This window comes from Kitasatospora sp. NPDC088779 (assembly GCF_040685395.1).
In the GTDB taxonomy this organism is placed as follows: domain Bacteria; phylum Actinomycetota; class Actinomycetes; order Streptomycetales; family Streptomycetaceae; genus Kitasatospora.
Map to the genome: position 1 here is coordinate 209,217 of NZ_JBFBHW010000004.1, position 56,876 is coordinate 266,092.

48 protein-coding genes and 2 tRNA genes (1 of these 50 only partly in view) are annotated in these 56,876 nt (G+C 73.4%); 24 read left to right on the plus strand and 26 right to left on the minus strand.

All coding sequences use genetic code 11. The features are described 5' to 3' along the window. Positions 1–39 precede the first annotated feature (39 nt). Positions 40–666, plus strand: coding sequence for a hypothetical protein (locus AB0P03_RS05225; protein ID WP_063348539.1), 627 nt, complete (start codon positions 40–42; stop codon positions 664–666). Between the two features lie 7 nt (positions 667–673). Here AB0P03_RS05225 and AB0P03_RS05230 read toward each other — a convergent pair whose 3' ends face one another. The 4 genes from AB0P03_RS05230 to AB0P03_RS05245 form a co-directional block, all read right to left on the minus strand. Continuing rightward, complete coding sequence (locus tag AB0P03_RS05230) at positions 674–1,651, minus strand: LuxR C-terminal-related transcriptional regulator (protein WP_363627871.1); 978 nt, start codon at positions 1,649–1,651, stop codon at positions 674–676. After that, on the minus strand, positions 1,651–2,640 hold the full coding sequence (locus tag AB0P03_RS05235; RefSeq protein ID WP_363579812.1) for a LuxR C-terminal-related transcriptional regulator: 990 nt from the start codon (positions 2,638–2,640) through the stop codon (positions 1,651–1,653). Before AB0P03_RS05235 ends, AB0P03_RS05230 begins: the two co-directional genes overlap by 1 nt. A gap of 90 nt (positions 2,641–2,730) precedes the next feature. Further along, positions 2,731–3,720 carry a LuxR C-terminal-related transcriptional regulator gene (locus AB0P03_RS05240; protein WP_363579813.1) on the minus strand — a complete coding sequence of 330 codons (990 nt, stop codon included), beginning with the start codon at positions 3,718–3,720 and terminating at the stop codon, positions 2,731–2,733. Between the two features lie 580 nt (positions 3,721–4,300). Then, positions 4,301–5,440, minus strand: a complete 1,140-nt coding sequence (locus tag AB0P03_RS05245; RefSeq protein ID WP_363627872.1) for a TDT family transporter — start codon at positions 5,438–5,440, stop codon at positions 4,301–4,303. Positions 5,441–5,510: 70 nt separating this feature from the next. Between AB0P03_RS05245 and AB0P03_RS05250 the strand changes: the two genes are divergently transcribed. From AB0P03_RS05250 to AB0P03_RS05265, 4 genes are all read left to right on the plus strand, one after another. Next, complete coding sequence (locus AB0P03_RS05250; RefSeq protein ID WP_363627873.1) at positions 5,511–6,470, plus strand: LysR family transcriptional regulator; 960 nt, start codon at positions 5,511–5,513, stop codon at positions 6,468–6,470. An 80-nt stretch (positions 6,471–6,550) separates the two neighbouring features. Then, positions 6,551–9,157, plus strand: coding sequence for an ATP-dependent chaperone ClpB (gene clpB / locus AB0P03_RS05255; RefSeq protein WP_363627874.1), 2,607 nt, complete (start codon positions 6,551–6,553; stop codon positions 9,155–9,157). Positions 9,158–9,469: 312 nt separating this feature from the next. Continuing rightward, on the plus strand, positions 9,470–10,027 hold the full coding sequence (locus AB0P03_RS05260; protein ID WP_363627875.1) for a YbjN domain-containing protein: 558 nt from the start codon (positions 9,470–9,472) through the stop codon (positions 10,025–10,027). Between the two features lie 119 nt (positions 10,028–10,146). Next, positions 10,147–11,307 carry a pyridoxal phosphate-dependent aminotransferase gene (locus tag AB0P03_RS05265; RefSeq protein WP_363627876.1) on the plus strand — a complete coding sequence of 387 codons (1,161 nt, stop codon included), beginning with the start codon at positions 10,147–10,149 and terminating at the stop codon, positions 11,305–11,307. Here AB0P03_RS05265 and AB0P03_RS05270 read toward each other — a convergent pair. After that, positions 11,287–11,901 (minus strand): TetR family transcriptional regulator C-terminal domain-containing protein, encoded by a 615-nt coding sequence (locus AB0P03_RS05270; RefSeq protein WP_363627877.1) that lies wholly within the window; start codon positions 11,899–11,901, stop codon positions 11,287–11,289. The genes AB0P03_RS05265 and AB0P03_RS05270 overlap by 21 nt on opposite strands. 92 nt (positions 11,902–11,993) lie before the next feature. Between AB0P03_RS05270 and AB0P03_RS05275 the strand changes: the two genes are divergently transcribed. The 5 genes from AB0P03_RS05275 to pyrE all read left to right on the plus strand — a co-directional run bounded on the left by AB0P03_RS05275 (position 11,994) and on the right by pyrE (position 17,881). Then, on the plus strand, positions 11,994–13,409 hold the full coding sequence (locus tag AB0P03_RS05275; protein ID WP_363627878.1) for an amidase: 1,416 nt from the start codon (positions 11,994–11,996) through the stop codon (positions 13,407–13,409). Positions 13,410–13,900: 491 nt separating this feature from the next. Further along, on the plus strand, positions 13,901–14,431 hold the full coding sequence (locus AB0P03_RS05280) for a DUF2617 family protein (protein WP_363579821.1): 531 nt from the start codon (positions 13,901–13,903) through the stop codon (positions 14,429–14,431). 139 nt (positions 14,432–14,570) lie between these two features. Continuing rightward, a complete protein-coding gene (locus AB0P03_RS05285; RefSeq protein ID WP_363627879.1) occupies positions 14,571–16,208 on the plus strand; it encodes a polyamine aminopropyltransferase in 1,638 nt (545 codons plus the stop codon). Between the two features lie 92 nt (positions 16,209–16,300). Continuing rightward, positions 16,301–17,314 (plus strand): SRPBCC family protein, encoded by a 1,014-nt coding sequence (locus AB0P03_RS05290; protein WP_363627880.1) that lies wholly within the window; start codon positions 16,301–16,303, stop codon positions 17,312–17,314. 30 nt (positions 17,315–17,344) lie between these two features. Then, positions 17,345–17,881: an orotate phosphoribosyltransferase gene (gene pyrE, locus AB0P03_RS05295; RefSeq protein ID WP_280673778.1), complete on the plus strand. Its 537-nt coding sequence runs from the start codon at positions 17,345–17,347 to the stop codon at positions 17,879–17,881. Between the two features lie 100 nt (positions 17,882–17,981). Here pyrE and AB0P03_RS05300 read toward each other — a convergent pair whose 3' ends face one another. Further along, complete coding sequence (locus AB0P03_RS05300; protein ID WP_363627881.1) at positions 17,982–18,701, minus strand: VTT domain-containing protein; 720 nt, start codon at positions 18,699–18,701, stop codon at positions 17,982–17,984. Between the two features lie 342 nt (positions 18,702–19,043). On the opposite strand from AB0P03_RS05300, the gene fbaA reads away from it, so the two are divergent. Next, positions 19,044–20,066, plus strand: a complete 1,023-nt coding sequence (fbaA, locus tag AB0P03_RS05305; RefSeq protein WP_063348525.1) for a class II fructose-bisphosphate aldolase — start codon at positions 19,044–19,046, stop codon at positions 20,064–20,066. A gap of 111 nt (positions 20,067–20,177) precedes the next feature. Here fbaA and AB0P03_RS05310 read toward each other — a convergent pair whose 3' ends face one another. Further along, positions 20,178–20,597, minus strand: a complete 420-nt coding sequence (locus AB0P03_RS05310; RefSeq protein WP_350876615.1) for a DUF3151 domain-containing protein — start codon at positions 20,595–20,597, stop codon at positions 20,178–20,180. 122 nt (positions 20,598–20,719) lie between these two features. Here AB0P03_RS05310 and AB0P03_RS05315 point away from each other — a divergent pair, with 122 nt between their 5' ends. After that, a complete protein-coding gene (locus tag AB0P03_RS05315) occupies positions 20,720–21,607 on the plus strand; it encodes a DUF3152 domain-containing protein (RefSeq protein WP_363627882.1) in 888 nt (295 codons plus the stop codon). Positions 21,608–21,626: 19 nt separating this feature from the next. On the opposite strand, the gene AB0P03_RS05320 is transcribed toward AB0P03_RS05315, so the two are convergent. The 4 genes from AB0P03_RS05320 to purS form a co-directional block, all read right to left on the minus strand. Next, positions 21,627–22,454, minus strand: coding sequence for a sterol carrier family protein (locus AB0P03_RS05320; protein ID WP_363627883.1), 828 nt, complete (start codon positions 22,452–22,454; stop codon positions 21,627–21,629). A gap of 91 nt (positions 22,455–22,545) precedes the next feature. Continuing rightward, positions 22,546–24,801: a phosphoribosylformylglycinamidine synthase subunit PurL gene (purL, locus tag AB0P03_RS05325; RefSeq protein WP_363579826.1), complete on the minus strand. Its 2,256-nt coding sequence runs from the start codon at positions 24,799–24,801 to the stop codon at positions 22,546–22,548. Beyond that, entirely contained in the window at positions 24,801–25,502 is a 702-nt protein-coding gene (gene purQ / locus AB0P03_RS05330) for a phosphoribosylformylglycinamidine synthase subunit PurQ (RefSeq protein ID WP_363579827.1), read from the minus strand. Before purQ ends, purL begins: the two co-directional genes overlap by 1 nt. Next, the gene (gene purS, locus AB0P03_RS05335; RefSeq protein ID WP_045692676.1) at positions 25,499–25,753 is read right to left on the minus strand and encodes a phosphoribosylformylglycinamidine synthase subunit PurS; all 255 of its coding nucleotides are present in this window, start codon (positions 25,751–25,753) and stop codon (positions 25,499–25,501) included. The genes purQ and purS overlap by 4 nt, the downstream gene beginning before the upstream one ends. A gap of 468 nt (positions 25,754–26,221) precedes the next feature. Between purS and AB0P03_RS05340 the strand changes: the two genes are divergently transcribed. The 7 genes from AB0P03_RS05340 (at position 26,222) to AB0P03_RS05370 (ending at position 30,842) form a co-directional block, all read left to right on the plus strand. Then, positions 26,222–26,539, plus strand: coding sequence for an Lsr2 family protein (locus AB0P03_RS05340; RefSeq protein ID WP_063348519.1), 318 nt, complete (start codon positions 26,222–26,224; stop codon positions 26,537–26,539). Between the two features lie 137 nt (positions 26,540–26,676). Further along, positions 26,677–26,749: transfer RNA gene (locus AB0P03_RS05345), tRNA-Gly, on the plus strand. A 39-nt stretch (positions 26,750–26,788) separates the two neighbouring features. Continuing rightward, positions 26,789–26,864, plus strand: a tRNA-Gly gene (locus tag AB0P03_RS05350). A gap of 157 nt (positions 26,865–27,021) precedes the next feature. Further along, on the plus strand, positions 27,022–28,026 hold the full coding sequence (locus tag AB0P03_RS05355) for an ABC transporter ATP-binding protein (protein WP_363627884.1): 1,005 nt from the start codon (positions 27,022–27,024) through the stop codon (positions 28,024–28,026). Further along, positions 28,023–28,856 (plus strand): ABC transporter permease, encoded by an 834-nt coding sequence (locus AB0P03_RS05360; RefSeq protein WP_363627885.1) that lies wholly within the window; start codon positions 28,023–28,025, stop codon positions 28,854–28,856. Before AB0P03_RS05355 ends, AB0P03_RS05360 begins: the two co-directional genes overlap by 4 nt. A gap of 104 nt (positions 28,857–28,960) precedes the next feature. After that, complete coding sequence (locus tag AB0P03_RS05365; protein WP_363627886.1) at positions 28,961–30,193, plus strand: histidine kinase; 1,233 nt, start codon at positions 28,961–28,963, stop codon at positions 30,191–30,193. A gap of 28 nt (positions 30,194–30,221) precedes the next feature. Next, positions 30,222–30,842, plus strand: a complete 621-nt coding sequence (locus tag AB0P03_RS05370; RefSeq protein ID WP_350876631.1) for a response regulator transcription factor — start codon at positions 30,222–30,224, stop codon at positions 30,840–30,842. Positions 30,843–30,878: 36 nt separating this feature from the next. Here the strand turns inward: AB0P03_RS05370 and AB0P03_RS05375 are convergent, their stop codons facing one another. The 4 genes from AB0P03_RS05375 to purD all read right to left on the minus strand — a co-directional run bounded on the left by AB0P03_RS05375 (position 30,879) and on the right by purD (position 37,048). Then, positions 30,879–31,778 (minus strand): phosphoribosylaminoimidazolesuccinocarboxamide synthase, encoded by a 900-nt coding sequence (locus AB0P03_RS05375; protein WP_363579831.1) that lies wholly within the window; start codon positions 31,776–31,778, stop codon positions 30,879–30,881. A 73-nt stretch (positions 31,779–31,851) separates the two neighbouring features. After that, entirely contained in the window at positions 31,852–33,465 is a 1,614-nt protein-coding gene (locus AB0P03_RS05380) for a N,N-dimethylformamidase beta subunit family domain-containing protein (protein WP_363627887.1), read from the minus strand. A gap of 219 nt (positions 33,466–33,684) precedes the next feature. Beyond that, a complete protein-coding gene (locus AB0P03_RS05385) occupies positions 33,685–35,268 on the minus strand; it encodes a hypothetical protein (protein ID WP_363627888.1) in 1,584 nt (527 codons plus the stop codon). 532 nt (positions 35,269–35,800) lie between these two features. Further along, on the minus strand, positions 35,801–37,048 hold the full coding sequence (purD, locus tag AB0P03_RS05390) for a phosphoribosylamine--glycine ligase (RefSeq protein ID WP_363579834.1): 1,248 nt from the start codon (positions 37,046–37,048) through the stop codon (positions 35,801–35,803). Between the two features lie 367 nt (positions 37,049–37,415). Here purD and AB0P03_RS05395 point away from each other — a divergent pair, with 367 nt between their 5' ends. Next, positions 37,416–38,201: an SLATT domain-containing protein gene (locus AB0P03_RS05395; RefSeq protein WP_363579835.1), complete on the plus strand. Its 786-nt coding sequence runs from the start codon at positions 37,416–37,418 to the stop codon at positions 38,199–38,201. 201 nt (positions 38,202–38,402) lie between these two features. Here AB0P03_RS05395 and AB0P03_RS05400 read toward each other — a convergent pair whose 3' ends face one another. The 3 genes from AB0P03_RS05400 to AB0P03_RS05410 form a co-directional block, all read right to left on the minus strand. Then, on the minus strand, positions 38,403–39,050 hold the full coding sequence (locus AB0P03_RS05400; RefSeq protein ID WP_350876643.1) for a hypothetical protein: 648 nt from the start codon (positions 39,048–39,050) through the stop codon (positions 38,403–38,405). Between the two features lie 121 nt (positions 39,051–39,171). Further along, positions 39,172–40,251 (minus strand): GntR family transcriptional regulator, encoded by a 1,080-nt coding sequence (locus AB0P03_RS05405; protein WP_363627889.1) that lies wholly within the window; start codon positions 40,249–40,251, stop codon positions 39,172–39,174. Positions 40,252–40,421: 170 nt separating this feature from the next. Further along, positions 40,422–41,219: a carbon-nitrogen family hydrolase gene (locus AB0P03_RS05410; protein WP_063348508.1), complete on the minus strand. Its 798-nt coding sequence runs from the start codon at positions 41,217–41,219 to the stop codon at positions 40,422–40,424. Positions 41,220–41,392: 173 nt separating this feature from the next. Here AB0P03_RS05410 and AB0P03_RS05415 point away from each other — a divergent pair, with 173 nt between their 5' ends. Next, positions 41,393–42,214, plus strand: coding sequence for a maleylpyruvate isomerase family mycothiol-dependent enzyme (locus AB0P03_RS05415; protein ID WP_363579837.1), 822 nt, complete (start codon positions 41,393–41,395; stop codon positions 42,212–42,214). Between the two features lie 165 nt (positions 42,215–42,379). Continuing rightward, entirely contained in the window at positions 42,380–43,228 is an 849-nt protein-coding gene (locus tag AB0P03_RS05420) for a Bro-N domain-containing protein (protein ID WP_363627890.1), read from the plus strand. A gap of 48 nt (positions 43,229–43,276) precedes the next feature. Here AB0P03_RS05420 and AB0P03_RS05425 read toward each other — a convergent pair whose 3' ends face one another. The 6 genes from AB0P03_RS05425 to pdhA form a co-directional block, all read right to left on the minus strand. Continuing rightward, entirely contained in the window at positions 43,277–44,647 is a 1,371-nt protein-coding gene (locus tag AB0P03_RS05425) for an MFS transporter (protein WP_363579839.1), read from the minus strand. Between the two features lie 130 nt (positions 44,648–44,777). Next, positions 44,778–46,010 carry a M64 family metallopeptidase gene (locus AB0P03_RS05430; RefSeq protein WP_363579840.1) on the minus strand — a complete coding sequence of 411 codons (1,233 nt, stop codon included), beginning with the start codon at positions 46,008–46,010 and terminating at the stop codon, positions 44,778–44,780. Positions 46,011–46,186: 176 nt separating this feature from the next. Further along, on the minus strand, positions 46,187–47,410 hold the full coding sequence (locus AB0P03_RS05435) for a benzoate/H(+) symporter BenE family transporter (protein WP_363579841.1): 1,224 nt from the start codon (positions 47,408–47,410) through the stop codon (positions 46,187–46,189). Between the two features lie 360 nt (positions 47,411–47,770). After that, on the minus strand, positions 47,771–49,204 hold the full coding sequence (locus tag AB0P03_RS05440; RefSeq protein WP_363579842.1) for a dihydrolipoamide acetyltransferase family protein: 1,434 nt from the start codon (positions 49,202–49,204) through the stop codon (positions 47,771–47,773). 15 nt (positions 49,205–49,219) lie between these two features. Further along, positions 49,220–50,197 (minus strand): alpha-ketoacid dehydrogenase subunit beta, encoded by a 978-nt coding sequence (locus AB0P03_RS05445; protein WP_107452899.1) that lies wholly within the window; start codon positions 50,195–50,197, stop codon positions 49,220–49,222. Beyond that, entirely contained in the window at positions 50,194–51,354 is a 1,161-nt protein-coding gene (gene pdhA / locus AB0P03_RS05450; protein WP_363579843.1) for a pyruvate dehydrogenase (acetyl-transferring) E1 component subunit alpha, read from the minus strand. Before pdhA ends, AB0P03_RS05445 begins: the two co-directional genes overlap by 4 nt. A gap of 420 nt (positions 51,355–51,774) precedes the next feature. On the opposite strand from pdhA, the gene AB0P03_RS05455 reads away from it, so the two are divergent. Next, on the plus strand, positions 51,775–52,434 hold the full coding sequence (locus AB0P03_RS05455; RefSeq protein ID WP_350876661.1) for a response regulator transcription factor: 660 nt from the start codon (positions 51,775–51,777) through the stop codon (positions 52,432–52,434). A gap of 67 nt (positions 52,435–52,501) precedes the next feature. Next, on the plus strand, positions 52,502–53,602 hold the full coding sequence (locus tag AB0P03_RS05460) for a phosphotransferase (protein ID WP_363579844.1): 1,101 nt from the start codon (positions 52,502–52,504) through the stop codon (positions 53,600–53,602). Between the two features lie 20 nt (positions 53,603–53,622). Here AB0P03_RS05460 and AB0P03_RS05465 read toward each other — a convergent pair whose 3' ends face one another. Both AB0P03_RS05465 and AB0P03_RS05470 read right to left on the minus strand, forming a co-directional pair. Then, entirely contained in the window at positions 53,623–55,425 is a 1,803-nt protein-coding gene (locus AB0P03_RS05465; protein ID WP_363627891.1) for a protein kinase, read from the minus strand. A 111-nt stretch (positions 55,426–55,536) separates the two neighbouring features. After that, positions 55,537–56,876: the 3' portion of a protein kinase gene (locus AB0P03_RS05470; protein ID WP_363627892.1), read on the minus strand. It continues 148 nt past the right edge of the window; 1,340 of the gene's 1,488 nt are visible here — the last part of the coding sequence; its start codon lies beyond the right edge, outside the window — the gene reads right to left on this strand; it ends in the stop codon at positions 55,537–55,539.

The window sequence follows — 56,876 nt, forward strand, 5'->3', positions numbered from 1 at the left end:
GGCGATCGGCCTGGTTGGCACCTATCCCCGGAGTCGACAATGAGTGAGCCCTACCTGCGAGAGCACGCCGGACAGACCCCCGAGGGCCGGCGTGCGCGTGTGTTCCTGGCCGCGCCGCTGATGCGGCTGACCGGGCCCGCGGACAGTGTGGTGACGCTCGCCAGCCGGACGCGGCTGACGACGCTCCGTACCACCCTGCTCCGCAGCGGTGCCGCCGTGTACAGCGCGCACCACAGTGATGCCTGGACCGTCGCCGGGCAGGCGCCGGAGCCCCGGGTGCCGTCCGACTTCCGGGCCCTGCAGTCCGCGGACCTCGTGTTCGCCTACGTCGGGGCGCCGCTGTCGGCCGGGGTGAGCCTGGAGCTGGGGTGGGCGTCGGCGCTGCGGAAGCCGATCGTCCTCCTCGTCGACGAGGCCATCACGCACAACCCGCTGATCGCCACCATCGAGCAGGTCGCCCCCGTCCTGCCGCTGGTCTTCGACGACACCTGGTCGCAGGAGGCCCTCAACCACACCGTGGAGACCGCGCTCGACTGGGCCGGCATGGCGCTGTCCCTGCGCGAGGGCTTCTGGACCGCCCCCGGTGAGCAGTTCAACGTCCCCCGGCAGCAGCCCCCCGTCGTCGGCCGGGCCGGCTACTGGCCGACCAGCGCCGCCACCGGCTGAACAGCGCTCACCCATCGGGCTCCCCCGTCCGGGCGCCCCGCAGCTGCCAGCCCAGCTGGAACAGCGTCTCCGCGTCGTGCAGTTCGCGCAGCCGGGCGATGTGGCCGGCCACCGTCCGCTCGCTGAGGCCGAGGCGCCCGGCGATGGCGCGCTGGGTGAGGCCCTGGGCGAGGAGCCGGTCGACCTGCTCGTGGGCCGTCGACTCGGGAGCGGACGCCTGGTCGGCGCTCCAGAGGAGGCGGCCTGAGCGGGCCCAGTCCCGTTCGAACACGGCCAGGAAATGGTCGACGGTCGCCGGATCCTCGATGAAGGTCGCGCTCCGGAGGTCGTCGGCGGACTGGAGCACGGCGATCCGGCGGTCGAAGATGTGCAGGTGGCGGAACGGCTCGGCCAGGACCCGGAAGCGGGCGCCCAGTTCGGTGCCGCGGGCGGTGTGGTCGGCGGTCGCCTGGTCCCGGACGGCGCCGGGTGCGTAGATCACCCGGATCCGGCCGCCCCGGCCGCAGAACCGGCCGATCCGTTCCAGGGCCTCCTCCAACTGGTGGGCGTGGCGGGGCCGGCCGGGCTGGGCGACGAGGATCTCCTGGCGGCAGGCCGCCTCCACCTCGGTGAACCGCCGGATGACCGCGCCGAGGCCCTGGACGTGATGCACCGTACCGGCGCGGTCGGTCGGGCGCGGGGCCGTGTCGTAGGCCTTGGTCAGGTCGTCGAGGGCCTGCGGGAGTTGGGCGGCCTGGACGAGCAGCCGGGTGCCTTCGGCCCGGAGCTCGGCACTGATCCGGTCGCCGACCGTCCGCGGGTTGACGGCGGTGCAGACGTCGGATTCGGGCCGGGCGAGCAGCAGCCCGAGCGCGAGCAGGTGTTCCAGGGCCGGTCGGTCGGCGTCGGCCACCTCGGCCCGGTCGATCCAGCCGCCGCGCCGGAGGATGCGCAGGTACAGGTCGTGTGCGGCCTGGTCGGGCCGCTCGGCGCCGCGCCCGTGCATCACGGCACCCGCCGACGGGCGGCGTCGGCCGCCGACCGGAGCTGCCAGCCGAGTTGGAAGAGCGTCTCGGCGTCGTACAGTTCGCGCAGCCGGGCGATGTGGCCGGCCACCGTGCGTTCGCTCAGGCCGAGGCGGGTGGCGATGGCGCGCTGGGTGAGGCCCTGGGCGAGGAAACGGCCGACCTGGTCGGGCAGGGAATCGGCTGGTTCGGTGGCTTCCGGGCCACGGGACCAGCGGACCCGGGCGGCGCGCTGCCAGTCGCGTTCGAAGGCGTCGGCCATGAAGTCGACCACCACCGGGTCCTCGACGAAGGCCGCGCGGCTGTTGTCGGACGCGGCGGGGATGACGGCCACCTTCCGGTCGTAGATCAGGACCCGCCGGAACGGCTCGCCCAGCACCCGGTACCGGCAGCCGATCTCGGCGGACGCGGCGGCGAAGGCGGCGGTCGCCGGGTCTGCGGCCGCCGCCGGCTCGTAGATGCCCCGGACGGTGCCGCCGCGCTCGGCGAGCCGCCGCATCCGGTCGAGGGCGTCCGGGAGCCCCTCGACGGGCCGGGCACCGCCGGGCTGGGCGGACAGCATCTCCTGCGAGCACTCGGCGTCGAGTTGGGCCAGGCGCAGGCGGATCTGTTCGAAGCCGTGCACGTACGTGACATCGACGGAGCACTCGGGGTGGCGCGGCGTGACGTCGAAGGCCTGCGCCAACTCGGCGAACCGCTCGGGTGCTTCGTCCGCCCTGGCCAGCAGTTCGCCACCCACGGAACGCAGTTCGGATCCGATCCGGCCGATGACGACACGCGGGTTCACCGCGGCGTAGGCCGCGTCCTCGACCCTCGGGACGACCAGTCCGAGGTCGAGCAACCGCCCCAGGACCGGTTCGTCAGCCGGAGTCAGGTCGGCCGCCCGGAGGATGCCGCCGTTGCCGACGACGGCGAGGTACAGCGCCCGGGCGGCGTCGTCGGGCAGGGGGGAGGTCGACGGATCGGTCATGGGGATCCCCCCGGAGCCGCCCGCCGAGGTGGACGAGGGTACGGGCGCGGGGCGGGCCGGTCGGCTGGGGCCCGCTCGGCGGGGCCGGGTTCATCGGTCATCGCGGGCGCCTCTCATCAGCCAGCCGAGTTGGAAGAGGGTCTGGGCGCCGTGGCGGTCGCGGAGGCGGGAGATGTGGGCGGCGACGGTGCGTTCGCTGAGGCCGAGGCGGGTGGCGACGGCGCGCTGGGTGAGGCCTCGGGCGAGGAGCCGGCCGACCCGGTCGGGGATGGTGCGGGTGGGGCCGAGGGCGGCGGAGGTTTCGGCGGTTTCGGCGCGGGCCCAGTCGCGTTCGAAGGCGCCGACCAGGAAGGTGATGGCGGCCGGGTCGGTGATGAAGGCGGCCGTGCTGTTGTCGTCGTTGGCGGAGATCACGGCGACGGTGCGGTCGAAGACGAGCAGCCGCTGGAACGGCTCGTCGAGGACACGGATGAGGGAGCCGTGCTGGGTGACCTCTTCGACGTAGGCGAGGGCGGGCGGGTCGGCGAGGGCGACGGGCTGGTAGATGGTGCGCAGGGAGCAGCCGCGCTGGAGCAGGTGGAGGTCCTGGAGGAGGGCGACTTGCAGGGTGCCGGCGGGGCGGTGGCCGGGTTGGGCGGCGAGGACTTCGGAGCGGCAGTCGGAGGCGAGCTGGGAGATCCGCTGGCGGATGTGGACGTGGCCCTCGACGTGGACGGCGCCGCCGGCCCGGCCGGAGGGCCGGGGCATCGCGTCGTAGGCGCGGGTGAGGCCGTCGAGGGCGCCCGGGAGGTTCTCCGCGCGGACCAGCAGCCTGGTCGCCTCGCTGCGGAGTTCGGCGCCCAGGCGGTCGGTGACGGAGCGCGGGCTGACGGCGGTGTAGCAGTGGTCCATCGGGTTGGCGATGAGCAGGCCGAGGTCGACGAGCTGCTGGAGCGCGGCCTGGCCGGTGTCCTGGGTGTCGGTGAACGGGATGCGGCCGCCCCGGGCGAGGATCGCCAGGTACAGCTGCCGGGCGGCCTCGTCGGGTTCCTCGCCCGGTGGCTGTCCGTGCTGCGGCGCGACCGCCGGTTCCGCCGTCACGTCGCACACTCCCTGCCGGATGCTTCTCCCTCGTCGCCGCGCCCGCGCCGTCGGGCGCGGGGCTCGGCGGTCACGGTACCGGGCTCGACGTCGGCCCCCGGGGCCCGGGTGCCGTCGCACTCCGGGGTGTCCTGGGGGCCGACGTCGCCACGCCCGTGCCCAGGCGCTTCCGTCGAGGCGGAGCAGCAACGCCTCGACGGCTCCGGTTCCGGGGGCCATCACCACACATGGCGCCCCGGCCGGCGCTCTTCCCCCCCGTTTCACGCGTGCGGGACGTTGCACCCGTGGTCAGTTCCGAAGAGCAAGTCGCCACCATCGGGCTGCGGTGCCCGGACGGCCTGGCGTGACTCCACCCTCACAGCGTGACGGCCGGTGAACAAGTGTCGCCCGAGTGCAGGTTCGCGCAATTGCAGCTATCTGCACGACGGGTGCGGCGGGAGGGGTCGAGCGGCGGGCCGGGTTCCGGTAAAGGCCGAGGCCAGCGCGGTGCCCGGGTGGTCACCGCCCGTACGGTCGGTCGGCCGTGCGCGGTCGGGCCGCGGGTGCGGGTTCCTGCAACGGCGGCGTGCCGCGGGAGGAGTCAGGCACGCCCCAGCAGGCGTCCCCGGGCGAGCCCGGCGGCGGTCCCGCCGGCGGCGAGCACCCAGGCGGTGGCCAGCAGCAGGTAGAGCCCGGCGGCGATCGCGGTGAAGCCGCCGAACCCGGTGTGCCGGGCGAGCGCGGAGGCGCCGGTGACGCAGGTGCCGATCGGGAAGGTGTACGCCCACCAGGTCATCGCGAACGGCATGCCGGCCCGGCGGGCGCGCAGGTTGGCGGTGAGCGCGACGGCCAGCCAGAGCATCGCGACGCCGAGCACCGCGACGCCGTACAGCTCCGCGAAGGGGAGCATGGCGGGGGCCAGCGCGGGCAGCACCGGGCGGGCGGCGTCGGCGAGTTGGTGGACGGCGGTGACGGACTGGCCGAGCGGGCCGAGCACCAGGAACAGCGAGGGGGTGAGCACCAGGGTGGGCAGCTTGCTGTGGAACAGCCCGGTGAAGACCACCGGCAGCAGCACCAGGGTGGCCAGCAGGCCGATCCCGAAGAGGGCCCAGCAGGCGTACAGCATGGCCTGCTGCGGCAGCCCGGCCGGCAGGTGCGGGACGAGGGCCGGGCCGGTGGCGGAGGCGACCAGCGGGGCGACCACCGGCAGCAGCCAGGTCGGGTTGGCTTCCAGGGCGGAAACCGGGTGCCGGGTGATCATCAGGTACGGGATGCCGCCGGCGACGGCCAGCGCGTACAGGGTGCCGACGCCCCACAGCACGGCGTCGACGGCGACCGCGGGGCCGGTGCCGATCACCCGGGAGCCGAGCAGCAGGGTGCCGAGGCCGACCGAGAGCAGGGCCATCGGCGGGCAGCCGTAGAAGACGGCGGTGGCCGGGTTGTCCAGCAGCTGGGTGCGGGCGGCCTCGCGGTGCCGGGTGAGGTGGACCAGCCGGGCCGCGCCCAGCACCAGCAGGGCCGCGAGTCCGAGCGCCCACATCACCTCGCCGAAGCCGATCAGCCCGGGCAGCCGGAGCGGCAGGACGGCCGCGCCGTTGCCCAGGATCGCGGTGCCCATGACGGCGGCGTACCAGTTGGGGCCGAGCTGGGCGAGGTCGAGGCGGGCACCCAGCGAGGAACGGGAGGGGCGGGAGGAACGGGAGGGGCGGGTGAGCGGGCGGGCATCGGCCAGGGTGGACATGGTTCCACCGTGCCGCCCCGCACCGGGCTCCGGTAGCGCCCCGGGTTCTATGAGGACATAGCCTGGACCTATGGCCCTCTCCCCCCGCGTCCCTGAGCTCGGCGCCCTGGAACTGCTGCTCGCGGTGGCCCGGCTGGGCAGCGTCGGGCGGGCCGCGGCCGAACTGGGCGTGAGCCAGCCGACCGCCAGCGCGCGGATCAAGGGCATGGAGCGGCAGATCGGCGTCCCGCTGCTGGAGCGCTCGCCCCGGGGCAGCCGGCCGACCGAGGCGGGTCGGCTGGTGGTCGAGTGGGCCGGGCACGTGGTGGAGGCGGCGCAGGCGCTGGACGCCGGGATCGACGCGCTGCGCGAGCGGCGGGACGCCAAGCTGCGGGTGGTGGCCAGCCTGACCGTCGCCGAGTACCTGATGCCGGGCTGGCTGCTGGCCCTGGCCGAGGCCAGTCCGGGCACGGCGGTGACGCTGCGGACGGCGAACTCGGCGGAGGTCGCCGGGCACGTGCTGGCCGGGGACGCCGACCTCGGCTTCGTCGAGGGCCCGTCCACCCCGCCCGGGCTGGCCGGCGCGGTGGTGGCGGCGGACCGGCTGGTGGTCGTGGTGGCGCCCGGCCACCCGTGGGCGCGCCGCCGGGCGCCGCTGACCGGGCCGGAGCTGGCCGCCACCCCGCTGGTGCTGCGCGAGTCGGGCTCGGGCACCCGGGAGGTGCTGGAGATGGCGCTGGCGCCGTACGGGGGCACGGTGCGGCCCCGGCTGGAGCTGGCCTCGTCCACCGCGCTGAAGGCGGCGGCGATGACCGGGGCCGGGCCGGTCTGCCTGAGCGAGCTGGCGGTGATGGAGGAGTTGGCCGTCCGGCGGCTGGTGGCCGTGCCGCTGGCCGAGGGGCTGGACCTGCGACGGCCGCTGCGCGCGGTGTGGCCGGCCGGGCAGCGGCCGAGCGGGCCGGCCCGGGAACTGCTGGGGCTGACCCGCCGGACGCCCCGCGCGCAGCGGCCGCCCCGGGCGGAACGGGTGGAACGCGCGGAACGGGCGTAAGAACTTGAGCGGAATAGACTCAACTTAGTGCATGCTGTACGTAGCAGCGTTGAAGGACGACGAGGGAGGACCCCCCAGCAGTGGACGCCAGCAAGTTCACCACCAAGACGCAGGACGCCCTGTCCGCCGCGATCCGGCAGGCGGGCGCGGCCGGGAACCCGGACGTCAAGCCGGTGCACATCCTGATCGCCCTGCTGGAGCAGCCCGAGGGCATCGCCCGGCCGCTGCTGGAGGCGGTCGGGGCGGACGTCACCCGGATCGACGCGGAGGCCCGCCGCCAGCTGGCCGCCCTGCCCAGCGCGATGGGCTCGACGGTCGCCGCGCCGCAGCTCTCCCGGGACACCCTCGCGGTGCTCACCGAGGCCGGCAAGCGCGCCGACGACCTGGACGACCAGTACGTCTCCACCGAGCACCTGATGGTCGGCCTGGCCGCCGAGGGCGGGCCGGTCGCCGAACTGCTGGCACGGCAGGGCGCGACGGCGAAGGACCTGCTCGCCGCGTTCAAGGACGTGCGCGGCAGCGGCCGGGTGACCTCTCCGGATCCGGAGGGCACCTACAAGGCGCTGGAGAAGTACGGCACCGACCTGACCCAGGCCGCCCGGGACGGCAAGCTCGACCCGGTGATCGGCCGGGACCAGGAGATCCGCCGGGTCGTCCAGGTACTCTCCCGCCGGACCAAGAACAACCCGGTGCTGATCGGCGAGCCGGGCGTCGGCAAGACCGCGGTGGTCGAGGGCCTGGCCCAGCGCATCGTCGCCGGCGACGTGCCGGAGTCGCTGCGCGGCAAGCGGCTGGTCGCGCTGGACCTCAGCGCGATGGTCGCGGGCGCCAAGTACCGCGGCGAGTTCGAGGAGCGGCTGAAGGCCGTCCTGAACGACATCAAGCAGAGCAACGGCCAGGTCGTCACCTTCATCGACGAGCTGCACACCATGGTCGGCGCGGGCGCCGGCGGCGACTCCGCGATGGACGCCGGCAACATGCTCAAGCCGATGCTGGCCCGCGGCGAGCTGCGGATGGTCGGCGCCACCACGCTGGACGAGTACCGCGAGCGGATCGAGAAGGACCCGGCCCTGGAGCGCCGCTTCCAGCAGGTGCTGGTCGGCGAGCCCAGCGTGGAGGACTCGATCGCCATCCTGCGCGGCCTCAAGGGCCGCTACGAGGCGCACCACAAGGTGCAGATCGCGGACGCCGCGCTGGTCGCCGCGGCCACCCTGTCCAACCGCTACATCACCTCCCGCTTCCTGCCCGACAAAGCGATCGACCTGGTCGACGAGGCGGCCTCCCGGCTGCGGATGGAGATCGACTCCTCACCGGTCGAGATCGACGAACTCCAGCGCTCCGTCGACCGGTTGAGGATGGAGGAGCTGGCCCTGGAGAAGGAGTCGGACGCCGCCTCGATCGACCGGTTGGCCCGGCTGCGGCGCGATCTCGCCGACAAGAACGAGCAGTTGAGCGCCCTGACTGCGCGCTGGGAGCAGGAGAAGAAGAGCCTCAACCGGGTCGGCGAGCTCAAGGAGCGGCTGGACGACCTGCACGGCGCGCTCGAACGGGCCCAGCGTGACGGGGACTTCGAGCGGGCGTCGAAACTGATGTACGCGGAGATCCCGGCCGCCGAGACGGAGCTCACCGAAGCCCAGGAGCGGGCGGCCGACCAGGACGCCTCCGCCTCGATGGTGAAGGAGGAGGTCGGCCCGGACGACGTGGCCGACGTGGTCGCCTCCTGGACGGGCATCCCGGCCGGCCGCCTGCTGGAGGGCGAGAGCGCCAAACTCCTGCGCATGGAGGAGGAGTTGGGCCAGCGCCTGATCGGCCAGGCGGAGGCCGTGCGGGCGGTCTCGGACGCGGTGCGCCGCACCCGTTCCGGCATCGCCGACCCGGACCGCCCGACCGGCTCGTTCCTCTTCCTCGGCCCGACCGGCGTCGGCAAGACCGAACTCGCCAAGGCCCTGGCCGACTTCCTCTTCGACGACGAGCGGGCCATGGTCCGGATCGACATGAGCGAGTACGGCGAGAAGCACTCCGTCTCCCGCCTGGTCGGCGCCCCGCCCGGGTACATCGGCTACGAGGAGGGCGGCCAGCTCACCGAGGCGGTCCGCCGCCGCCCGTACAGCGTGGTGCTGCTGGACGAGGTGGAGAAGGCCCACCCGGAGGTCTTCGACGTCCTGCTCCAGGTGCTGGACGACGGCCGGCTCACCGACGGCCAGGGCCGCACGGTGGACTTCCGCAACGCGATCCTGATCCTCACCTCCAACCTGGGCTCCCAGTTCCTGGTCGACCCGGCCACCCCGGAGGACCGGAAGAAGGCCCTGGTGCTGGACTCCGTCCGGGCCGCGTTCAAGCCCGAGTTCCTCAACCGGCTGGACGACATCGTGGTCTTCGACCCGCTGGGCACCGCCGAGCTGAGCCGGATCGTCGACCTCCAGGTGGCCCGCCTCGGCGACCGGCTGCGCGAGCGGCGGCTCACCCTGGACGTCTCCGAGGCCGCCCGCGACTGGCTGGCCCTCACCGGCTACGACCCGGCGTACGGCGCCCGCCCGCTGCGCCGGCTGGTCCAGTCCGCGATCGGCGACCAGCTGGCCCGGGCCATCCTGTCCGGCCAGGTGCACGACGGGGACACCGTCCTGGTCGAGCGGGACGAGGAGGGCGACCGCCTCACCGTCCGCAGCCGCGGACCGCTGGAGAAGTAGCACCACCAGCCCGGGCCGCCCGCACGACAGCGCGGACGGCCCGGGCAACACCCTTGCCGCATAGCACAGTTGACGGCCCACTCGGCTACGGCCGCACCCCGCCGCACCCCGCCGGAGCCTCGGCAGCGACGGCCCTCCAACCGGACACGCTCCGTCACCATCACCGCTCGCGGCGGGCGTCGGAGCGCCCCGGACGAAGATCGACGCGTGGCCGGGTGCCCCTGTGAGGCAGGCCCCGGATGAGGCAGGATGGGAAGTGGAAAGGGCGGCCTCTCATTGCCGGCCACCACGTGCACTGAGGAAGAGGACCCCATGAGCATCGACCCGTCGTCCATCCCGTCGTTCGGCGCACCCCAGGGTGGCGGCCAGCCCGGCGACCAGGGGCGGCCGGCCGGCCCGCCGCCGATCATCGTCCCGGACCAGGGCCTGGTGGCCCAGCTGCTGGACCAGATGCAGCTCAAGCACGTCGTGGACGAGGAGGGCGACCTCACCGCTCCCTGGGAGGGCTTCCGCGTCTACTACATGTTCCGCGGCGAGCAGAAGGAGCTCTTCGCGGTGCGCGCCTTCTACGACCGCGCGTACCCGCTGGAGAAGAAGGGCGAGATCCTCGACCTCATCGACGAGTGGAACCGCGAGACCCTCTGGCCCAAGGTCTACACCCACACCCACGAGGACGGCGTGGTCCGCCTGATCGGCGAGGCCCAGATGATCGTCGGCACCGGCGTCAACCTGGACTACTTCGTCACCACCACCGCCAACTGGACCCAGGCCGCCGTCGGCTTCGAGCAGTGGATCGTCGAGCGCCTCGGCCTGCAGAACGAGATCGAGGGCGAGGACGGCGAGACCCCCGAGGGCACCAACGAGGCGTGACCCTGCCCGCCCCGCGAGCGCACGGCCCGACCACTTGGCCCCAGGTGGTCGGGCCGTCCTTGTCCCCGGCCCCCGGCTGACCCAGGATGGGGCCGACGACGACGCGTGAGGAGCCACCGATGGGCAACAGGCCGCTGCTGAACCGCCGACTGGCCGGCATGGGGACGACCATCTTCGCCGAGATGTCCGCCCTGGCCACGGCCACCGGCTCGATCAACCTCGGCCAGGGCTTCCCCGACACCGACGGCCCGGCCTCGGTGGCCCGGGCCGCTGCCGACGCCGTGCTGAACGGGCGCGGCAACCAGTACCCGCCCGGCCCCGGCATCCCCGAGCTGCGGCAGGCCATCGCCGAGCACCAGCAGCGCTTCCACGGACTCGGCTACGACCCGGACACCGAGGTGCTGGTCACCGCCGGCGCCACCGAGGCCATCGCCGCCACCCTGCTCGCCCTGCTGGAGCCCGGTGACGAGGTGATCGCCCTCGAACCCTTCTACGACTCCTACGCCGCCTGCATCGCGATGGCCGGCGCCACCCGCCGCCCGCTCACCCTGCGCGCCCCGGACTTCCGCCCCGACCTGGACGAACTGCGCGCCCTGATCACCCCGCGCACCCGCCTGCTGCTGATCAACACCCCGCACAACCCGACCGGCACCGTGCTCACCGCCGACGAGCTGGCCGCCATCGCCGCCCTCGCCGTCGAGCACGACCTGCTGGTCGTCACCGACGAGGTCTACGAGCACCTCGTCTTCGGCGCCACCCACCACCCGATCGCCGCCCTGCCCGGCATGCGCGAGCGCACCGTCTCCATCTCCTCCGCCGGCAAGACCTTCTCCTTCACCGGCTGGAAGGTCGGCTGGGTCACCGCGAACCCGGCCCTGGTCACGGCCGTCCGCACGGCCAAGCAGTACCTCACCTACGTCAGCGCCGGCCCCTTCCAGTACGCCGTCGCCGAGGCACTGCGGCTGCCCGACAGCTACTTCGACGGCTTCCGCGCCGACCTGCTCCGCAAGCGCGACCTGCTGGTCGACGGGCTCACCGCGGCCGGCTTCCGGGTGTTCACCCCCGAGGGCACGTACTTCATCACCACCGACATCACCCCGCTCGGCGAGAAGGACGGCATCGAGTTCTGCCGCGCCCTGCCGGAGCGCTGCGGCGTCGTCGCCATCCCGAACGCCGTCTTCTACGACAACACCGAGGCCGGCCGCAGCCTGGTCCGCTTCACCTTCTGCAAGCGGGACTCCGTGCTGGAGGAAGCGGTGTCACGGCTCCAGCGCCTCTGAGCCGTCGCCCGGCCGCTGCCCGAGGCCAGACAGGTGGGCGTTCAGGATCGCCCGGGCCTCGGGTGCGGTGAGGCGGCCGACGAGGACGTGCGTGGTGAGCCCGTCGGCAAGGGCCAGCAGCGTCTTCGCCTCCCGGGCGGCGTCCGGCCCGGCCGCCGGCGACGCCTCGGCGATCAGCCGGGCGAACAGGCCCTCCAGGGCCGCGTAGTCGGCGTTCAGCGGGCCCGCCAGCCGCTCGTCGACGGCGGCCTGCGCGACGAAGGCCAGCCAGACCCGCGCCTGGGAGCGCTGTCCGTCGCCGAGCAGCGCCGCCTCGGCGGCCGCGTGTGCCAGGAGGGCGGCGGGCGAGGGCGCCGGGTCGTCGGCGGGGTACGCCCGGACCCGGGCGGTGATCCGCTCACCGACGTAGCCGAGGGCGAAGCGGAGCATCTCGTCCTTGGTGCGGAAGCAGCGCTGGACGGCGCCGGTCGACACCTGCGCGCGGTCGGCCACGTCGCGCAGGGTCACCCCTTCCAGGCCTCGTTCGTCGGCGAGCCGGCAGACGGCCTCGGCGATCCGCCGACGCCGGCCGTCGTGGTCCACCTGTCTGGGCACGGGCTCCCCCTCCGGTTTATTCGATGCACTCGTATCGGTTCCCAGGCTACGGTACCGATACGAGCGCATCGGAACGAGGAGGGGAGTACGTCATGCAGGACGCCCTGTGGCGACTGACGGCCACCGCGCAGGCGGCGGCGGTACGCGGCAAAGAGGTCTCGGCCGTCGAACTGCTCGACAGCCACCTGGAGCGGATCAGCGCGGTGAACCCGCAGGTGAACGCCGTCACCCAGGTCCTGGCGGAGCGCGCCCGGATGCAGGCCCGGGAACTCGACCGGCGCCTGGCCGCGGGCGAGGACCCCGGCCCGCTGGCGGGCGTGCCGTTCACCGTGAAGGAGACCACCGCCATCGAGGGCGTGGCCACCACCTTCGGGGTGCCGCGCTTCCGCGACCTGGTGGCGCGGGCCGACGCTCCCCCGGTCGCCCGGCTGCGCGCGGCCGGGGCCGTGCCGATCGGGCACAGCAACATGCCCACCATGATCCTGGCCGGGATGCACACCCGCAGCGAGCTCTACGGCGACACCGCCAACCCGTGGGACCGCAGCCGCACCCCGGGCGGGAGCAGCGGCGGCGACGGCGCGGCCGTCGCGACCGGCCTGGCCGCGCTCGGGCTCGGCAACGACTCCGGCGCGTCCGTCCGCGTCCCGGCCGCGTTCTGCGGGGTCGCCGGGCTGAACCCGTCCAACGGCCGGTTCCCCGCCGACCACCGCGCGTTCGGGCCGCAGGACCCGGGGCCGGCCTCCCAGTGGCTGGTCGCCGACGGCCCGCTCGCCCGGAGCGTCGCCGACCTCCGGCTGGCCTACGAGGTGCTGGCCGGCCCCGATCCGCGCGACCCGCGCGCCCTGCCCGTGCCGCGCTACGGCGAGCCGCTGCCCGGGCCGGTGAAGGTCGCGGTGGTGGCCGATCCGGGCGGCCACGGCGTCCACCCGACGGTCCGGGCCGCGGTCGAACGCGCGGCGGCGGCGCTGCGGGACGCCGGGTACGACGTGCGCGAGGTGGCGGACGTCCCGCGGCTCGACGAGGCCCTGGAGGTGTGCGACCGGATCACCATGACCGAGTTCGCACCCAAGTGGCCCGCCGTACGCCCCCTGCTCGGCCCGGGCGGCGACCGCTACATCGAGCTGACGATGGCCCGGACCCCGCCCGCGACCGCCGCCGAGCTCATGGAGCTGATGGGGAGCTGGCTGGGCATCCGCCGCTCCTGGGCCGAATTCCTGGACGAGTACCCGCTGCTGCTCGGACCGGTGTTCACCGAACCGCCGGTCGAACCGGGCATCGAGTCCCGGGACGCGGCCGGGTGGGAGCTGGTCCGCACGGCGATGCGGCTGTGCAAGGTGACCAGCTTCGCGGGGCTGCCCGCGGTGGCGGTGCCCACCGGCCTGGCCGACGGGCTGCCGACCGGGGTGCAGCTCGTGGGGCGGGCGTTCCGGGAGGACCTCTGCCTGGAGGCGGCCCAGGCGGTCGAGGACCGGCTCGGGGTGCTCGCGCCGATCGACCCCCGGCCGTGAGGGGAGCAATGATGGCCCGGCGAGTGGGCCCAGTTCTTCTCAACTCGCCTGACAGTCATGGCTGGTTGACGTCTGGTTGACGATTGAATGATGTCTGTGAGGCAATTCCTTCGGCCTCGACGGAACGCTCCGACCGCCCTGCCCGCCCGGTGCGTGCAGGGCGGCGGCGCACAAGGCGTGCACCCGGCGCACTACCAGCGTGCACGGCGCACGACCCGGTCGTAGGGGCGCGCGCTGTGCAGAGTCGCACACCGGGTCGATCAGAGCCGGGAAGCAGGTGTGCTCGAAACGGTGAATGCTTGACAAAGTTGGGTAAATCACCGGCGGACCCGGCGTATTCATGCTTCTCTGCTGCTGAATCTCCAGCCGGAATCCCTCCTTCCACGGTCGGCCGCGCCCAGGGCCGCACAGCCACGAACAGCCTCGCCATCGCCTAGGCCTACTCGGTGCTGCTCGGCGGGCGCGCACGGAGCTGAAACGCGGAGCCGAGCATGCTCACCACACTGCAGACCTCCTACACGGACACCCGCGCCGGTGACCTGGCCTGGTGCCTGGGCGGCGACCCGCTGCCCGCTCTCGCGGTCCGCGACCTGAGACTCGACGGAGGCGGCCACCCCACCGCGTCCGGCACCCTCCAGCTGCGACTGCTCGGCGCTTCGCACCAGGTGGTGATCGCCGCCGGCCCCGGCGAGTGCCTGGAGACCGTCGCCTGCCTGCCCGGCCGCCGCACCCCGCTGCCGGCCCGGGTGGCCAAGCAGGTCGGCGGCTGGGAGTACGAGTTCGCGGCCCGGATCGAGGCGCTGCCCCCGCACGACTTCGCGGCCCGCGCGCAGGAACTGCTGGCCCTGGTCGAGGGCCACCCGCGCGGCCTGGCCGGGGTGTTCCCGGGCGACCCGAGCGCCTTCACCGCGCTGGTCACCCAGGGCGGCGCCGACCGGCTGCTCTGGCGGACCTGGCACGCCTACCCGCAGGAGGGCCGGCTGGTCTGCACCCGCTCCTCGCTGGTGGTGTCCGGGGCATGACCGCCAGCCGTCCGAGCAGGGTCGCCGATCCCGCCATGGCCTATGAATCGTACGCAGGAACGATTCGTCAATCCGGCGTCCCACACTGTCCGTCGAATGGGCGCAGCTATCCGTCCCGAACGTCCCCTAGCGTTTGTTCGTGATCAACCATCCGGCCGGTCCACCCGCCCGCTCGCGAGTGGACCTCGACGACGGCGCCCCACCTCGGCCCGGGCGGAGCCTCGCCCCCCTGCCCGCCCGCCGTCGGTCCCGGCTGCGCTCCCACCCCCGGCTGGCCCGCCTCACCGTCCTGCTGGCCGCGTTCGTCTGCGCGGCCTGCGGACTCGTCTACGAACTCGAACTCGTGGCGCTCGGCGACTACCTGCTCGGGGACTCGGTCACCCAAACCTCCGTCGTGCTCTCCGTCATGGTGTTCGCGATGGGCCTCGGCTCGCTCCTCGCCAAACGCCTCACCCGGCAGCCCGCCACCGCCTTCGCCCTGGTCGAATGCGCCCTCGCGCTCACCGGCGGCCTCTCCGTCCTCGCGCTCTACTCCTGCTGGGCCTGGATCGGCCGCTACCAGGCCGCCATGGTCGGCCTCACCTGCCTCATCGGCATCCTCATCGGCGCCGAGATCCCGCTCCTGATGACCCTCATCCAGCGGATCCGGCGCGAGGACGCCGGCCGCGCCGCCGCCGACCTCTTCGCCGCCGACTACGTGGGCGCGCTGATCGGCGGCCTCGCCTTCCCCTTCCTCATCCTCCCCGGCCTCGGGCCCGGCGACGGCGCCCTCGTCACCGGCGCCGTCAACGCCGTCGCCGGAGCCGCCGTCGTGCTCTGGCTCTTCCGCGAGGAACCCGCCCCCCGGATACGGCTCCTGCTCTGGGGCGGCTGCGCGCTCGTCCTCGCCCTGCTCGCCGCGGCCGCCGCCGGCTCCGGTGCCATCGAACGCGCCGCCCGGCACGCCCTCTACGGTGCGCAGGTCCGCTTCGCCGCCCGCAGCCGCTCCCAGGAGATCGTGCTCACCGGCCCCACCGAAGGCCCGCTCCGGCTCTACCTGAACGGCCGCCTCACCGTCTGCGGACCGGACGAGTACCGCGGCAACGAGGCCCTGGTCCACCCGGCGATGGCCGCCGGCCCGGACGCCCGCGTCCTGCTCCTCGGCGGCGGCGACGGCCTCGCCCTGCGCGAGGTGCTCCGGCACCGCGGCGTCCGCTCCGTCCGGCTCGTCGACGCCGACCCCGCGCTCCCCCGGCTCGCCCGCACCGACCCCGGGCTCGCCGCCCTCACCGACCACTCCCTCGACGACCCCCGCGTCCACGCCACCGCCGCCGACCCGATGGCCTGGCTGCGCGGCGCCGCCACGGCCGACGGACCGTACGACGTGGTGCTCGCCGACCTGCCCGCGCCCGCCGACGGCGGACCGGTCACCTTCCACTCCCAGGAGTTCTACGGCCTCGCCACCCGGCTGCTCTCCCCCGGCGGCCGCGTCGCCGTCCGGGCCGGCGGCGACCCGGACGGCCTCTGGCCGATCGAGTCCGGCCTGCGGACGGCGGGACTGCAGACCGTCCCGTACTCCGTCCAGGGCAGCGCCACCGCGAGCTGCCGCCCCGACCCGCCGGGCGCCGCCCAGACCTTCCTCCTCGCGGCCGCCGCCCGGCCCCCGCTCACCCTCGCCCCCGACGCCCCACCGCCCCGCGCCCTCACCCCCGACGGCCTCCGCGGCTCCGCCACCCGCCTCGCCGCCCTCCGCCCCGCCCACCCCCCGGCCGCCCTCACCCTGCTCGGCCCCCGCTGAGCCGGGGGCGCGGGGCTGGACACCGGTGGTCCGGGGAAGTCGGGTGGCGGTGGGTGGGGACCGGGCGGGGTTGGGTCGGTAGGCTCCCTGACATGGAGCATGAGGTTGTCGTCCCGATGCCCGCCGAGTTGGTGCGGCAGGCCTTGCAGGATCCGGCTCTGCTGGCCCGTAGCGTGCCGGGGCTGAGCACCGAGCCGGCCGCGGTCGGCGGTGGGCCGGCGGAGGAGATCGGCGGCCGGCTGAAGCTGCGGATCGGCGGCTCCACCATCACGTACAGGGGCGTGCTGTCCCTGATCGAGGGGCGCGAGGGCGTGCTGACCGTGTTCGCCGAGGGCCAGGAGGCCCGTGGCAGCGGCGAGGCGACCGCCACCGTCCGGGTCAGCGTCGCGGACGGCGCCGAGGACGGTACCGCGGTGGTCCGCTTCACCGGCGACCTGAGCGCCACCGGCCGGCTCACCGAGTTCGACGAGGAGACCCTCGACGCCGCCGGCCGCCGTCTGCTGGACCGGTTCGCCACCGCGCTCGCCTCCCCGGACGCCGAGCCGGAGAGCGAGAGCGACGGCGACGGCGACGGCGACGGCGACGGCGAGAGCGACCCGGAGACCGGTGGCGAGGCCGGGGCCGAGGGCGGGACCGAGACCGACGCCGGCGTGGTGTTCATCGAGGAGCACCAGGACCAGCCCGGCGACGACCTCGACGACGACCTGTCCGACCTGATCGCCTTCTCCGACGCCGACGCCGAGCGCTTCGGCCTGCCCACCGGCGGCGGCGACGGGGACGGGCCCGAGGAGGGCGTCGCCGAGGAGCTCCCCGCCGAGCCGCTCTTCGAGTACGAGGAGGGGCCGGCGGGCGGCGGCCCGGTGCGCCGCAGCATCGTCGGCCGGTCGGCCGAGGAGGTGGACCACGCGCCGCCGCGCGGGCGGTACGCCCCGGCGCTGCCGGCCCGTAGTGCCCGGGCCCGGGCGGCGTCCCGCTGGGGCGGCGAGGCCGGCGGGATCGTGGTGCCGGGTTCGGGCGGCCGCAGCGCGGTGCCGTGGGTGATCGGCGGCGGGGTCGCGCTGCTGGGTGGCGCCGTGGTGCTGGTCAGGGCCTTGCGTCGGCGCTGACCGGCGGGAGAGGGCCTAGACTGGACGCTCATGAGCAACGACCGCGACGCCCTGCTGGCACAGATCAAGGACAAGGCCGTCGTACACGGCAAGGTCACCCTTTCCTCCGGCAAGGAGGCCGACTACTACGTCGACCTGCGCCGGATCACGCTGGACGGCCAGGCCGCCCCGCTGGTCGGCCGGGTGATGCTGGACGCGACCTCGCACCTGGAGTACGACGCCGTCGGCGGTCTGACCCTGGGCGCCGACCCGGTGGCCGCCGCGATGCTGCACGCCGCCGCCGCGCGCGGGCGTGAGCTGGACGCCTTCGTGGTCCGCAAGGCGGGCAAGGCGCACGGCCTCCAGCGCCGGATCGAGGGCCCGGAGGTCAAGGGCCGCCGGGTGCTGGCGGTCGAGGACACCTCCACCACCGGTGGCTCGGTGCTGACCGCCGTCGAGGCGCTGCGCGAGGCGGGTGCCGAGGTGGTCGGCGTCGCGGTGATCGTGGAGCGCGGCGGCGCGGCCGCGGTCGAGGCGCAGGGCCTGCCGTACGTGACCGCCTACACCCTGGACGACCTGGGCCTCTGAGCCCGGCCGGACCTGACAGCACGAGGGGCCGGGTCCTGTTTCACGTGAAACGTGAGACGGGACCCGGCCCCTTCGCGTGTCGTGCGCGAAGCCCCGGTGCTCAGCCGCGCCGGTGGCGGCCGCCGCTCTGCACGGCGTCGGCCTCGGCGTTCTCCACGGCGCCGCCGGCCTTCCGCTTCTTGCGCTCGCGCAGGACCTCGATCAGGATCGGCGAGATCGAGAGCAGGACGATCAGCAGCACCGCCGGGATCAGGTACTTGTCGATCACCGGGGCGAGCGCGTCGCCGAAGAAGTAGCCGATCAGCAGCATGGACTCGGTCCAGAGCACGCCGCCGATGACGTTCCACAGGAAGAACGTCCGGGCGGGCATCTCCAGGGTGCCCGCGACCGGGTTGAGGAAGGTCCGGACGATCGGCATGAAGCGGGCCAGCACCACGGCCTTGCCGGGCCCGAACTTGTTGAAGTACTCCTCCGCCTTCATCACGTACTCGCGGCGGAAGATCTTCGACTCGGGCTTGTCGAACATCTTCGGCCCGACCTTGACCCCGATCAGGTGCCCGAGCTGGGCCCCCGCGACCGCGGCCACCGGGGCGCCGACGAGCAGGACGGCGATCGGCAGCTTGGCGCCGTCGCCGAGCACCGACGAGGCGGCGTTCGACGCCGCGACGCCGGCGATGATCAGCAGTGAGTCACCCGGGAAGAAGAAGCCGACCAGCAGGCCGGTCTCCGCGAAGATGATCGCGATCAGCCCGATGGCGCCGAGGGACGAGATCAGTGATTTGGCGTCGAGCAGGTTGACGGCCAGCTGGTTGTAGTCCACGGCCGCAGGATAGCGGGCCGTCCTGTACGGAGGCTTCGCCCGGCAGGTGTATCCGGTGTCCGCCGAACGTCGCAGGAGCGGGCCGTCCGCGTCGGCGGCGGCGACGGTCCGACTGGCGGGCTCCTGCTGACCTGCGGGCACGAGTCTGGGAGGATGGCACGGGCGTCCGGTCCGCAGCGGCACACCACCCTCATTGCCGTACCGCGGAGGTCGCTCGAACCTTGGTGCCGGAGAGCCACACCGCAGCGCCGCGCGTCGGCGGCCGGCACGGAGTCGTACCGAAGGCGTACACAGCGTCGGACAGCACCGTCCGTACGCCGCAACCCGACAGGAGCGGATCGCATGCCCATCGCAACTCCCGAGGTCTACAACGAGATGCTGGACCGGGCCAAGGCGGGCAAGTTCGCCTACCCGGCCATCAACGTCACCTCGTCGCAGACCCTGCACGCCGCACTGCGTGGTTTCGCCGAGGCCGAGAGCGACGGCATCATCCAGATCTCGACCGGTGGCGCGGAGTTCCTGGGCGGCCAGCACAACAAGGACATGGTGACCGGCGCCGTGGCGCTGGCCGAGTTCGCGCACATCGTCGCCGCCAAGTACGACATCACCGTCGCGCTGCACACCGACCACTGCCCGAAGGACAAGCTGGACGGCTACGTCCGCCCGCTGCTGGCGGTCTCCGCCGAGCGCGTGGCCAAGGGCCAGAACCCGCTGTTCCAGTCGCACATGTGGGACGGCTCGGCCGAGACCCTCGCCGACAACCTGGCGATCGCCCAGGAGCTGCTGGCCCAGGCCGCCGCCGCCAAGATCATCCTTGAGGTCGAGATCACCCCGACCGGCGGCGAGGAGGACGGCGTCACCCACGAGATCAACGACGAGCTGTACACCACCGTCAACGACGCCGTGCGCACCGCCGAGGCGCTGGGCCTGGGCGAGAAGGGCCGCTACCTGCTGGCCGCCTCGTTCGGCAACGTGCACGGCGTCTACAAGCCGGGCAACGTCGTGCTGAAGCCGGAGCTGCTGCGCGAGCTGCAGGACGCGATCGGCAAGCAGTACGGCAAGACCGACCCGTTCGACTTCGTCTTCCACGGCGGTTCCGGCTCGACCGCGGCGGAGATCGCCACCGCGCTGGAGAACGGCGTCGTGAAGATGAACCTGGACACCGACACCCAGTACGCCTTCACCCGCCCGGTCGTGGACCACATGTTCCGCAACTACGACGGTGTGCTGAAGGTCGACGGCGAGGTCGGCAAGAAGAACACCTACGACCCGCGCACCTGGGGCAAGCTCGCCGAGGCGGGCATGGCCGCCCGTGTGCTGGAGGCCGCCCAGCAGCTGCGCTCGGCCGGCAACCGTCTGAAGTGAGCCCGGCGGCCGGGCTGAGCCCGGCCACGGCGTGAACGCGGGTGCGCCCCCGGTGGACTTCACCGGGGGCGCATCCGTGTGTGGGTCTGCTGCCTCAGCAGCCGTGCGGGTCTACTGCTTCAGCTCCGCGTACGCCTCCGCGCTGCTGTCCTTCAGGAACTGCCAGCAGCGGGCCTCCTCCTCGGTCTCCTTGATCGCGCCGGCCGCCCGTGCGAGCCCGGCCAGGCAGCGCAGGAAGCCGCGGTTGCCGCGGTGCTCCCACGGCACGGGGCCGTGGCCCTTCCAGCCGTTGCGGCGCAGCGCGTCCAGGCCGCGGTGGTAGCCGGTGCGGGCGTAGGCGTAGGACTCGACGTAGCGGCCGGCCGCGTAGGCGTCGTCGGCGAGCATCGCCCAGGCGAGGCAGAAGGTCGGGAAGTCGGCGGCCACCTGGGTGGGTGAGGCCGATTCCTCCGCCAGCATGCGGTAGGGCTGCTCGTCCTCCGGGAGAAGGGTCGGATCGGGGCCGTCGAGAAGATTCCGGTGAATCGCCATGCAGGCAGTCTGCCATCCGGGACGCCAGGGTCAACCGCCGTCCCGGGATCGGCGGCGGCCGCCGGGCGCCTGCATACCCGGTATGTGGACATTCACCCGTTCGCCATGTCAGGGTGTCGATCATGCCCGCAGCCAGATCCGCCGCCAGGAGCGGCAGTGCCCGCGGCCGCCGACGCCGACGGCCGCCGCGCCGGCTCGGGCCCGGCATGCTCGCGGCGCTGGTCACGGCGGTGGCGGTGCTGGGCGGTACGGCGGTCGTGCTGACCCGCTCCTCCGACGCGCCCGACGGCGGGCCGACCGCCCAGGCGCGGATCGCCCCGCCGACCGATCAGGCTCCCTCGCCCGCCGGCCCGACGCCGACCCCGACGCCGACCGACACCCCGAGCGAGCCCCCCGCCCCGTCCTCGACACCCACCCCCACCACGCCCACCACGCCCGACCCCGGCCCGGCCAAGGGCGCGGGCACCTTCAGCATCGCCGCCGCCACCGCCCAGCCGGTCGGACGCGGCACCGTGCGCCGCTACCGGGTGGAGGTCGAGGACGGCATAGGCATCGACGCCGGCGCCGCCGCCGCCCAGATCCACGGCTTCCTCGGCGACAGGCGCGGCTGGACCAACGACCGCAGGAACGGCTTCCAGCTGGTCGCCGGCGGCGGGTACGACTTCACCGTGAAGATCGCCTCGCCGGCCACCGTGGACCGGATCTGCGGCGCCTCCGGCCTGGACACCCACGGCGAGGTGAACTGCAACGTCGGCAACCAGGTGCTCGTCAACTCCAAGCGCTGGAACACCGGTTCACCGCAGTTCAGCGGCCCGCTCGACGAGTACCGGGCGCTGATCATCAACCACGAGGTCGGCCACCGGATAGGCCACGGGCACGAGACCTGCCCCGGCCCGGGCAAGCCGGCGCCCGCGATGATGCAGCAGATCTACGGACTCAAGGGCTGCGAGCCCAACGCCTGGCCGTACTCGGAGAACGGCACCTACCTCAGCGGGCCGTCGGTGCCGTAGGACGCCCCCCGAAGCGCGGCTACCCGAGCACCGGCAGGTACTCCCGCAGGTCGCTGCGCTCGCCGGAGGCGGAGACCGCCGCCGCGTCCACCGCGGCGGCCCAGTCGGCCCGGCCGGTGGCCAGCCGGATCCAGGTCAGCGGGTCGGTCTCGACCACGTTCGGCGGGGTGCCCCGGGTGTGCCGGGGGCCCTCGACGGCCTGCACGACGGCGTACGGCGGGATCCGCAGCTCGACCGCGCCGCCCGGCGCGCGGTCGGCGAAGGCGTCGGCCAGCAGCCGGGTGACGGCGGCGACGGCCTGGCGGTCGTGCGGGAAGCCGTCGAGGCCGAGCGCGGCGGCCAGGTCGTCGGCGTGCACGACGGTCTCCACCAGCCTGGTCACCAGCATGTCGGCGAGTGTCATCGAGCCCAGCCGGATCTCGAACCGCCGTACCGGGTCGGCGGCTTCGGGCCGGTCCAGCAGACCGGTCAGCGCGTCCGCCGCCCGGCTGAAGGCCTGCGCCACCGAGGCCGCGTCCCCGCCGAAGTCGCCCGCGGCCCTCGCCCGGGCCTGCTCGTCGAGCAGCGGCGCGACCGTGCCGACCGCGGCCACCCACCCCGGCAGGTCCAACGGTGCCCGCCCCTCCAGCGGATCGTCGAGGTGCTCGGGGACGAAGTCGAGCTGGACGGCGAGGTGCGCGATCAGCTCGCGGACCGTCCACTCCCCCAGCCTGGTCGGCCGGGCCAACCACTGCTCGGCGTCCGGGCGTTCACACAGCTGCCGGACGGCGTCGCGCAGCGCGCCGGTCTGCGCCGCGAGCGCGGTGCGCACCTTCTGCGGCTGGTAGGTACGGGGCTTGGGGGGCATGGCCCCCAACATACGCCGAGGGGCGGACAGCCCCGCACACGCCGAGGGGCGGACGGCCCCGTCGGACCGTCCGCCCCTCGAACCGCGCGGGTCAGGCGAGCAGAGCCTCGATGACGCCGGTGTGGGCGTCCTTCAGCTCGGCCAGCGAGACGGTGAACTGGCCCTGGACGTCCAGGGATTCGCCGTCCACGACACCGATGCGGGTGGCCGGCAGGCCGCGCGCGGTGCACATGTCGTTGAACCGGAGCTCCTCGCTGCGCGGCACCGCCACGACAGCGCGGCCGGCCGACTCGGAGAACAGGAACACGAACGGGTCCGCGCCCTCGGGCACGATGATCCGCGCGCCGTGGCCGCCCTTGAGGCAGCTCTCCACGAGCGCCTGGCCGAGGCCGCCGTCGGAGAGGTCGTGCGCGGCGTCGATCATGCCGTCGCGCGAGGCGGCGATCAGGATGTCGCCGAGCAGCCGCTCGCGCTCCAGGTCGACCTTGGGCGGCAGACCGCCGAGGTGGTCGTGGACCACCTGCGACCAGGCCGAGCCGCCGAGCTCGTCCGCGGTGTCGCCGAGCAGGTAGAGCAGCTGCCCCTCCTCGGCGAAGGCGACCGGGGTGCGCCGGGTGACGTCGTCGATGACGCCGAGCACCGCGACCACCGGGGTCGGGTGGATGGCGACCTCGCCGGTCTGGTTGTACAGCGAGACGTTGCCGCCGGTGACCGGGGTGCCGAGCACCAGGCAGGCGTCGGCCAGGCCGCGGGTGGCCTCGGCGAACTGCCACATCACGTCCGGGTCCTCGGGGGAGCCGAAGTTGAGGCAGTCGGAGATCGCGAGCGGCTTGGCGCCGCCGGCCGCGACGTTGCGGTAGGCCTCGGCGAGGGCCAGCTGGGCGCCGGTGTACGGGTCCAGCTTGGTGTAGCGGCCGTTGCCGTCGGTGGCGACCGAGACGCCGAGGTTGGTCTCCTCGTCGATCCGGATCATGCCCGAGTCCTCGCCGACCGAGAGCACGGTGTTGCCGAGCACGTAGCGGTCGTACTGGTCGGTGATCCAGGACTTGGAGGCCTGGTTCGGGGAGCCGGCGACCTTCAGCAGGTCGGCCTTGAGGCCCTCGCCGGTGGTCGGGCGGGCCAGCCGCTCGCCGGTGGGGGCGTCGGCCTGCAGCGCGTCCTGCCAGCTCGGGCGGGCGTACGGGCGCTGGTAGGTCGGGCCCTCGTGGGCGACGGTGCGCGGCGGCACGTCGACGACGAGTTCGCCGTGCCAGAAGATCTCCAGGCGCTCGCCGTCGGTCACCTCACCGATGACGGTGGCGATGACGTCCCACTTCTCGCAGATCTCCAGGAAGCGGTCGACCTTGCCGGGCTCGACGATGGCGCACATGCGCTCCTGCGACTCGCTCATGAGGATCTCCTCGGGCGAGAGCGTGTTGTCGCGCAGCGGCACGGTGTCCAGCTCGACCCGCATGCCGCCGGAGCCGGCGCTCGCCAGCTCCGAGGTCGCGCAGGACAGGCCCGCGCCGCCCAGGTCCTGGATGCCCTTGACGAGCTTCTCCCGGAAGATCTCCAGGGTGCACTCGATCAGGAGCTTCTCCTGGAACGGGTCGCCGACCTGGACGGCCGGACGCTTGGTCGGCTTGGTGTCGTCGAAGGTCTCGGAGGCGAGCACGGAGACGCCGCCGATGCCGTCGCCGCCGGTGCGGGCTCCGTACAGGATGACCTTGTTGCCGGCGCCGGAGGCCTGCGCGAGGTGGATGTCCTCGTGCTTCATGACGCCCACGCACAGCGCGTTGACCAGCGGGTTGCCCTGGTAGCAGGAGTCGAAGACGACCTCGCCGCCGATGTTCGGCAGGCCCAGGCAGTTGCCGTAGCCGCCGATGCCCGCGACGATCCCGGGCAGCACGCGCCGGGTGTCCGGGTGGTCGGCCGCGCCGAACCGCAGCGGGTCCATCACGGCGACCGGGCGGGCGCCCATCGCCAGGATGTCGCGCACGATGCCGCCGATGCCGGTGGCCGCGCCCTGGTAGGGCTCGATGTACGACGGGTGGTTGTGCGACTCGACCTTGAAGGTCACGGCGTAGCCCTGGCCGACGTCGACCACACCGGCGTTCTCGCCGATGCCGACGAGCATCGCGTCCGAGTCGGGCTTCTTGTCGCCGAACTGCTTCAGGTGGACCTTGCTGCTCTTGTACGAACAGTGCTCCGACCACATGACCGAGTACATCGCGAGTTCGGCGCCGGTCGGGCGGCGGCCGAGAATCTCGCGGATGCGCGCGTACTCGTCCTCCTTGAGCCCGAGTTCGGCCCAGGGCTGGGCGACGTCCGGGGTCTGCTCGGCGTTCTTGACGGTGTCGAGGCTCATCAGGCGTTCACCAGCTGCTTCAGGACGGAAGTGAAGAAGCCCAGGCCCTCGACGGTCGGACCGGTGAGCGGCTCCACGGCGTGCTCCGGGTGCGGCATCAGGCCGACGACATTGCCGGCGGCGTTGGTGATGCCGGCGATGTCGCGGTACGAACCGTTCGGGTTACCGCATCCGTCAGCGGCATCGCCGCGGGCCACGTAACGGGCCACCACCCGGCCCTCCGCCTCCAGTTGGTCCAGGACGCGCTCCTCGGCGACGAACCGGCCCTCGCCGTTCTTCAGCGGAACGACGATTTCCTGGCCCGCCGAGTAATCCCGGGTCCAGGCGGTACCGGTGTTCTCGATGCGCAGCTTCTGGTCGCGGCAGACGAAGTGCAGCGAGTCGTTGCGGGTGAGCGCGCCGGGCAGCAGGTGCGATTCGCAGAGCACCTGGAAGCCGTTGCAGATACCGAGGACCGGCATTCCCAGCTTCGCCTGCTCGATGACGGTGTCCATCACGGGCGAGAAGCGGGAGATCGCGCCGCAGCGCAGATAGTCGCCGTAACTGAATCCGCCCGGCAGGACGACGGCGTCGACCTGGTGGAGATCCTTGTCACGGTGCCAGAGCGCGACCGGCTCGGCGCCGGCCAGGCGGACCGCGCGCTGGGCGTCACGGTCGTCGAGGGAGCCGGGGAAAGTGACGACGCCGACGCGGGTGGTCACTTCGCCGCCTCCTCGACGCGGACGGTGAAGTCCTCGATCACGGTGTTGGCGAGAAAGGTCTCGGCGGCTTCGCGGATACGGGCGAGCGCGGCGTCGTCGACCGGGCCCTCCACTTCCAGCTCGAAACGCTTGCCCTGGCGGACGTCGGCGATCCCGGTGAATCCGAGACGGGGCAGTGCACGCTGCACCGCCTGGCCCTGGGGGTCGAGGATCTCCGGCTTGAGCATGACGTCGACTACGACGCGTGCCACTGGCACTCCCGGTGGTGTCTTCGGTGAGGCGGGGGAACTCCAGACTACCGGGGGTTTCGGGCGGGATTGCTGGCCGGGGCAGGCGACGCGCGTAGACTCGAGACCCTTACGCGGCAAGGGATCCAAGCCCGTGAACCCCCGGCGGGGCCGCGCGGTTTCCACGGATTCGACCCCCGGAACGAGAACACCCGAAGAACACCCGAATACGGCACTCCGGGACAGATCGACCCGTCCCGCACTCCGGTATCCGGCACTCCGGCGAAGACACGTGAATATCCGGAAAAGAATGCCGGACTCTTCGATTTCGACCCCCTTCGGGTGCAGAATAGGGCCACCTGTCGCGGCAAGTGCTGCGTATCCGGCGGGCCACCAGGCCTGCCCGTATGCGCTTGCGCGAGTGGGTGCACATCAGGCCCCCGGACGCACCCCGCGGACCGGCGGCCGAATTGCCCGAGAGGATTGACACCCATGGCTCAGCGTGTAGTTGTCACGCTCTCCGACGACCTGGACGGCGGCGCCGCGGCGGAAACCGTCCACTTCGGCGTCGACGGGAAGTCGTACGAGATCGACCTGTCCGTGGACAACGCGGAAAAGCTGCGGGAGGCCCTCGCTCCGTTCGTCGCGGCCGGCCGCCGCCAGAGCCGCACCGGAAAGTCCTTCCGCCGCACCGCGCTCACCCCGGACCCGGCCGCGGTGCGCGCCTGGGCCCTGTCGCGCGGCATGGAGCTGCCGGCCCGCGGACGCATCCCCAAGCACGTGTACGAGCAGTTCGCCGAGGCGAACTGACCGCCCCGGGCACCCCGGTCGCCCCGCCCGCCTGGACCGAAAGGGTGGGGCGACCACCCCGAACGATGCTGTAGAGTAATCCTCGTCGCCGCAACGGAGAGATCCGGAGAGGCGGCGGGTGCCCCACCAGGCACCGTGCGGACGTGGCTCAGTTGGTAGAGCATCACCTTGCCAAGGTGAGGGTCGCGAGTTCGAATCTCGTCGTCCGCTCGCAGTGCGCGAGCACAGCACAACTCCATAGTAAGACCTGCGGACGTGGCTCAGTTGGTAGAGCATCACCTTGCCAAGGTGAGGGTCGCGAGTTCGAATCTCGTCGTCCGCTCCAGAACGAAAGGCTCCCTCGATCGAGGGGGCCTTTCGGCATTCCCGTTCCACGCCGATCCCGGCCCATGACATTTGTCATCGCCGACCCGTGGATCTCCACCGCCGGCTCATGACGGCGCGCACTGCCCGCCCGGCCGGGGAGGCGGAAGGCTTGAGCCATGGAAACGAGCCAGCCCCTCCGCCCCGGCGACAGCGTGATCGAGGTCACCGACCTGCACCGCCACTACGGCACCGGCACCACCGGCTACCACGCCGTCCGCGGCGTCGACCTGACCGTCGGCCGCGGTGAGCTGTTCGCCCTGCTCGGCACCAACGGGGCGGGCAAGACCTCCGCCATGGAGCTCATCGAGGGCCTGGCCGCCCCCACCGGCGGCACCGTCCGGGTGCTCGGCCACGACCCCCACCGGGAGCGCGCCGCCGTCCGCCCGCGGATCGGCATCATGCTCCAGGAGGGCGGCTTCCCCGGCGACCTCACCATCGCCGAGACCGGCCGCAGCTGGGCCGGCATGACCAGCGGCGCCCGCCCGGTCGACGAGGCCCTGGAGCTGGTCGGCCTCGGCCACCGCCGCGACGTCCGGGTCAAGCAGCTGTCCGGCGGCGAGCGGCGCCGGCTCGACCTCGCGATGGCCCTGCTCGGCCGCCCCGAGGTGCTCTTCCTGGACGAGCCCAGCACCGGCCTCGACCCCGAGGCGCGCGCCGCCGTCTGGCGGCTGGTCCGCGAACTGCGCGCCCAGGGCACCACCGTGCTGCTCACCACGCACTACCTGGAGGAGGCCGAGGAGCTCGCCGACCGGCTGGCCATCATGCACGGCGGCCGGGTCGTCACCACCGGAACCGTCGCCGAGGTGATCGCCGGCCGGCCCTCCCGGATCAGCTTCGAACTCCCCGAGTTCACCGGGACGGCGCTGCCGGTCCTCGCCGGGGCCGAGATCACCGTCGACGGCCGCAAGGTCACCGTGCAGACCGGCGGCCTCCAGCGCACCCTCTTCGAACTGCTCGGCTGGGCCCAGCAGCACGGGATCGCGCTCGGCTCCCTGGACGCCCGCAGCGCCTCACTGGAGGAGGCCTTCCTCGCCATCGCCTCCGAGGCCGCCCACCAGGCCCCGCCCCAGTCGCCCGCCGCCCCCACCGCCCGCCGCCGCCTGATCGGATCCGCCCGATGACCACCGCCACCGCCGCCAAGACCGCCGCCGGCCCGCAGAGCACCACCGCCCGCCGGCTGCTCTCCCTCGGCCGCGCCGAGGCCACCCTGCTGCTGCGCAACCGGGCCGCCCTGTTCACCGCGCTGCTGCTGCCGCTGCTGCTGATCGCCGGCCGGCACAACATGCTCAAGCAGCAGGCCGAGTCCCACCCCGGACTGGACGTCGACACGCTGCTGATCACCGGCACCATCGGCGGCGTCCTCGCCTTCGTCGTCTACTACAACCTGACCGCCGCGTACGTCGCCCGCCGCAACGAGCTGGTGCTCAAGCGGCTGCGCACCGGCGAGGCCCGGGACATCGAGATCCTGGCCGGCACGGCGGTGCCCTCGGTGAGCCTCGCCCTGATGATGTGCGCCGTGGTCGGCGTCGGCGCCGCCGTCCTTCTCAAGCTCAGCACGCCGGTGAACCCGCTGCTGCTGGCCGTCGGGCTGGTCCTGAGCATCGCCGTCTTCATCGCACTGGCCGCCGTCTCCAGCGCCTTCACCAAGACCGTCGAGACCGCCGGCATCACCACCCTCCCGGTGCTGCTGGTCTCCCAGTTCGGCTCCGGCCTGCTCATCCCGCTGGAGATCATGCCCCCCGGGCTGGCCGACTTCTGCCGCCTGCTGCCCACCACCCCGGCCTTCCAGCTGATCCGGATCGGCTGGACCGGCAGCGACGGCTCGGCCGCCGCCACCGGCTTCGCCGGCACCTGGTCCACCGCCGCCCCGCACCTGGTGACCGGCGCCGTCTGGCTCGGCCTGGCGGTCTGGGGCGCGGTGCGCTACTTCCGCTGGGAGTCGCGCCGCTGACGCCCCCGGCGGGCACCCTCTCCGGAAGTGCGAAGGTCAGACCCCCGTTCCGCCTCTGATATGAAGGTAGCGACACGATCTTGATCGAAACGGGGAGCGATTCGATGGCCGTCCAGGGGCCGGTCCGCAGATGGAAGGGCTTCGGCAAGCCCCAACGCGCCGAGCTGTACTTCCGCTGGTCGCTCTACATGGTGGCCTGGTGCATCGTTCCGGTGAACCTGGTGCTCAGCGCCTCCTCCGTCACGAACATCGACCGGTCGGTCGACGCCGTCCGGGTCACCGTGGTCGTCTCGCTCGCCTCCACCCTGCTCTGCCTCCGGGCGTTCCGCACCTCGCTCGACCACTACCTGCACCGCCCCACCGAGCACCTGCGCTGGCTGATCGTCAACAGCGCACTCTCGGTCGCCGGTTCCTGGGCCGTCCTGCTGCTGGGCCCGTCCTCCGCCGAACCCGGGCGGCCCGGAGGGACGCCGTTCACCGCGGCGATCGCCATCGCCATGCTGTGCGCCGCCATCGGCCCGATCAGCGTGGGCCTGCCCCTGCGCCAGGTCTTCGCCGCCGGACTCGGCCTGATCCTGCTGATCGCCCCGGCGATGCTGCTGGCCGGGATGAGCCCCGCCACCACGGCCGGACTGGCGGTCGGGGCGGCGATCAGCCTGACCTTCCTCGTCGGCACCTGCCGCAGCTTCGCCTGGGTGACCGCGATCATCTGGGAGCTGGAGACCGCCCGCGAGGCCCAGTCCCGGCTGGCCGTCGCCGAGGAGCGGCTGCGGTTCTCCCGCGACCTGCACGACGTGATGGGCCGCAACCTCACCACCATCGCGCTCAAGAGCGAACTCGCCGTCCAGTTCGCCCGCCGCGGGCGCCCGGAGGCCGCCGACCAGATGGCCGAGGTGCAGCGGATCGCCCAGGAGTCGCAACGCGAGGTCCGGGACGTCATCCGCGGCTACCGCACCGCCGACCTGCACGCCGAGGCGATCGGCGCCCGCGCGGTGCTGCGCAGCGCCGACGTCGCCTGCGAGATCGACCTCGGCGAGAACGCCGACCAACTGCCGCCGCCGATCCAGTCGGTGCTCGGCTGGGTGATCCGCGAGGCCACCACCAACGTGCTGCGGCACAGCGAGGCCGCCCACTGCCTGATCCGGCTGAACCTCCAGGACGGCCGCGCCGTCCTGGAGCTGGAGAATGACGGGGTGCCCGCCGTCCCGCTCCCCTCGCTGGGCGGCGGCACCGGACTGCGCGGCCTGCGCGAACGGCTGGCCGCCCACGACGGCGAGCTGACCATCCCCGAGGCCGCCCAGGGCACCTTCCGGATGCTCGCCGCCGTCCCGCTCTGACCCGCACCCACCGACGGAGGACCGCCCGATGACCGACCCCGCACCCGTGCGCGTCCTGCTCGCCGACGACGAGCACCTGATCCGGGGCGCGCTGGCCGCGCTGCTCTCCCTGGAGGAGGACATCACCGTGGTCGCCGAGGCCGGCTCCGGCCCGGAGGCGCTGGCGATGGCGCAGGCCCACCGCCCGGACGTCGCGGTGCTGGACCTCCAGATGCCCGGCAAGGACGGCATCGAGGTGGCCACCGAACTGCGCCGGCTGCTGCCGGACTGCCGCTGCATGATCGTCACCGGCCACGGCCGCCCCGGCTACCTCAAGCGGGCGCTGGAGGTCGGGGTGCGCGGCTTCCTGCCGAAGACCGTCTCGGCGGCCGACCTGGCCGGCATCATCCGGACCGTCCGGGCCGGCGGCCGGTACGTGGACCCGGAGCTGGCCGCGGACGCGATCAGCGCGGGCGAGACCCCGCTCACCCCGCGCGAGACGGACGTCCTGGAGCTGGCCGCCGACGGCACCTCGATCACCGAGATCGCCGAACGGGCGGCGCTGTCCCCCGGCACCGTCCGCAACTACCTGTCCTCGGCGGCCGGGAAGCTGGGCGCCGAGAACCGGCACGCGGCGGTGCGGATCGCCCGCGAGCACGGCTGGATCTAGGTCCGAACACGGGCACGGCTCGCGGGCGGCCGGGCGTCAGGCCCAGGCGGTGCCGGTCAGCCGCTCGTACACCTCGATGTACTTGGCGCGGGTCTGCTCGACCAGCTCGGCCGGCAGCTCCGGCGGCGGCTGCTCGCTGTAGCGGTCCCAGCCGGAGGCCGGGGAGACCAGCCAGTCGCGGATCAGCTGCTTGTCGAAGGACGGCTGCGAGCGGCCGGGCCGCCACTCGTCGGCCGGCCAGTACCGGGAGGAGTCCGGGGTGAGCACCTCGTCGCCGATCAGCAGCTCGCCGTCCAGCAGGCCGAACTCGAACTTGGTGTCGGCCAGGATGATGCCGCGGTCGCGGGCGATGTCCCGGGCCCGGCCGTAGACGTCCAGGGTGGTGCGGCGCAGCTGGGCGGCCAGGTCGGCGCCGATCCGGCGGGCGGTCTCCTCGTAGGAGACGTTCTCGTCGTGCTCGCCGACCTCGGCCTTGAGCGCCGGGGTGTAGATCGGGGCGGGCAGCTCGGAGCTGTTCTCCAGGCCCTCCGGCAGGGCGATGCCGCAGACCGTGCGGTTCTCCTGGTACTCGGCCAGGCCGGAGCCGGCCAGGTAGCCGCGGGCGACCGCCTCGACCGGGACCATGTCCAGGCTGCGGCAGATCAGCGTGCGGCCCTTCCAGTCGGCGGGGGCGCCGGACGGGACCTCGGTGGAGATCACGTGGTTGGGGACGATGTCGGCGATCCGCTCGAACCACCACAGGGACAGCTGGGTGAGGACGCGACCCTTGTCGGGGATCTCGTTCGGCAGCACCCAGTCGTGGGCGGACATCCGGTCGCTGGCGACCATGACCAGCTCGCCCGACTCGGTCCGGTAGAGGTCGCGCACCTTGCCGGTGTGCAGGTGGACCAGGCCGGGCACCTGGACCGGCTCGGGCTTGGTGACAAATCCGCTCAAGGTGTCTCAGTCCTCAGGGGTCGTTCGCGGGCGTGGGGCGCGCGAAAGGGGAGGTCACTGCCCCCGCAGTCTTTCACGAACCCCCGAGGCCCCGTTTCTGGCCGAGGGCGGCCCCGTTCCGGGTGAGGGAGGCCCGGCCGAAGGAGGCCTCGTTCTTGCCGAGGCGGTCGAGCAGGTTGGCGGTGGCCCGCTGGATCCGCTCGTCGGTGAGGCCGGGGCGGCCCAGTGCGGGCGACCAGGCGAAGGTGCCGGCCGCGAACACGTACGCGCCGCTGGGCGCCCGGTACAGCGAGGTCTCCTGGTAGCGGGTCCGGCCGGCGAGGTCCTGGTACGGCGAGTGTGCGAGCAGCACCCGCTCGGTGTGCTCGGGCAGCGCCACCTTGGGGTAGTAGCGGTCGGCTTCGCCGGCGACCAGGCCGGGCAGTTCGTCGCCCTCCTGCAGGCCGGTGCCGTCCCAGAGCCAGTGCGCGGTGTGCCGGGCGATCAGCGGGACGGGCGCGGCGACCCGGCCCGAGTACTGCAGGCCGAGCACCTGCTGCTCGGGCTCGCCGGCGTCCCGCCACAGCGCGCTGGCCGAACCGGGCACCCCGGCGGCCGGGCTGCCCGGCTGGACCTTCTGCCGTTTGCGGCAGTTGAGCAGCCGGTTGGGTTCGCCGGAGGCGGCGGCGGTCAGCTCGACCCGCCAGTACATGGTGTTGGCGGACAGGAACACCAGCGAGGTGCCGTCGTCCCTGGCCTGCTCGACGGCCCGGCGCATCGGCTCGGACCAGTACTCGTCGTGGCCCGGGAAGATCAGCGCCCGGTGCCGCCCCGGGTCGACCAGGCCCGCGTGCAGGTCGGTGGCGGTGGCGTAGGAGAGGTCGTAGCCGTAGCGCTCGGCCCAGCGGATGAAGTCGTACGCGTGGCCGACGTGCAGCGGCAGCCCGGCGGTGGCGTGCGGGCGGTCGAAGGAGACCGTGACGGCCGCCTCCGGTTCGCCGACCAGGCCGCCCCGGCCGTCCCAGGCGTGGTAGAGGCTGGCGCCGCTGCGGCCGTCCTCGGGGAACAGGTTGTAGGCCTGCCAGGTCACGTCCGGGACCACCAGGAGCAGTTCGGCGGCGTGCTCCCGGTCCTCGAAGTCCCGGACGGTGAACGGGATGTGGCTGCGGTGCAGCATGTCCGCGGTGGTCAGCACGGCGACGTACGCGCCGGGCTTCCAGTGCACCGGGATCTGCAACCGCCAGGAGTGCCACCAGTGGTGGCAGGAGACCGTCCGCTCGACCACCAGCGGGGCGGGCTGGGCCAGCCCGGCGATCAGCGGGCTGGACGTCATGTGGCGGGCGCCGTCGCCGCCGTAGTGGCCGATCCGCCAGACGTCCACGGTGAACTCGCGGGGCGGGTTGACGGTGACCCGGAAGTCCACCGAACCGCCGGGGCGGATCACCCCGGCCGAGGCGAAGCCCTTGATCTGCTGGTCCACGTCGTTGGCGCTCTGCGGGGTACCGACCGGCGGCTTGGGCCGGGCGCCGGCCGCCAGCGGCCGCTGGCCGGGCGCGTCCACCGAGACGTACCAGGGGACAGCGCCCTCGGCGCCGGCCAGGTACTGGTCCGGGCTGCGCAGCCAGGGCAGTGGGCCCTGGCCGAAGGGGTCGGAGACGCTGTAAGCGTGCGTTCCGGACTCCCAGCGGCGGTTGAGTTCCGTGCCCACGCGCCCCTCCCAGGTGCACTTCCGCCCGGTTGGCACGTGCCCCCCGGATGTGCGTGCGGTCTAATACACCACAGAGTGCTGGCGCTCCGTCACCCTGCGGTCGCAATTGGTGCCGGGAATCTCACGCCCTCCCCCGGCCGGGCCTCCGGCCTGCGGAGACGGCCGCCCGCCGGTCGGTTTGGGGGCGCGCGCCGGAGCGCCGAGCGCCGCCTGTCCGGCTCACAACCGGACGGGTTTCTCCAGACGGACGTCGGCGGCGTCCAGCCAGGCCCGCAGCGGGCCGTCCTGGCCCTGTTCGACGGCCTGGGCGACCGGCCCGGCCAGGTCGGTGCGGCGGATCCCGCCCAGCAGCAGCACCGGACCGTCCAGCCAGTCCAGGCCGGGCGCGCCGCCCGCGGTGTCGACGGCGGCGCAGCAGACCATCGCGGTGACGTGGTCGACCAGCAGGTCACGGCCGCTGCGGGCGGTTTCGAGCAGCGGGGCCGGGGCGGTGGTGCGGGCCAGCTGGGCGGCCAGCGCGGCGGCCAGCTGCTCCCCCTCGCCCTCGGCGAGCCGGACCAGCAGCCGGGTGAGCGTCGGGGAGCCGGGGCGGGCCTGGGGGGCGAGCCGGTCCAGGGCGGTCTGGAGGGCGGCGGCGCGGGCCCGCCAGCCGGCGTCCACCACGTCGGCCGGGTAGTCGGTCCACTCCAGCTCGTGCCAGCCTCCGGCGGCCGGGCTGCCGAAGAACAGCTCGGCGGCGAGCCGGGAGACCGCCCGGTCGACGGTGCCGGGCTCCTCCAGCAGGTCGCAGGCGGGACGGTCGCCGAGCCGGGTGCCGTAGCCGTCGGCCAGGCGGTCGCGCCGGGACAGCTCGGTGAGGGCGGAGACGACACCGGCGTTGAGGTGGGCGGGGTGGCGGCCGAGCCGCCAGGCGGGCAGCGCGACCCGGGTGAGCAGCCGGTCCCAGCCCGCGTAGGCCAGGCCGACCTGCTCCTGGGCGGCGATCCGCAGGCCGTAGTCGACCGTCCTGGCCTGCTCGGAGGCCCAGCTCGCCACGGAGCGCTCCAACTCGGCGGCGTGGCCTCGGCAGGCGCCGAGCAGCCGGCGGGTGATCCCGCGGGTGATCCGCTCGGCGAGCGCGGCCGGACCGCGGCGGGGCGGCCGGGGCGGGCCCGCCAGGGTGCCGCCGCCGAGGCCGGGGGCGGCACCCTCGCCGGAGTCCAGGCTGGCGTCCAGGCTGCGCAGGAAGCGGCGGGCGGCGGCGATCTCCGGGTCGGCGGAGGCGGCGGTGCCGGCCACCACGGGGGCGAGCAGGGCGCGCAGTTCGCCGGCCCGCATCCACCACAGGAACGGCGAGCCGATCACCAGGACCGGGCCCGGCGGCTCGGGGTGCGCCCGGAACGGGCGGGCCCGCCGCACCGGGGGCACGTCCTCCAGCCAGCTGTCGCAGTCCGGGGTGAGGGCCACGGTGGAGGGCGCGGGCACGTCCAGCCGGTCGGCGAGTTCGTCGATCAGCCGGTACAGCTCGGGTGCCTCGGCGCGTTTCAGCGGAACGGCCGGGGTCCGGGGCGGGACGGCCCGGTGGTAGGCGCGGGCGGTCAGCCCGGCCACCAGGAGCGTCAGCGCGGCCACCGCGCAGACCACCCAGCGGGCGGCGTCCCACCCGACGGCGTCGGAGGAGCCGGGTGCGCCGATCCGCCCGGTGAACCGGCCCGCGAGCAGGACCACCGCGACGGCGGCGGGCATGGCGGCGGCGGCCAGGGCGAGACCACGGACCCGCAGGACCGCCTGGGCGTGAGCGCGCGCGGTGTCGACTGCGGCCATACGGTGCGGCACCCCCTTCGGAGCCCTCGGGCGCCCGGCGACGGGCCCTGAGCCGACTCGAAACGATCAGTTCCGACCGGGAAGCGGAGGCGTCCGATCCCCGGTAGTGCATGCTGTGTGGCGCTTCTGCCATGTTCGACGCACCGGCCCGAGTGGGTGTTCCGGATCGCCCCGGTTTCCACTCGTCCCGGTGACACCGCCCGGATTCCGGACGGTCACGACCGGTCCGGTGCGAAGCACCCGGGCACCCGCCCGGCCGGACGCCGTCCAGCATCCCCCCGTGGGAACACCGCTACCCGGCGGCGACCCCGGCGCACGGCCACGTCGCACTGCGATCCAGCGCACCATAAGGCCGGGCGCCCGGCTACGTCAGCCGGATGCGGGTGCTGTCACCCGATGGGCTGGAATCCGGCCGCCGAACGGTGCGCCGGCCCCCGGAGTCACTCCCGCCCCGGAAACGCCGCAGGGCGCTGCGTCCATGGGGGGAAATCCCACGGTGCGCGGCGCCCTGCGGGCGGAGGCGGGGCAGGCCCTACTCGGTGGCTGCCTTCAGGGCGATGTCGGTGCGGTGCTGGCCGCCCTTGAGGGCGATCCGGTCCACGGCGGCGTACGCGCGGTCGCGCGCCTCCACCAGGTCGGCGCCGGTCGCGGTGACCGACAGGACGCGGCCGCCGGCGCTCAGCACCCGGCCGTCCTCGTCGGCCCTGGTACCGGCGTGCAGGACGAACGCGGTGCCGTCGGCCTCGGCCTCGGCCAGGCCCTCGATCGGGTCACCGGTGCGCGGCGCGGCCGGGTAGCCCTCGGAGGCGACGACCACGGTGACGGCCGCGCCCTCGTCCCAGCGCAGCGGCTCCAGCTGGTCCAGGGTGCCGGTGGCGGCGGCCAGCAGGACGGCGGCCAGCGGGGTGCGCAGCCGGGCCAGCACGACCTGGGTCTCCGGGTCGCCGAAGCGGGCGTTGAACTCGATCACCCGGGTACCGCGCGAGGTGAGCGCGAGGCCCGCGTAGAGCAGGCCGGAGAACTCGGTGCCCCGGCGGCGCAGCTCGTCGACGGTCGGCTGCAGGACGCTCCGCTGGACCTCCTCGACCAGCCCGGCGGGCGCCCACGGCAGCGGCGAGTAGGCACCCATGCCACCGGTGTTGGGGCCCTCGTCGCCGTCCAGCGCGCGCTTGAAGTCCTGCGCGGGCTGGAGCGGGACGACGGTGGTGCCGTCGGTGATCGCGAACAGCGACACCTCGGGGCCGTCCAGGTACTCCTCGATGACCACGCGCTCGCAGGAGGCGGCGTGCGCCAGCGCGGCCGCGCGGTCGGAGGTGACCACCACACCCTTGCCGGCGGCCAGGCCGTCGTCCTTGACCACGTACGGCGCGCCGAAGGCGTCCAGCGCCTCGGCGGCCTCGGCCGGGGTGGTGCAGACGTAGGAGCGGGCGGTGGGCACGCCGGCCCCGGCCATCACGTCCTTGGCGAAGGCCTTGGAGCCTTCCAGTCGGGCGGCTTCGGCGGACGGGCCGAACACCGGGATGCCGGCCGCGCGCACGGCGTCGGAGACGCCCGCGACCAGCGGGGCCTCCGGGCCGACGACGACCAGGGCAGCGCCGAGCCGCACGGCCAGGTCGGCGACCTGCGCGCCGTTCAGCTGGTCGACCGGGTGGACCGTCGCCACCTGTGCGATCCCGGCGTTGCCCGGGGCACAGTGCAGCTCGGAGACGGCGGGATCTTGGGACAGAGAGCGGCACAGGGCGTGTTCGCGGGCGCCGCCGCCGATGACGAGGACCTTCACGCTTGGCAAGGGTAGTCGGTGGCCAGTTCCGGCCGCTCTCCGGTCCCGTCCGATCCTCCAGTCGGGGCGGTCCGTACGCCGAGGATGTCGGAGAAACCTCCAACTCGGACCGGCTCGGTGCGCACCGGGTGCCCGAGTCAGGACGGCGGGTCACCGGCCCCTCCCTCGGACGGGTGAAATCTCGCCGACCCCCGCATCCCTTCCATCCCGGGTTCCGGTGGCCGAATCCGGTAACGATCACCGGGGAAGCGACCCCATGGTCAGCCATTTGGCGGTAAGAAGTGCTGTTGGACAACCAACGGCAGACGTCGCGTCAGCCGATGGACCGCCAGACCCAGCAGTCCGCCCGCCACAGGGAGCCCCACAGGTGAGCCAGCCGGAAATGCAGCCCGAGGAGAGTGCCTGGGGCAAGGAGATCGGCGAGGAGGACCCGCCCGCCGCGACCATCGCCCGCCAGGCGTCCACCCGCCGACGGACCGATCTGAGCACTCGACAGTTCCCGCTCGGGGACTGGGGCGAGCCGGCCGAGCGCCTGGAGGAGCTGTACCGCTGGTCCGAGGAGCGGGCGGTCGAGGCGATCGAGTGGTACCGCAAGGACCGGATCTGGAAGCGCCGCTGGGCGCGCCTGCTGCGGTTCGGCACGGCCGGCTTCGCGGTGGGCGGGGTGACCGCGCCGCTGGTCGACCTGACCGGCGCGGTCTCACACGGCACCAGCTGGGGCTACGTCGGCCTGGCGCTCGCCGCCGCCTGCCACGGCACCGACCGGGTGTTCGGCCTCACCTCCGGCTGGATGCGTGACGTCAGCACCGCGCAGGCGCTGCAACGCCGGCTGGAGGCCTTCCAGTTCGACTGGGCGTCGGAGTGCGTGCGCGAGGTGCTCGGCCCGACCGAGGGCACCGCGGGCGAAGCCGCCGAGCGCTGCCTCGGCGTGCTGCGCCGGTTCTGCGAGGACGTCTCGGACATGGTCCGCACCGAGACCTCGGAGTGGATGCTGGAGTTCCGCGCGTCCATGACCCAGCTGCCCACCCAGGCCCCGGGCACCTGGGGCGGGCGCAGCGAGAGCGGGGTGGGCGCCCAGGTGCGGGTGCTGCCGCCGCCGGGCACCCGGCCCACCATGCCGCGCCAGCGGCCGCCGGAGGGGCCGCTGCGGTAGCGGGCGGGAAGGCGGGCCGCCTGCCGTGGCGGGCGGGCCGGTGCGGCGGGAGGGTGCGGCGCCCGGGCGGACGCGGCGGGAGGGTACGGCGCCCGGGCGGACGCGGCGGGAGGGTACGGCGCCCGGGCGGACGCGGCGGGAGGGTACGGCGCCCGGGCGGACGCGGCGGGCGACGCCTCGGGCAAAAGGCTGCCGGACGCCTCAGGCGAAGACCACCATCGAGCCCTGGGCGAGGCTGCGGGTCGCCGCCGCGTACAGGCCCGCCCAGGCGTGCCGCTCGCGGGCGAAGGGGTGCAGGTCGTCCAGCGGCGGCCCGAACGGCTGCTCCAGGCCGGTCGGGCCGAGCGGCCGGGTCGGGTCCGGCGGGTTGAGCGGGTCGAGGCCCAGCGCCGGGGCGACGGCCTGCAGTTCGCGCAGCAGCCCGTGGCTGGAGCCGAGCGGACCGCCGGAGGCGAGCAGCGCGTCGTCCACCAGCGGCGCCGGGAACTCTATCGGCACGTAGGCGCCCGCGTGGTCGAAGTGCCAGACCAGGTGCGACTGTTCGGCACTGCTCTCGAACATCTCCAGCAGCTGCTCGTAGTCGCCGCCGAGCGAGTCCACCGGCGTGATGTCCAGCCCGGTGAGGCCCAGCAGGTAGGCACGGCGCAGGAAGTGCAGCGAGTCGTAGTCGAAGGCGGCTATCGGCTCGACCGCCCCGCTCAGCCCCGGGACGTACTGGTAGACCGGCACCTCTGGCAGCCCGCGGGAGGCCAACACCGCGTTGTAGAGGGCGAGATCGTCCCTGAAGGGATTGTCGGGGCTGTGGCTCAGCACGTCCACGAGCGGGACGAGCCAGAGGTCGCAGGCCATGGCCGGCAGTTCCTCTCCGGGCGACGGGGTCGCCCGCAGGGCGGGACGACGACGGGGGCGGGGTCGGGGTCGGTACCCGGACGGCCGTTGTGCGGGACGCCCGGTTCGACGACCGCCCACCCTACCGGCCCGGGGCCGGGCGCGGGTCGGGCCGTCCCTGCGGTGCGTCCGGGGGCGGTTCGGGCAGCCGCCGGCCGAACCGGCCGTACGGCACCGAGCGCGGCTGCGGCACCAGGCCGAGGCCCAGCCCGAGTTCGCGGCCGAGCTCCCGGCCGACCTCCTCGCCCGGCCGGCGCCGGCCCCTCCCGACCTGGTCGAACGCCTGGCCAGGGGCCAGTTCGGCCGCCACCGGCGGGGCTTCGGCGGACGGGGCCGGCGGCACGGGCGCGCCGTCCAGGAGCCCGCCGCCACCGGGCTCGCCGTCCAGGGGTTCGCTATTCAGGGGATCGCTATTCAGAGGATCGCCGTCCAGGGGTTCGGTGAGCAGCCCCAGCACCGTCACCGACTCCAGCGGCCGCCCGGCCAGCCCGGCCAGCAGCCGGGCGGTGTACAGGTTGTACTCGCAGATGATCCGGTGCGCGCCGACCAGGTCCCGCGCGCCGATGGCGTCGACCAGGTCGAGGTGGCGGTCCCAGCAGACCTCGGCCAGAACGGGCAGCTCCCGCAGGTAGGGCGCGGCGAACATCCACGACTGCACCCGCAGCCAGTCCAGGTAGTCGCCGATCCGGCGGTTGCCGATCTGCGCGGCGACCTCCTGCCAGAACCGGCGGTCGCAGCCCACCATCACGTCCAGGTTCCCGGCCCGGGCGGCCCGGACCGCCGCGTCGGCCCGGCGGCGCAGCGAGGGCAGCCTGGCGAGGTCCGGCAGCGCCCTGCGTGCGGAGAACTGACGGTAGTAGCTGTCGGTGACCAGCACCCGGGACTCGAAGATCTCCAGGAAGTCGTCCCAGCCCAGCTCGGGCACGGTGAACCCGCGGTGGTGCTCGGCCCGCAACAGCCCCTGCGCACCGAGGTCGACCAGCGCCTCGCGGGCCGGGGTCGCCGAGACGCCGTACAGCTCGGCGATCTCCTTGACGGTGAAGTTGCGGCCGGCCGCCAACCGGCCGGCCATCATCTCCTCGCGCAGCGCACCGGCGATCTGCTCGCGCAGGCTGTTGCGCTGGATGACGGGACGGGTGTCGCCTGCGCCGTTGCCGGGCATGCGCGCAACCTCCTGGGGCGGGCCGATCAGGCCGCCCCTCGGCGGACCGGCCAACGAGCGGCGGGGAACACGACGAGTGCTCATCTTCTCAAACCCGCCCCGAGAAGGTACAAACCAACCCCCCGGAGGCCCCGGCGCCCCCGCCCGGACCGGACCGGGGCGGGCCAGGATCAGCGCTGGACCGGCGCGGGGATCCCCAGCAGGCGGTCCCGCAGCACCGGGAACTCCTCGCGGGCCTTGCCCACCTCGGCCGGATCGAACTCGACGGTCAACACCTGCTCCTCCGTGCCTGCCTCGGCCAGCACCCGGCCCCACGGGTCCACCACGATGCTGTGCCCGGCCTGCTCGACCCCGGCGTGCGTCCCGGCCGTGTTGCAGGCCAGCACGAACGCCTGCTCCTCCACCGCGCGCGCCCGCGCCAGCAGCGTCCAGTGCTCGCGCCGCCGGGCCGGCCAGGCCGCCGGAACCACCAGCAGCTGCGCGCCGGCGTCCAGCAGCGCCCGGAACAGCTCCGGGAAGCGCAGGTCGTAGCAGGTGGCCAGGCCCAGGGTGGCGAAGTCGGTGGCCGCGGTGACGATCTCCTGCCCGGCGCCCATCACCACCGCCTCGCCACTGTCGAAACCGAAGCGGTGGATCTTGCGGTAGGTGTGCACCAGCTCGCCGTCCGGGGCGAACAGCAGCGAGGTGTTGTAGATCGGCCCGTCCGGGTCGCGCTCGACGATCGAACCGGCGTGCAGCCAGACCCCGGCCGCCCGCGCGGCCGCCGCCATCGCGTCCGAAGTGGGACCGTCCAGCGTCTCGGCGCCGTCCGACCACAGGTCGTAGGCGAAGCCGCCGAGCGGCCACAGCTCCGGCAGGACCACCAGGTCCGCGCCCTGCTGCGCCCGGACCAGCGCGGCGGCCCGGGCCCGCCGTTCGGCGGGCGGCTCGGCGTCGGAGACCCCGAGTTGGATCAATGAAGCGCGCACAGTACCACCGTCCACGGCAAGAGACCTACGATCGTCACCCGAAAGCGCTGCCCAGCTGTCTCCCGGCAGCGTAACGTGCGGTTAGCGTGTGCGCCTGGAAGCCGGACCATCCCGGCCGACCGGGGAGGCCGGGCGCAGAGGGCAAGGAAGCTGACGGAGGGCCGGAGATTCCCGTGACGGACAACCAGACCGTGCAGGCTTACACGGAGGCGTGGGCCCAGAGCATCGAGTCCATATCGGAGCTGGTCGCCCCCCTCCCCGAGGGCTCCTGGAACCGGGCCACCGAATGCCCCGGCTGGTCGGTCCGGGACGTCGTCTCGCACATCATCGCGGTCGAGTCCGAACTCCTCGGCGACCCCCGCCCGATCCACTCCCTGCCGCGTGACCTTCGCCACGTCACCACCGACTTCGCCCGCTACATCGAACTGCCGGTCGACAAGCGCCGCTGCCACACCGCTCTGGAGATGACCAGCGAGCTGGAGTACACGATCATCCGCCGCTCCCGGGCACTGCGGAACGCCAAGCAGACACCCCTGGAGCCGGTGCGCTGGCCGGCCGGCCCGAACAGCCGCGACGTGCCGTACCACGAGCTGCTGCGCCTGCGGGCCTTCGACGTCTGGGTGCACGAGCAGGACCTGCGCCGGGCCCTGGACACCCCCGGCAACCTCGACTCCCCGGCCGCCCTGATCGCCCGGGACGTCCTGCTCGGGCTGCTGCCCAAGGCCGTCGCCCACCGGGCCGGCGCCCCGGCCGGAACGGCCATGGTTCTGGACGTCACCGGCCGCGTGGAGTTCCTGCGCACCGTCCGGGTCGACTCGACCGGCCGCGGCACCGTCGACGAGTCGATCAGCCTGGCCCCCGACGTCCAGCTCACCATGGACTGGGAGACCTACCTCCGGCTCGCCTGCGGCCGCGGCCGCCCCGGCCCGGTCACCATCGACGGCGACAAGGAACTCGCCGACCGCGTCCTGTCCGCCTTCGCGGTCACCATCTGACCCCAGCCACCCCACAGCGCACGCCACCCGGCGTACACGCACGAGTGCGCGCCGGGTCGGCACCACTCGTGCATCCATCCGTCAATCCAGCACCAGAACCTCACCCGTTCGACCTCGTTGTTCCGGGCACTCCCGCCACCACCCGGAAGAAGGAGGGGCGTCCCCATGGACGACGAACAGCAACAGATGGTCCTGGTCCGGTCGAGCTTCCCGGTCACGGGCCAACCCATCAGAGTCGTGATGATCGACGGACAACCGTGGTTCGTCACGGCGGACGTGTGCCGAGTCCTGGGCCGGCGTAATCCGCCCGACGCCGTCAAGAGGTTGGAGACCCACCAGCACCGCACCGTCGACCTGCGGTTGGTAACCATCGCCAAAAGCGATGGTTACGACGTTTCCGCAGGTGGGAAACCATACGCGCGCGGAAACCCACTGCTCGGGGTGATCAGCGAGGCTGGCTTGTATACCTTGATCATGAGGTCGAGCAAGCCCGACGCCCAGCCGTTCAGGGACTGGGTCACCCGAGACCTCCTCCCCTCCATCCGCCGTGGGGACGCCGACATCCCCGCCCAGCAACGGCGGATGGCGGAGACCCTGGCAGAGGCGATCGGACAACAGGTACGGATCGTCGCCGAGATCGACCACGAGGACTGGCCCGGCCTGACCGTCCACTCGGACGGAACGGTCCACTGCCAGCACGGCGAGATGGTCCTCCACCTACCGAACCGCGAAGAGGACAGCGGACCACCGTTCGGCGCCTACTTCGCCTGCCCGGGCGAAGAACGAGTCGGAATCCGGGCCAGCCGAATCGTCCCCGGCTGCCCAAAACTGAAGCTGCTGGACCTGATCCGCATGCGGCACGAAGCCGCCGAGCAGCCGACCCGACCGGGGGCGCATCCGGCTCGCACACCGATGATGCCGCCGGAGGGCACGGTGCTCTGTGTGATCGACCGGGTCCAGCTCTACGGACGGCCGCCAGAGATCACCGAGGTGCTCCGGGGCATCGGGCTGTAGCGGCGGGAAACCATCACCCAAAGCAATAGTTTCGACGCCCTTCGCAGGTCAGAGCCCCTTCTCCTCCGCCGCGACCTTGCGGCGCAGGCGCAGGATCATCACGGTGCCGACCGCCAGCGGGACGTACTGCCAGCAGAACGCCCAGCGGAAGGCGTCGGCCGAGTAGGAGTCGGTGCCGGCCGGGGAGAGGCCGTCCAGGAGGACGCCGATGCCGAAGAGGGTGATCATCGTGCCGATGAAGCCGCCCATGTTGACGATCCCGGAGGCGGTGCCGAGGCGCTCCACCGGGTTGCTGGCGCGGGCGTAGTCGAGGCCGACCAGTGAGGCCGGGCCGTTGCTGCCCATCACCACGATGATGGCGGACAGCAGCCAGATCGGCGGGTGTCCGCCGGGCCAGGCCAGGACCAGCGCCCAGCCGAGGGCGGTGGCCGTGATGACGGTGAGGACGATCGGCATCCGGGCCCGCGCCGAGACGGAGAGCACCCGGCCGAACAGGAAGCCGAAGGCCATGTTGCTGAGCACCAGCAGGGTCAGCAGTCCGCCGGCCGCGGCCCGGGAGAGGCCCTGCGCCTCCACCAGGTAGGGCAGGCCCCAGAGCAGGCCGAAGGCGTTGCCGGGGAACTGGGTGGTGAAGTGCACCCAGAGCCCGAGCCGGGTGCCCGGTTCGCGCCAGCACGCGCGGACCTGCCGGCCGACGTTCGGCCGCGGCGCGGGCGGGTGTTCGACCGGCCGTACGGCCGCCGCCGGCGCCTCCTTGAGGAAGAGCGCGACCAGCGCGAAGACCGCGACGCCGAGCAGGGCGATCGCGGTGAAGGTGGGCGTCCAGCCCTCGCGGTGCAGGGCCTGTGCGAGCACCACGGTGGTGATCAGGTTGCCGCCCATTCCGGCGAGGCCGGTCAGCTGGGCCACGAACGGGTTCCGGGCGGCGGGGAACCACCGGGCGGCGAGCCGCAGCACGCTGATGAAGGTCATCGCGTCGCCGCAGCCGAGCACCGCCCGGGAGGCCAGCGCCGGGGCGAAGGAGGAGCTGAACGCGAAGGCCAGTTGGCCGAAGCTCAGCAGGACGACGCCGAGCAGCAGCACCCGGCGCGGCCCGATCCGGTCGACGAGCAGGCCGACCGGTATCTGCATGGCCGCGTAGACCAGCACCTGGAGGATCGAGAAGGTGGAGAGCGCGGAGGCGCCGATGCCGAAGCGGTCGGCGGCATCCAGTCCGGCCACGCCGAGGCTGGTGCGGTGGATCACCGCGAGGATGTAGACGCTGACGCCGATGGACCAGGCCAGCCAGGCCGCGCGCCCGCCGGGCGGGGACGGTGCGGGGGCGGCGGACGGCGTCGGGGCGACCGGCGGCGTCGGGTCGGCGGTTCGGGGAGCGGGGACGGACAGGGGTGCGGCTGAGCGGGCGGGCTCCACGGTCATAGTGCGACCAGACTAGTCATCCCATGATGGGACGCCCAGTGCGGGGTGCGGTCGATCGTCCACGGACCACGGACTCCACGGACCACGGATTCCACGGGGCGCGGACTCCACGGATTCCGCGGACCGGGCGTCAGCCGGTCACCGTCCAGGACACCGACCGGGTCATGTAGCGGTCCCGGAAGGCCTCGTCCCGCACCCAGTCGGTGGTGTCCCGGACGGTCGCCGTGACGGTGGCCGTCCGGCCCGGGGCCAGGTTCAGCTGGTCGGTGTCCAGCCAGGAGCCGTCGGCGGCCTGCGGCGTCACCGCGACGCCGTCCACCTTCCACTCGACCTTCAGCTGTCGCGGGCCGGTCAGCGGCACCGGCCGGACGTTCAGCCGGGGCCGCCCGCTCACCTCGCCGGGCGGCGGCGACGGGGTGTCGGTGGGCCGGATCCTGCGGTACAGCTCCTCCATGATCGCCTCGCGCGACGGCAGGTTGTAGGCGCTGCCCAGGGTGCGCATCACCGAGTCGGGGGTGGGCCGGTAGAGGCCGTTGGCGCTGCGGTAGGCGCCGACCGTCCCGGCGCCGTCCGGGGACTCCGCGCCCAGCCAGCGCCACCACTTGGTCTGCTTCTTGCGCATGTCGTCGGCGTCGAGGGTGGCGAGGTTCGGGTACTCGGCGTCGTCCGGGGCGCTGTCGTACTCGTCGCCGAGGTCCCCCACGGTGTGGCCGATCTCGTGCTGGATGATCCGCCCGGCGTCCGGGCTGCCGCCGGCCAGGGTGGTCACCCCGGTACCACCGGCGCCGCCGTACTCGGTGGAGTTGGCCAGGGCTATCAGGTACTGCGGCCCGGAGCTGTCGCCCGCGTACCGGGCGGTGGCGGCCTCGTCGGCGCAGAGCAGCCGGGCGGTGCCCTCGCACCAGAAGTGCATGCCGAGCGGGGTGGCGGGGTTGCGGCCGCGGCTCTCGGTCTCGGCTATCCCGGAGACCGGGGAGACCACTTCGACCCGCCGTATGTTGAAGAACCCCTGGTAGGTGCGGAACGGCTCGATGGCCATCAGCGCGTGCCAGGCCCGGTCGACCTGCTGTCGGAACAGGTCCTGTTCGGCGGCCGTGTAGCCGTCGCCGAGCAGGACCAGGGTGATCCGGTTGGCCGGGTCCCCGGTGCGGCGTATGTCGACGGTGGGCGCGGCCGTGACGGGCCGGCGGTCGGCGCGCTGTGCGCTGTGCGGCGGGACCGCCCGGTCGGCGGGGGCGCCCGGCCCGATCACACCGAACGGCGAGGGGCCGACCAGCTCCAGGGCGGCGGGGAGTACGGCGGTGGACACCAGCACGAGCGCGGCCAGACTCCGAACGAGACGGCCAGGGTTGCCAGGTGGCATGCGGGTGCGTCCTCGGGGTTCCGGTCACCCGGCGTAGCCCGGGTGGTGGAGCGAAGACGTACCCGGACGGGTGTGTCACCCCTACCGCGCGCCGAAAAAGTCACCGACCTGGCCGAATGACCCTCACCACACCAGTCATCCCAATGACTGGAATGTGGCCGATGACAGGCCCCTCGTCAGCGCCTGCGGAGGTTCAGCACCAGGTGGGTGCCGAGGCCGAACAGCAGGCCCCAGAAGGCCGAGCCGATCCCGAACAGGCTCATCCCCGAGGCGCTGGCCAGGAAGGTCACCACCGCCGCGTCCCGCCCCCGCTCGTCCGCCACCGCCGCCGCCAGGCTGCCCTGCAGCGAGGCCAGCAGGGCGACCCCGGCGATCACCGCGATCAGTTCCTTCGGCAGGCCGGTGAACAGGCTCACCAGCACCCCGCCGAAGCTGCCCACCAGCACGTACAGCACGCCCGAGGACATCCCCGCGACGTAGCGGCGGCGCGGGTCGGGGTGGCTCTCCGGGCCGGAGCAGATCGCCGCCGTGATCGCCGCCAGGTTCACCCCCGGCGAGCCGAACGGCGCCAGCAGCAGCGACACCACACCGGTCGACCCGATCAGCAGCCGGTCGTCCGCCCGGTAGCCGAAGGCTCGCATCACCCCGAGGCCCGGTGCGTTCTGCGAGGCCAGCACCACGATCGTGAGCGGCAGCGCCAGCCCCACCGTGGCCGCCCAGGAGAACGCCGGCACGGTGAACACCGGCCGGGTCGGCCCGCCCGAGCCCAGGTGCAGCGGGAGTCCGACGGTCAGCGCCGCCAGCACCCCGCCCACCAGCAGCGCCACCGGGACGGCGTACCGCGGGGCCAGCCGCTTGGCCAGCAGGAAGGCCGCGAGGCTGCCCACCACCAGCACCGGCGCGCCGTGCACGGCGCCGAAGATCCCGGCGCCGAAGGAGAACAGGATGCCCGCCAGCATCGCGTTGACGATCCCGGTCGGCACCGCCGCGATCAGCCGGCCGAACCAGCCGGTGACCCCGAAGAGCGTCACCACCACCGCGCTCACCAGGAACGCCCCCACCGCCTCCCGGTACGGGTACGCGCCCAGGCTGGTCACCAGCAGCGCGGCGCCCGGGGTGGACCAGGCGGTGATCACCGGGGTCCTGGTCCACCAGCTCAGCGCGAAGCCGCTCAGCCCGCTGCCGATGGCCACCGCCCAGATCCAGGACGCCGTGTGCGCCGCGTCCAGCCGCCCGGCGGCCGCCGCCGCGAGCACCACCACCAGCGGACCCGAGAACGACACCGCGATGCAGACCAACCCCGCCAGCAGCGCCGGCCCCGACACGTCCCGCCGCAGCGACCGACGCTCCCCGCCCCCGCCCGGCACCGTCTCCGGTCGGACCGTCAGCTCTTCAGTCATTCCGGAAGTATCCCGAACGCCGCGCCGGGGGCTCACGGAAAAGTCTTTGAAACCACCTGCAACCCCCGGCGAGGATGCACGTCTGTACGGATGAAGGCACGGGGGGCGCGACCGGCGGGGCCGGGGCGCTTCCGCCCCGCCCGGAGCGGGCCCGTCGTCCTCGCCCAGCCACGCCGTCAGACCCATGACCCCGGGGAGTCACGTCATGCGCGCGTCCGTCATCGGCTGGTCCTGATCGCCGCCCGCCGGCCTCGCCCCCAGCGACGGCCGACGGGCGGGCAGAAGCGGAGGGGCCTTCCCCCACACGGCGGTGTGGGGGAAGGCCCCTCCGTGGCTTCCCGTTCGTGACGTCCCGGGCCGTCAGCCCCAGGTGATCAGGCGCTTCGGGCGCTCCAGCAGCGCGGCCACGTCGGCCAGCACCTTGGAGCCCAACTCCCCGTCCACCAGGCGGTGGTCGAAGGAGAGCGCCAGCGTGGTCACCTGACGCGGGACGACCTTGCCCTTGTGCACCCACGGCATGTCCCGGATCGCGCCGACGGCGAGGATCGCGGCCTCGCCGGGGTTGAGGATCGGGGTGCCGGTGTCGACGCCGAAGACGCCGACGTTGGTGATGGTGATGGTCCCGCCCTGCATGTCGCCCGGCGAGGTCTTGCCCTGGCGGGCGGTGTCGATCAGCTCGCCCAGCGAGACGGCGAGGCCCGTGAGGGTCTTGCCGCCGGCGTCCTTGATGTTGGGGACGATCAGACCGCGCGGGGTGGCCGCGGCGATGCCGAGGTTCACCTGGCCCTTGATGACGATCTCCTGGGCCGCCTCGTCCCACTGCGCGTTGATCTCGGGGTGCCGCTTGACCGCGGTGAGCAGCGCCTTGGCGACCAGCAGCAGCGGGCTGATCCGGACGTCCCGGCCCAACTCGCCGCTCTCCTTGAGCCGGCGGACGAACTTCATCGTGCGGGTCACGTCGACCTGGACGAACTCGGTGACGTGCGGGGCGGTGAAGGCCGAGGCCACCATCGCCTGCGCGGTCGCCTTGCGGACGCCCTTGATCGGCACCCGGACGTCGCCCGCCACGGTGACCGGCGCCGGCACCGCCGCCGCGACCGGCCCGGCCTCGACCGGCGCCGCCGGGGCGGCCTGCGCGGTGGCCAGGGCGGACGCGTGGGCGTGCACGTCCTCGCGGGTGATCACGCCGTCCCGGCCGGTCGGGACGACCGCGCGCAGGTCGATGCCGAGGTCCTTGGCCAGTTTGCGCACCGGCGGCTTGGCCAACGGCCGCTCCCCGGCGGGATGTTCGGCCAGGACGGACGAGGCGGGCGCGGCCGACACGACCGGAGCGGCCGGCACGACGGGCGCGGCCGGAGCCGGCGTCGCGGTGACGGTCTTCGTGGTCGTGCGCCGGGCCCGGCGCTGGGCGGTGCCGGTGCGCGGGCCGTAGCCGACCAGCACCTCGCGCCGCTCGGGCTCGGCCGGTTCGGCCGGCGCGGCGGCGGCGACGGGTGCAACAGCAGCAGCGGCGACAGGAGCCGCGGCCCCGGCCTCCCCGGCGACCGCGACCGAGATGATCACGGTGCCGACGTCGACCGTCGCGCCCGCGGGGAAGAAGAGCTGATCGACGACCCCGTTGAACGGGATCGGCAGCTCCACCGCCGCCTTGGCGGTCTCCACCTCGCACACGACCTGCCCGTCGGTGACGGTGTCACCCGGCTTGACGTACCAGCTGAGGATTTCGGCCTCGGTCAGGCCCTCGCCCACATCGGGCATCTTGAACTCGCGGAGCGAGCGAACTTCGGTGGTCATCTTCGCTCCCCCGGATCAGTACGCGAGTGCGCGGTCGACGGCGTCGAGCACGCGGTCCAGGTCGGGGAGGAAGGCCTCCTCGACGCGGGACGGCGGATACGGCGCGTGGTAGCCGCCGACCCGCAGGACGGGCGCCTCCAGGTGGTAGAAGCACCGTTCGGTGAGCCGGGCGGCCAGTTCGGCACCCATGCCCAGGAAGACCGGCGCCTCGTGCACCACGACGGCCCGCCCGGTGCGCTTGACCGACTCCTCCAGGGTGGTGAAGTCCACCGGGGAGAGCGAGCGCAGGTCGACGACCTCCAGTCGGCGGCCGTCCTCCTCGGCGGCCGCGGCGGCCTCCAGGCAGACCTTGACCATCGGGCCGTAGGCGAGCAGCGTGGCATCGGTGCCGGAGCGCACGATCCGGGCGTCGTGCAGTCCGAGGTCGGCGGCGTCGCCGACCTCGCCCTTGTCCCAGTACCGGCGCTTGGGCTCCAGGAAGACCACCGGGTCGTCCGAGGCGATGGCCTGCCGCAGCATCCAGTGCGCGTCGTGCGCGTTGGACGGGCTGACCACGCGCAGGCCCGCGGTGTGCGCGAAGTACGCCTCGTGCGACTCGCTGTGGTGCTCGACCGCGCCGATGCCGCCCGCGAAGGGGATGCGGATGGTGACCGGGAGCTTGATGTTCCCGAGCGCGCGGGCGTGCATCTTGGCCAGCTGGGAGACGATCTGGTCGAAGGCCGGGTAGACGAAGCCGTCGAACTGGATCTCCACCACCGGGCGGTAGCCGCGCAGCGCCAGGCCGATCGCGGTGCCGACGATGCCGGACTCGGCGAGCGGGGTGTCGATCACCCGTCCCTCGCCGAAGTCCTTCTGCAGGCCGTCGGTGATCCGGAAGACGCCGCCGAGCTTGCCGATGTCCTCGCCCATCAGGACGGTCTTCGGGTCGCTCTCCAGCGACTTGCGCAGCGCGCCGTTGAGCGCCTTGGCAATGCTGAGCTGACCGGCCATCAGAGGTTCTCCCCCGCCTCGAAGGAGGCCGCGTACTGGACGTACTCGGCCCGTTCCTCATCGACCAGCGCGTGCGGCTCGCTGTACACGTGGTCGAAGATCAGGGTCGGGTCCGGGTCGGGCATGCCGCGCACGCCCTCGCGCACCCGCAGCCCCAGCCGCTCGCTCTCGGCGTCGATCGCGGTGAAGAACTCCTCGTCGGCCAGGCCCTCCTTCTCCAGGAGGGCGCGGAGCCGGGCGATCGGGTCCTTGGCCTTCCAGGCCTCGGTCTCCTCGGTGGGCCGGTAGCGGGTGGGGTCGTCGGAGGTGGTGTGCGCGCCCATCCGGTAGGTGAACGCCTCGATCAGCACCGGGCCGTTGCCGCTGCGGGCGTGGTCGAGCGCCCAGCGGGTGACGGCCAGGCAGGCCAGCACGTCGTTGCCGTCGACCCGGACGCCGGGGAAGCCGAAGCCGGAGGCGCGGCGGTACAGCGGGATCTTGGTCTGGGTGGTGGTGGGCTCGGAGATCGCCCACTGGTTGTTCTGGCAGAAGAACACCACGGGCGCGTTGTAGACCGAGGCGAAGGTGAAGGCCTCGTTGACGTCGCCCTGGCTGGAGGCGCCGTCGCCGAAGTAGGCGATGACCGCGTCGTCGGTGCCGTCCTTGCTGATGCCCATCGCGTAGCCGGTGGCGTGCAGGGCCTGCGCGCCGATCACGATGGTGTACAGGTGGAAGTTCTTCTCGTTCGGGTCCCAGCCGCCGTGGTTCACGCCCCGGAACATGCCGAGCAGGTTGAGCGGGTCGACGTCGCGGCACCAGGCGACACCGTGCTCGCGGTAGGTGGGGAAGGCGTAGTCGCCGGTGCGCATGGCACGGCCGGAGCCGACCTGGGCGGCCTCCTGGCCGAGCAGCGAGGCCCACAGGCCCAGCTCGCCCTGGCGCTGGAGTGCGGTGGCCTCGCCGTCGAACCGGCGGACCAGCACCAGGTCGCGGTAGAGGGCGCGCAGCTCCTCCGGGGTGGTGGTGAGCGGGTAGTCCGGGTGCTCGACCCGTTCGCCTTCCGGGGTGAGCAGCTGTACGAGCTCCGGCTGGGTGTCCTTCCCCGTGGCGCGGAGGGTGTCAGGGACGCCGGGGGCCGCCTTCTTGCGGGCCCTCGCCGTGCTTTTGACGGTCACGTTCACTCCTCGGTCTGTCCGGCCGCCCGGGGTCGCCGGTGACCGGTCCGGTCACCGCCTCGCGGGGCGCGCGTGGGTGTGCGCTCCTACTGCGGGGCAGGTGGTGATCCTGTTCCGACGGCGTCCCTCACGAGAACGTTACCCAGCGTCCGCCCTTGGCGCGCTTGCGCTAGGACGTCCTACTTGTTCAGGGCTTACAACCCCGAGGGTGCCGCGGGCAGCGCGCCGTCGGAAGGGTGGGGGTGACGGACCGCGTGACGCAGCTCTCAATTCGGGCGCCTTCAGGACACCAGCGCACGTTATCCGGGCGCGAGCCCGTACGTAAGGGGGTTCTCGGTATCGGTTTTGGACCGCCCCGGCCGGACCGCCTGACTGCGGCACCAGGGACGATAGGTCTTCCGTACGGTGATATGGGAGGCTTTGGACGTGACTGATAACGGACAAATCAGGGTTTTCCTGCTCGACGATCACGAGGTTGTCCGGCGGGGCGTGCACGACCTGCTCTCGGTCGAGGACGACATCGAGGTGGTCGGCGAGGCCGGCACCGCCGCCGAGGCGCTCACCCGGATCCCGGCGGTCCACCCCGACGTCGCGGTGCTCGACGTCCGGCTGCCGGACGGCAACGGGGTCGAGGTCTGCCGGGAGATCCGGTCCCGGCTGCCGGAGATCAAGTGCCTGATGCTGACCTCGTTCTCGGACGACGAGGCGCTGTTCGACTCGATCATGGCGGGCGCGTCCGGCTACGTCCTGAAGGCGATCCGCGGCACCGACCTGATCACCGCCGTCCGGGACGTCGCGGCCGGCAAGTCGCTGCTCGACCAGGTCGCCACCAGCCGGGTCCTGGCCCGGCTGCGCGACGGCGGCGAGAAGGAGGACGAGCGGCTGGCGCAACTCACCAAGCAGGAGCGCCGGATCCTCGATCTGATCGGCGAGGGGATGACCAACCGTCAGATCGGCAACGAGTTGCACCTGGCCGAGAAGACGGTGAAGAACTACGTCTCCAGTCTGCTCGCCAAGATGGGAATGGAGCGACGCACCCAGGCGGCGGCCTTCGTGGCGCGGCACCAGGCGGACCAGCAGCACTGATCAGAACAGCGATCACAGAACTGACGACTTGTCAAGGGCCCCCGCACGGGGGCCCTAACCTCTGGCTGTGACTTTCAGCCAGACCCTCTCCTGTTCCCCGGCCCGCCCCGACCTCTCCGCGCCGCCGATAGGGACCCTCAGTCCGCCCGTCCCGCGCGCCGCACTCGCCGAGGTCCTGGGCCGCTATCGGGTGGGGGGACTGCTGACCGCCGAACCGGTCGCCGAAGGCCTGCTGAACCGCGGGTACCGGGTCACCACCGAGACCGGCGCGTACTTCCTGAAGTGCTACGTCGACGCCGCCACCGCCAGCCGCCCGAAGATCGTCGCCCACCACCGGGCGATGGCCGGGCTCCAGGCCCTCGGACTGCCCGTCGCACCCCCGCTGACCTGCGCCGAACGAGCCGGCACGGTGGCCGGCTACGGCGGCCGGCTGTTCGCGCTGTTCCCCTGGGTGGATGGCCGACACCGGCACGGTACCGACCTCTCCCCGCCGCAGTGCGACGCGCTCGGCGCGCTGCTCGGCCGACTGCACGGCGCGCTCGACGACGTATGCGCCCCCTTCGAACAGCCCCCCGGCTACCGCACCGCCGACCCCCTCGACAGCGCCGACCTCGCCCGCGACCTGCGGCGCCACGCCCGCGCCCACCGCCCGTACGGCGACCTGGACGCGCTGGTCGAACGGAGGCTCACCGAAAGGCTGGAACTGCTCGCCGAACACGCCCACCGCCGCCCCGCCCCGCAGACCGCCCCGCCCACCGGCTGGACCCACGGCGACTTCCACGGACTCAACCTGCTGTACGGCGACGGCCCCGACGGCGGCCCGGTCGCGGCCGTCCTGGACTGGGACAAGCTCGGCCCACAGCCGCGCGCCGAGGAGGCCGTCCGCGCCGCCACGCTGCTCTTCAACGACCGGGCGTCCGGCACCCTCGACCTGGTGCGGGTCCGCCACTACTCGCAGTCCTACCGGGCCACCGGAGCCGCCACCGCCGAACACCTGGCCGCCGCCGTCCACCGGGTCTGGTGGGAGCGGCTGAACGACTTCTGGATGCTCCAGTGGCGCTACCAGCGGGCCGACCACCGGGCCGACCCGCTCTACCCCGCCTCGGCCGGCCAGTTGACGTGGTGGTGCCAGGAGTACGAACAGGTCCTGGACGCCTTCGCCAACTGACCGGTGTCAGCGCGGCCCGATCAGGGCGTCGCCGGCGGCTGGGTCGCGGGCGGCTGGGTCGCCGGCGGGTTCGACTTGGTCGCCGGCGGCTGCGTGGCCGCCCCCGTGCTGCCGCCGCTTCCCGTGCTCGGGGTGGTCGGCGCCGTGCTGGGCGTGCCGGGCGCCGTGGTGGGCGGCTGCGTGTGGCTGGGGGTCTGGCTGGGCGACGCGGGCGTCGAGTGCTTGCCCGAACCCGGCGACGGCGACATGTTGTTGTTGCCGTTGTTGTTGCCGTTGTTGTTGCCGCCGCTGCCGCCGTTGTTGTAGCCGCCGCCGTTGCTGCCGTTCTCGGTCGGCTGCGTCGGGCGCCGGCTGCCGGTGTTGGACGCGGGCGGGCTCTGCGAGCCGCTCTGGGGCGGCGTGCTGGGCTCGGTCGTGCTGACCGCCGGGAGCGGCGTCGGCGGCACGGTGTGCGAGTTCCCGGGTTCGTTGCCGCTGAACGCGAACGCCATGCCGACCCCGGCCGCGAGCAGCACGGCCGCGGCGCCGGCCACCCAGGCCCACGGCCCGCGCCGGCGGCCGGAGCCGCCGTCGTCGTCGCCGCCACCGCCGCCGTAGGGGCCGCCGGCCCCCGGGTAGGGCGTCGACGGGGTGTGCGGGCCGCCCGGGCCCCCCATCCCCTGGTAGGGCAGCACCGAGGTCTGGTCGCCGGGGCCGATCGCGCCGAAGGCCGCGGTGGCCGCGGTCTGGTCGGGCCGGATCACCTGGGTGGCGTCGGTGTTCCCCTGCCCCGCGGCGGCCAGCCCGGCCGTGGTGCCGGCCCAGCCCGCGCCGCCCGCGCCGTGCATCTCGCGCAGCGCGTGCTGGACGTGCGCGCGGAACTCGTCGGCGTCCTGGAAGCGGTCGTCCGGGTTCTTGGCCAGCGAGCGCAGCACCAGCTGGTCCAGCCCGACCGGCACCCGGCCGTTGGCCTGCGAGGGCGGCACCGGCATGTCCTGGACGTGCTGGTAGACCACCGAGAGCGGGGTGTCGCCGGTGAACGGCGGGCGCAGCGCCAGCAGTTCGTACAGCATGCAGCCGGCCGCGTACAGGTCGGAGCGGTGGTCGACGGGCTTGCCGAGGGCCTGCTCGGGCGAGAGGTACTGCGGGGTGCCCATGACCATGCCGGTCTGGGTCATGGTGCTGGCCGTGCCGGTCAGCGCCCGGGCGATACCGAAGTCCATCACCTTGACGGCGCCCGCGGTCGTGATGATCACGTTGGCGGGCTTGATGTCCCGGTGGACGATGCCGTTGCGGTGGCTGTACGCCAGCGCCTCCAGCACCCCGGCGATGATGATCAGCGCCTGGTCGACCGGCGGCGCGTCCTCGTCCACCAGCAGCTCGCGGACGGTCCGGCCCTCGACCAGCTCCATCACGATGTACGGCGTGGACTCGTCCCCGGCGTACTCCTCGCCGGTGTCGTAGACCGCGACGATCGAGTGGTGGTTGAGCCCCGCGACGGCGTGTGCCTCGCGGGTGAACCGCAGCCGGGCGATGTCGTCCTGGGCCAGCTCGCCGCGGAGCAGCTTGACCGCGACCGTCCGTCCCAGCCGTACGTCCTCGGCCGCGAACACCTCGGCCATGCCGCCGCGGCCGAGCCGGTAGGTCAGCCGGTAGCGGCCGTCGCCGACCGTGCCCAGCGGCGCGGCCGTACCGCGGCCGGGGGTCTGCGGGCCGCCGGGCCCGACCGGGGGAAACGCGCTGGTCGCGGCGTCGCTGCCGGGTCCGGGCATCCTCGGCGTCCCGCCGGTCCGGCCGTCAGCTCCGGCACCCGTTCCGTCATCCGGCTGCTGCGTCTGTGCCATCGCTCCTCGCCCCGGGCGTTCGCTCGGATCGCGGTGCCCTGTCGCTTCGTATCCCCGAACGCTACCGCCTCCGGCGCGGGCCCGTGGCACGCCCGAACCGGCCGGAAAGCGTCAGAGCAGGCCATTCCGGTCGACCGGAAGGTCAACCACCAGCACCACTGCGGGCCGCTCACCGGTGGTGTGCCCGGTCTTGGTCTTCGACTTGTTGTCCTGCGCCTTGTTGACCACGATCGCGATGATGATGCCGGCCAGCACGAGCACGCCGACGATGATCACGATGACGACCGCGGCCGTCGAGCAGCCGCCGCCGCTGGGCGCCTTCGGCTGCTGGTACGGCGGCATCGGCTGCGGCGGCGGGGTGTGCGCCCGCTGCGGCGGGGCCTGCTGGAGGTACTGGGGGTGCGGCGTGTGCGGCCCTTGTGGACGCGGCGGCTGGAAGGCCGGCGGCGGGGTCCGGTACTGCGGCTGCTGCGGCGGCGGAGGCTGCTGGAGGTACTGGGGGTGCGGGGTCTGCGGCCCTTGTGGACGCGGCGGCTGGAAGGCCGGCGGCGGGGTCCGGTACTGCGGCTGCTGCGGCGGCGGAGGCTGCTGCGGAGACTGCTGGAGGTACTGGGGGTGCGGGGTCTGCGGGGTCTGCGGCGCCGCGTGCACCGAGCGCGGGCCCTCGTTGATCACCAGCGGCGTACTGGCCTGCAACGGGTGCCCGCTGCCGCCGCCCTTCGCGGCCGCGATCAGCCGCTCCGCCTCGTCCCGCATCGCCGCCGCGCTCTGGAACCGGTGCGCCGGGTCCTTGCGCAGCGCCTGGGCGACGAAGGCGTCCACCGCCGGGGTGACCGACCGGTTGAGGGTGGACGGCGCCGGCGGCTCCTCCTGGACGTGCTTGTAGGCGATCGAGAACGCCGAGTCGCCGTCGAAGACCAGCTGCCCGGTGAGCATCTCGAAGAGCATCACGCCGACCGAGTAGAGGTCGGAGCGGGCGTCCACCGGCTTGCCGAGCGCCTGCTCGGGCGACAGGTACTGCGGGGTGCCGACCACCATGCCGGTCTGCGTCATCGACGTGGCGCCCGGTTCCAGCGCCCGGGCGATGCCGAAGTCCATGACCTTGACGTTGCCCTTGCGATCGAACATGACGTTGCCGGGCTTGATGTCGCGGTGCACCAGGGACATGTCGTGCGAGGCCTCCAGCGCGTTCAGCACGCCGACGACGACCCGCAGGGCCTCCTCGGTCGGCATCGCGCCGTACTGGGCGACCGCCTCGTTGATCGCCTCGCGCAGGCCCTTGCCGTCGACCAGCTGCATGACGATGTACGGGGTGCTGGAGCCGTCCGGCGCGACGTCCTCGCCGCTGTCGTACACCGTGACGATGTTCGGGTGCTCCAGCCGGGCCACCGCCTGCGCCTCGCGGCGGAACCGCTCCTTGAACGAGGCGTCCCGGCCCAGCTCGTTGTGCA

Bases quoted from the DNA above. Each gene is read 5' to 3' on its own strand.
- AB0P03_RS05245 (WP_363627872.1), bottom strand. From the start codon at position 5,440: ATGTCCACCCTGGCCGATGCCCGCCCGCTCACCCGCCCCTCCCGTTCC.
- AB0P03_RS05265 (WP_363627876.1), top strand. From the start codon at position 10,147: ATGGGCAACAGGCCGCTGCTGAACCGCCGACTGGCCGGCATGGGGACG.
- AB0P03_RS05405 (WP_363627889.1), bottom strand. From the start codon at position 40,251: ATGCCCGGCAACGGCGCAGGCGACACCCGTCCCGTCATCCAGCGCAAC.
- AB0P03_RS05250 (WP_363627873.1), top strand. From the start codon at position 5,511: ATGGCCCTCTCCCCCCGCGTCCCTGAGCTCGGCGCCCTGGAACTGCTG.
- AB0P03_RS05290 (WP_363627880.1), top strand. From the start codon at position 16,301: ATGGAGCATGAGGTTGTCGTCCCGATGCCCGCCGAGTTGGTGCGGCAG.
- AB0P03_RS05315 (WP_363627882.1), top strand. From the start codon at position 20,720: ATGCCCGCAGCCAGATCCGCCGCCAGGAGCGGCAGTGCCCGCGGCCGC.
- AB0P03_RS05275 (WP_363627878.1), top strand. From the start codon at position 11,994: ATGCAGGACGCCCTGTGGCGACTGACGGCCACCGCGCAGGCGGCGGCG.
- fbaA (WP_063348525.1), top strand. From the start codon at position 19,044: ATGCCCATCGCAACTCCCGAGGTCTACAACGAGATGCTGGACCGGGCC.
- AB0P03_RS05430 (WP_363579840.1), bottom strand. From the start codon at position 46,010: ATGCCACCTGGCAACCCTGGCCGTCTCGTTCGGAGTCTGGCCGCGCTC.
- pyrE (WP_280673778.1), top strand. From the start codon at position 17,345: ATGAGCAACGACCGCGACGCCCTGCTGGCACAGATCAAGGACAAGGCC.
- AB0P03_RS05385 (WP_363627888.1), bottom strand. From the start codon at position 35,268: ATGGCCGCAGTCGACACCGCGCGCGCTCACGCCCAGGCGGTCCTGCGG.
- AB0P03_RS05320 (WP_363627883.1), bottom strand. From the start codon at position 22,454: ATGCCCCCCAAGCCCCGTACCTACCAGCCGCAGAAGGTGCGCACCGCG.
- purL (WP_363579826.1), bottom strand. From the start codon at position 24,801: ATGAGCCTCGACACCGTCAAGAACGCCGAGCAGACCCCGGACGTCGCC.
- AB0P03_RS05420 (WP_363627890.1), top strand. From the start codon at position 42,380: ATGGACGACGAACAGCAACAGATGGTCCTGGTCCGGTCGAGCTTCCCG.
- AB0P03_RS05280 (WP_363579821.1), top strand. From the start codon at position 13,901: ATGCTCACCACACTGCAGACCTCCTACACGGACACCCGCGCCGGTGAC.
- AB0P03_RS05260 (WP_363627875.1), top strand. From the start codon at position 9,470: ATGAGCATCGACCCGTCGTCCATCCCGTCGTTCGGCGCACCCCAGGGT.
- AB0P03_RS05400 (WP_350876643.1), bottom strand. From the start codon at position 39,050: ATGGCCTGCGACCTCTGGCTCGTCCCGCTCGTGGACGTGCTGAGCCAC.
- AB0P03_RS05310 (WP_350876615.1), bottom strand. From the start codon at position 20,597: ATGGCGATTCACCGGAATCTTCTCGACGGCCCCGATCCGACCCTTCTC.
- AB0P03_RS05340 (WP_063348519.1), top strand. From the start codon at position 26,222: ATGGCTCAGCGTGTAGTTGTCACGCTCTCCGACGACCTGGACGGCGGC.
- AB0P03_RS05230 (WP_363627871.1), bottom strand. From the start codon at position 1,651: ATGCACGGGCGCGGCGCCGAGCGGCCCGACCAGGCCGCACACGACCTG.
- AB0P03_RS05225 (WP_063348539.1), top strand. From the start codon at position 40: ATGAGTGAGCCCTACCTGCGAGAGCACGCCGGACAGACCCCCGAGGGC.
- AB0P03_RS05465 (WP_363627891.1), bottom strand. From the start codon at position 55,425: ATGGCACAGACGCAGCAGCCGGATGACGGAACGGGTGCCGGAGCTGAC.
- AB0P03_RS05365 (WP_363627886.1), top strand. From the start codon at position 28,961: ATGGCCGTCCAGGGGCCGGTCCGCAGATGGAAGGGCTTCGGCAAGCCC.
- AB0P03_RS05435 (WP_363579841.1), bottom strand. From the start codon at position 47,410: ATGACTGAAGAGCTGACGGTCCGACCGGAGACGGTGCCGGGCGGGGGC.
- AB0P03_RS05370 (WP_350876631.1), top strand. From the start codon at position 30,222: ATGACCGACCCCGCACCCGTGCGCGTCCTGCTCGCCGACGACGAGCAC.
- AB0P03_RS05360 (WP_363627885.1), top strand. From the start codon at position 28,023: ATGACCACCGCCACCGCCGCCAAGACCGCCGCCGGCCCGCAGAGCACC.
- AB0P03_RS05355 (WP_363627884.1), top strand. From the start codon at position 27,022: ATGGAAACGAGCCAGCCCCTCCGCCCCGGCGACAGCGTGATCGAGGTC.
- AB0P03_RS05425 (WP_363579839.1), bottom strand. From the start codon at position 44,647: ATGACCGTGGAGCCCGCCCGCTCAGCCGCACCCCTGTCCGTCCCCGCT.
- AB0P03_RS05440 (WP_363579842.1), bottom strand. From the start codon at position 49,204: ATGACCACCGAAGTTCGCTCGCTCCGCGAGTTCAAGATGCCCGATGTG.
- AB0P03_RS05235 (WP_363579812.1), bottom strand. From the start codon at position 2,640: ATGACCGATCCGTCGACCTCCCCCCTGCCCGACGACGCCGCCCGGGCG.